Source organism: Bifidobacterium gallicum DSM 20093 = LMG 11596 (genome assembly GCF_000741205.1).
In the GTDB taxonomy this organism is placed as follows: Bacteria; Actinomycetota; Actinomycetes; order Actinomycetales; family Bifidobacteriaceae; genus Bifidobacterium; species Bifidobacterium gallicum.
Genome location: NZ_JGYW01000001.1, coordinates 173,015 through 230,685 on the forward strand (window position 1 = coordinate 173,015; position 57,671 = coordinate 230,685).

The 57,671-nt window shown below is 59.4% G+C and carries 38 protein-coding genes, 1 tRNA gene and 2 pseudogenes (2 of these 41 running past the window's edge); 18 read left to right on the forward strand and 23 right to left on the reverse strand.

What is annotated here, in order from left to right:
- Both dnaN and dnaA read right to left on the reverse strand, forming a co-directional pair.
- Positions 1 to 515, reverse strand: the 5' portion of a protein-coding gene (gene dnaN / locus BGLCM_RS00675; RefSeq protein WP_006295642.1) for a DNA polymerase III subunit beta. Its footprint begins 610 nt before the window's first position; 515 of the gene's 1,125 nt are visible here — the first part of the coding sequence; the start codon lies at positions 513 to 515; its stop codon lies off the left edge, out of view.
- Between the two features lie 789 nt (positions 516 to 1,304).
- Positions 1,305 to 2,948, reverse strand: coding sequence for a chromosomal replication initiator protein DnaA (gene dnaA / locus BGLCM_RS00680; RefSeq protein WP_044084350.1), 1,644 nt, complete (start codon positions 2,946 to 2,948; stop codon positions 1,305 to 1,307).
- 592 nt (positions 2,949 to 3,540) lie between these two features.
- On the opposite strand from dnaA, the gene rpmH reads away from it, so the two are divergent.
- From rpmH to BGLCM_RS00715, 8 genes are all read left to right on the forward strand, one after another.
- Positions 3,541 to 3,675, forward strand: coding sequence for a 50S ribosomal protein L34 (rpmH, locus tag BGLCM_RS08190; protein WP_006295645.1), 135 nt, complete (start codon positions 3,541 to 3,543; stop codon positions 3,673 to 3,675).
- 23 nt (positions 3,676 to 3,698) lie between these two features.
- Entirely contained in the window at positions 3,699 to 4,061 is a 363-nt protein-coding gene (rnpA, locus tag BGLCM_RS00685) for a ribonuclease P protein component (RefSeq protein ID WP_044084351.1), read from the forward strand.
- 20 nt (positions 4,062 to 4,081) lie between these two features.
- Positions 4,082 to 4,387: a membrane protein insertion efficiency factor YidD gene (gene yidD, locus BGLCM_RS00690; RefSeq protein WP_044084353.1), complete on the forward strand. Its 306-nt coding sequence runs from the start codon at positions 4,082 to 4,084 to the stop codon at positions 4,385 to 4,387.
- Between the two features lie 99 nt (positions 4,388 to 4,486).
- Positions 4,487 to 5,500 carry a membrane protein insertase YidC gene (gene yidC, locus BGLCM_RS00695; protein WP_006295648.1) on the forward strand — a complete coding sequence of 338 codons (1,014 nt, stop codon included), beginning with the start codon at positions 4,487 to 4,489 and terminating at the stop codon, positions 5,498 to 5,500.
- A gap of 162 nt (positions 5,501 to 5,662) precedes the next feature.
- Complete coding sequence (locus BGLCM_RS00700) at positions 5,663 to 6,211, forward strand: Jag family protein (RefSeq protein ID WP_006295651.1); 549 nt, start codon at positions 5,663 to 5,665, stop codon at positions 6,209 to 6,211.
- Positions 6,212 to 6,339: 128 nt separating this feature from the next.
- Positions 6,340 to 7,074: a 16S rRNA (guanine(527)-N(7))-methyltransferase RsmG gene (gene rsmG / locus BGLCM_RS00705; protein WP_044084354.1), complete on the forward strand. Its 735-nt coding sequence runs from the start codon at positions 6,340 to 6,342 to the stop codon at positions 7,072 to 7,074.
- Positions 7,075 to 7,373: 299 nt separating this feature from the next.
- The gene (locus BGLCM_RS00710) at positions 7,374 to 8,318 is read left to right on the forward strand and encodes a ParA family protein (protein ID WP_044084419.1); all 945 of its coding nucleotides are present in this window, start codon (positions 7,374 to 7,376) and stop codon (positions 8,316 to 8,318) included.
- Positions 8,319 to 8,322: 4 nt separating this feature from the next.
- Complete coding sequence (locus BGLCM_RS00715) at positions 8,323 to 9,825, forward strand: ParB/RepB/Spo0J family partition protein (RefSeq protein ID WP_006295654.1); 1,503 nt, start codon at positions 8,323 to 8,325, stop codon at positions 9,823 to 9,825.
- A gap of 202 nt (positions 9,826 to 10,027) precedes the next feature.
- On the opposite strand, the gene trxB is transcribed toward BGLCM_RS00715, so the two are convergent.
- The 4 genes from trxB to BGLCM_RS00735 form a co-directional block, all read right to left on the reverse strand.
- Entirely contained in the window at positions 10,028 to 10,978 is a 951-nt protein-coding gene (gene trxB, locus BGLCM_RS00720; protein ID WP_006295655.1) for a thioredoxin-disulfide reductase, read from the reverse strand.
- Between the two features lie 239 nt (positions 10,979 to 11,217).
- Positions 11,218 to 15,441, reverse strand: coding sequence for a murein biosynthesis integral membrane protein MurJ (locus tag BGLCM_RS08595; RefSeq protein ID WP_052295134.1), 4,224 nt, complete (start codon positions 15,439 to 15,441; stop codon positions 11,218 to 11,220).
- Positions 15,438 to 17,969, reverse strand: coding sequence for a DUF6049 family protein (locus tag BGLCM_RS00730; RefSeq protein ID WP_148401420.1), 2,532 nt, complete (start codon positions 17,967 to 17,969; stop codon positions 15,438 to 15,440). Before BGLCM_RS00730 ends, BGLCM_RS08595 begins: the two co-directional genes overlap by 4 nt.
- The gene (locus BGLCM_RS00735) at positions 17,933 to 18,637 is read right to left on the reverse strand and encodes an NUDIX hydrolase (RefSeq protein WP_006295658.1); all 705 of its coding nucleotides are present in this window, start codon (positions 18,635 to 18,637) and stop codon (positions 17,933 to 17,935) included. The genes BGLCM_RS00730 and BGLCM_RS00735 overlap by 37 nt, the downstream gene beginning before the upstream one ends.
- 71 nt (positions 18,638 to 18,708) lie before the next feature.
- Here BGLCM_RS00735 and BGLCM_RS00740 point away from each other — a divergent pair.
- A pseudogene (locus BGLCM_RS00740) lies at positions 18,709 to 20,118 on the forward strand (CCA tRNA nucleotidyltransferase); the annotation flags it as partial.
- 201 nt (positions 20,119 to 20,319) lie between these two features.
- On the opposite strand, the gene BGLCM_RS00745 reads toward BGLCM_RS00740, so the two are convergent.
- The 8 genes and pseudogenes from BGLCM_RS00745 to BGLCM_RS08735 form a co-directional block, all read right to left on the reverse strand.
- Positions 20,320 to 20,943 carry a LytR C-terminal domain-containing protein gene (locus tag BGLCM_RS00745; RefSeq protein WP_006295660.1) on the reverse strand — a complete coding sequence of 208 codons (624 nt, stop codon included), beginning with the start codon at positions 20,941 to 20,943 and terminating at the stop codon, positions 20,320 to 20,322.
- Positions 20,944 to 21,219: 276 nt separating this feature from the next.
- On the reverse strand, positions 21,220 to 22,149 hold the full coding sequence (locus tag BGLCM_RS00750; RefSeq protein ID WP_238548602.1) for a 4-(cytidine 5'-diphospho)-2-C-methyl-D-erythritol kinase: 930 nt from the start codon (positions 22,147 to 22,149) through the stop codon (positions 21,220 to 21,222).
- A 70-nt stretch (positions 22,150 to 22,219) separates the two neighbouring features.
- On the reverse strand, positions 22,220 to 23,107 hold the full coding sequence (gene rsmA / locus BGLCM_RS00755; protein ID WP_044084355.1) for a 16S rRNA (adenine(1518)-N(6)/adenine(1519)-N(6))-dimethyltransferase RsmA: 888 nt from the start codon (positions 23,105 to 23,107) through the stop codon (positions 22,220 to 22,222).
- Positions 23,108 to 23,258: 151 nt separating this feature from the next.
- Positions 23,259 to 24,860: an aggregation-promoting factor C-terminal-like domain-containing protein gene (locus tag BGLCM_RS00760; protein WP_044084356.1), complete on the reverse strand. Its 1,602-nt coding sequence runs from the start codon at positions 24,858 to 24,860 to the stop codon at positions 23,259 to 23,261.
- A 694-nt stretch (positions 24,861 to 25,554) separates the two neighbouring features.
- Positions 25,555 to 25,628: transfer RNA gene (locus BGLCM_RS00765), tRNA-Thr, on the reverse strand.
- Positions 25,629 to 25,855: 227 nt separating this feature from the next.
- Positions 25,856 to 26,863 carry a DsbA family protein gene (locus tag BGLCM_RS00770; RefSeq protein ID WP_044084357.1) on the reverse strand — a complete coding sequence of 336 codons (1,008 nt, stop codon included), beginning with the start codon at positions 26,861 to 26,863 and terminating at the stop codon, positions 25,856 to 25,858.
- Positions 26,864 to 27,044: 181 nt separating this feature from the next.
- Positions 27,045 to 29,309 carry a serine/threonine-protein kinase gene (locus BGLCM_RS00775; RefSeq protein WP_006295673.1) on the reverse strand — a complete coding sequence of 755 codons (2,265 nt, stop codon included), beginning with the start codon at positions 29,307 to 29,309 and terminating at the stop codon, positions 27,045 to 27,047.
- 985 nt (positions 29,310 to 30,294) lie between these two features.
- A pseudogene (locus BGLCM_RS08735) lies at positions 30,295 to 31,035 on the reverse strand (potassium channel family protein); the annotation flags it as partial.
- Between the two features lie 115 nt (positions 31,036 to 31,150).
- On the opposite strand from BGLCM_RS08735, the gene BGLCM_RS00785 reads away from it, so the two are divergent.
- The gene (locus tag BGLCM_RS00785) at positions 31,151 to 33,802 is read left to right on the forward strand and encodes a glycoside hydrolase family 3 C-terminal domain-containing protein (RefSeq protein ID WP_006295676.1); all 2,652 of its coding nucleotides are present in this window, start codon (positions 31,151 to 31,153) and stop codon (positions 33,800 to 33,802) included.
- A gap of 299 nt (positions 33,803 to 34,101) precedes the next feature.
- Positions 34,102 to 35,235, forward strand: a complete 1,134-nt coding sequence (locus BGLCM_RS00790; protein WP_044084361.1) for an ABC transporter ATP-binding protein — start codon at positions 34,102 to 34,104, stop codon at positions 35,233 to 35,235.
- Between the two features lie 254 nt (positions 35,236 to 35,489).
- Here the strand turns inward: BGLCM_RS00790 and BGLCM_RS00795 are convergent, their stop codons facing one another.
- Both BGLCM_RS00795 and rlmB read right to left on the reverse strand, forming a co-directional pair.
- Positions 35,490 to 36,926 (reverse strand): DUF4032 domain-containing protein, encoded by a 1,437-nt coding sequence (locus BGLCM_RS00795; RefSeq protein WP_006295681.1) that lies wholly within the window; start codon positions 36,924 to 36,926, stop codon positions 35,490 to 35,492.
- A gap of 87 nt (positions 36,927 to 37,013) precedes the next feature.
- The gene (rlmB, locus tag BGLCM_RS00800) at positions 37,014 to 38,021 is read right to left on the reverse strand and encodes a 23S rRNA (guanosine(2251)-2'-O)-methyltransferase RlmB (protein ID WP_044084425.1); all 1,008 of its coding nucleotides are present in this window, start codon (positions 38,019 to 38,021) and stop codon (positions 37,014 to 37,016) included.
- Between the two features lie 255 nt (positions 38,022 to 38,276).
- Between rlmB and BGLCM_RS00805 the strand changes: the two genes are divergently transcribed.
- From BGLCM_RS00805 to BGLCM_RS00820, 4 genes are all read left to right on the forward strand, one after another.
- A complete protein-coding gene (locus tag BGLCM_RS00805) occupies positions 38,277 to 41,267 on the forward strand; it encodes a cation-translocating P-type ATPase (RefSeq protein WP_006295683.1) in 2,991 nt (996 codons plus the stop codon).
- Positions 41,268 to 41,856: 589 nt separating this feature from the next.
- Positions 41,857 to 42,021, forward strand: coding sequence for an LPXTG cell wall anchor domain-containing protein (locus BGLCM_RS00810; RefSeq protein ID WP_006295685.1), 165 nt, complete (start codon positions 41,857 to 41,859; stop codon positions 42,019 to 42,021).
- Positions 42,022 to 42,635: 614 nt separating this feature from the next.
- Positions 42,636 to 43,217, forward strand: a complete 582-nt coding sequence (gene dcd, locus BGLCM_RS00815; RefSeq protein ID WP_044084426.1) for a dCTP deaminase — start codon at positions 42,636 to 42,638, stop codon at positions 43,215 to 43,217.
- A gap of 63 nt (positions 43,218 to 43,280) precedes the next feature.
- Positions 43,281 to 44,609 carry a hypothetical protein gene (locus tag BGLCM_RS00820; protein ID WP_044084363.1) on the forward strand — a complete coding sequence of 443 codons (1,329 nt, stop codon included), beginning with the start codon at positions 43,281 to 43,283 and terminating at the stop codon, positions 44,607 to 44,609.
- Positions 44,610 to 45,081: 472 nt separating this feature from the next.
- Here the strand turns inward: BGLCM_RS00820 and BGLCM_RS00825 are convergent, their stop codons facing one another.
- Positions 45,082 to 45,540, reverse strand: a complete 459-nt coding sequence (locus BGLCM_RS00825) for a nucleoside deaminase (RefSeq protein WP_044084364.1) — start codon at positions 45,538 to 45,540, stop codon at positions 45,082 to 45,084.
- A gap of 198 nt (positions 45,541 to 45,738) precedes the next feature.
- Between BGLCM_RS00825 and BGLCM_RS00830 the strand changes: the two genes are divergently transcribed.
- A complete protein-coding gene (locus tag BGLCM_RS00830) occupies positions 45,739 to 47,811 on the forward strand; it encodes a Na+/H+ antiporter (protein WP_044084365.1) in 2,073 nt (690 codons plus the stop codon).
- 29 nt (positions 47,812 to 47,840) lie between these two features.
- Here the strand turns inward: BGLCM_RS00830 and BGLCM_RS00835 are convergent, their stop codons facing one another.
- The 3 genes from BGLCM_RS00835 to BGLCM_RS00845 all read right to left on the reverse strand — a co-directional run bounded on the left by BGLCM_RS00835 (position 47,841) and on the right by BGLCM_RS00845 (position 51,856).
- The gene (locus BGLCM_RS00835) at positions 47,841 to 48,629 is read right to left on the reverse strand and encodes an alpha/beta hydrolase (RefSeq protein WP_006295691.1); all 789 of its coding nucleotides are present in this window, start codon (positions 48,627 to 48,629) and stop codon (positions 47,841 to 47,843) included.
- 150 nt (positions 48,630 to 48,779) lie between these two features.
- Positions 48,780 to 49,775 carry an Mbeg1-like protein gene (locus tag BGLCM_RS07900; RefSeq protein ID WP_006295692.1) on the reverse strand — a complete coding sequence of 332 codons (996 nt, stop codon included), beginning with the start codon at positions 49,773 to 49,775 and terminating at the stop codon, positions 48,780 to 48,782.
- 47 nt (positions 49,776 to 49,822) lie between these two features.
- On the reverse strand, positions 49,823 to 51,856 hold the full coding sequence (locus BGLCM_RS00845; protein WP_044084366.1) for a lipase family protein: 2,034 nt from the start codon (positions 51,854 to 51,856) through the stop codon (positions 49,823 to 49,825).
- A 427-nt stretch (positions 51,857 to 52,283) separates the two neighbouring features.
- Between BGLCM_RS00845 and BGLCM_RS00850 the strand changes: the two genes are divergently transcribed.
- Together BGLCM_RS00850 and ilvA are read left to right on the forward strand one after the other, a co-directional pair.
- On the forward strand, positions 52,284 to 54,104 hold the full coding sequence (locus BGLCM_RS00850; protein WP_044084367.1) for a glycoside hydrolase family 13 protein: 1,821 nt from the start codon (positions 52,284 to 52,286) through the stop codon (positions 54,102 to 54,104).
- A 146-nt stretch (positions 54,105 to 54,250) separates the two neighbouring features.
- Entirely contained in the window at positions 54,251 to 55,516 is a 1,266-nt protein-coding gene (gene ilvA / locus BGLCM_RS00855; protein WP_044084429.1) for a threonine ammonia-lyase, read from the forward strand.
- Positions 55,517 to 55,648: 132 nt separating this feature from the next.
- Here ilvA and BGLCM_RS00860 read toward each other — a convergent pair whose 3' ends face one another.
- From BGLCM_RS00860 to BGLCM_RS08390, 3 genes are all read right to left on the reverse strand, one after another.
- Positions 55,649 to 56,404 (reverse strand): SIR2 family NAD-dependent protein deacylase, encoded by a 756-nt coding sequence (locus tag BGLCM_RS00860; RefSeq protein WP_006295696.1) that lies wholly within the window; start codon positions 56,402 to 56,404, stop codon positions 55,649 to 55,651.
- 380 nt (positions 56,405 to 56,784) lie between these two features.
- A complete protein-coding gene (locus BGLCM_RS00865; RefSeq protein ID WP_148401423.1) occupies positions 56,785 to 57,219 on the reverse strand; it encodes a hypothetical protein in 435 nt (144 codons plus the stop codon).
- Positions 57,212 to 57,671, reverse strand: the 3' portion of a protein-coding gene (locus BGLCM_RS08390) for a hypothetical protein (protein ID WP_148401424.1). The gene runs 131 nt beyond the window's last position; 460 of the gene's 591 nt are visible here — the last part of the coding sequence; the start codon falls outside the window, past its right edge — the gene reads right to left on this strand; the stop codon is at positions 57,212 to 57,214. The genes BGLCM_RS00865 and BGLCM_RS08390 overlap by 8 nt, the downstream gene beginning before the upstream one ends.

The window sequence follows — 57,671 nt, forward strand, 5'->3', positions numbered from 1 at the left end:
TAGCGGTCGGTGGAGCTCAGTGTGACACGTTCGCCGTCGCACTGCATGCGTACTGCGGTGAGCACCTGGCGTGTGCCGTCATGGGAGACGGCGACGACGGCCTGGGCCACGGCCTGGGCGAACGTTTCGGCGTCGACTTGGCCGATTTGTGGCGGCAGCTGTGGCAGGTCGGGGTATTCGCTTTCGGGCATGAGCTGCATCGTGAACGTGGATTTGCCGCTTGTGATGCGCAGCGTGGAACCTTCGGTTGCCAAATAGGTTTTTTCCGAAGGCAGCATTTTGGAAATGTCGGTCAGCAGTTTGCCGAGCACGACCACGGCGCCTGGTTCGTCCACGCCGGCTTCAATGCGGTCACGAGCCGAAATCTCATAGTTGAATGCCGACAGGAACAGTGCTCCGTCTTTGGCTTCGAGCTTGACGCCAGCCAGGATCGGCGAATTGGGGCGCGAATCGATGACGCGCGTGGTCCAGGCTGCGGCGTCGGCAAGCGATGTGGAATTGACTTCGACTTTCATGCATTCCTCGGTTCGTTGATGGCTGTGCTGGGTCAAACGGTGTTCTGGCAATGTGCAGCACTGTGGTGAGGCGGCCAACGCGCCTGTTTGACTGCCATGCTCAATGCTTTGCGGCGCAAGCCGCCCTTCGTTCGTAGCGTTGGATGCGTGGCTGCCAAGCCGGCGTGGTGCAGTTTGGCGCTGACGTTGCTTAGGTCATTCTAGCCGGATTTGGCTCAGTGGTTTTGCGTTCAACGTGACGGTGCGCTGATGGTGATGATGAGCTTTCAGAACAGAACTAATCATCGTAATAATAAGCACGGTGGATAAGTGGATAAACGTTGAAAACCTTTGAAACGAATGAGTTATGCACATCGTGTGGATGTGGATGGCGCTGTGGATGGCATGTGCACAACTAGGGTAGTTATCCACAGGATGAATGAGGGGTTAAAGTTATCCACATTTTTGTGGATTTCATCCACGGGTTGTCCACGGCAAATCGGCGAGTTATCCACCGGGTTTTGGGGCTTATTGTGTGGTTATGTGGATATGTCTGTGGATAACATATCGTCAAAATTGTCCCCAGCTGCGGCGTGTCGGGGGACAATCTGTCTCACATGTTGTACACATCGAGGGGGCGCCGTGCACATGTCGGTGGCGTGCCGGCGGACCGTGATGCGGCGGGGCGCAAGCGCCCGTTGCCCCAAGCAACAAGGCCGTTTTCGGGTGTTGTCCCGAAAACGGCCTTGTTATGGCACTGAGCGCCGGTTACAGGGGTGCGGCGGTGGTCTGCCCGTTACGATGCTGTGGTCATTCCGCCGTGGGCTGCTTGAGGCGCACGGTGAGTTCCATGACGTGGTTGTAGATTTCCTGCTTCGAGCCCATTTCGTTCGTGATGCGGTCGCAATTGTGCATGACGGTCGTATGGTCGCGGCCGCCGAACACCTGGCCGATATCGACGAGTGACATGCTCGTCATTTCACGTGTCAAATACATTGCGATCTGGCGTGCCAATGCCACGTTCTTCGTGCGCGAACGGCCTACGAGGTCGTCAAACGTCAAATAGAAGTACTTGGCCACTTGTCCGATGATGTCGGTGGGCTTGACTTCCACATTCGTGTTGTAATCCTTGAGCACTTGCTCGGCCAGGATGCGCGTGATCGGCTGGTTGTTCAGCGTGGCCTGGGCCGTGACTCGCGTCAACGCCCCTTCCAGCTGGCGAATGTTCTCGGTGCAATGCTCAGCGATCAGGTCCATCACGTCCCGTGGCACGTCGACCTTGTTGGTTTCGGCCATCATGCGCAAAATCGCGATACGCGTTTCCAATTCAGGCGGTTTGACGTCCACCACGAGACCTGATTCAAAGCGCGAAATCAGACGGTCCTCAAAGTCCCTGAGTTTCTTGGGCGCCACATCGGATGCGATCACGATGCGCTTGTTGTTTTGTTGCAACGTGTTGAACGTGTGGAAGAACTGTTCCATTGTCTGCGACTTGCCGCTCAAGAACTGGATGTCGTCAATCAACAGCACGTCCACAGAACGGTAACGATGGTTGAACTCGCTCATCGGCTTGGCATCCGAGCCTTCAGGACGGATCGACTCGATGAACTCGTTCGTGAACTCCTCAGTCGTCACATAGCGCACTTTGAGCGAGGGATCCTTGACGAGCGCATAGTTGCCAATAGCGTTGAGCAAATGCGTTTTGCCAAGTCCTGAACCGCCGTAAATACACAACGGGTTGTAATCACGCCCCGAACCTTCAGCCACGGCCAACGCCACCGTGCGCGCAAACTGGTTCGAGTCTCCAGGCACAAAGTTGTCGAATGTGGCGTTCTTGTTCAAATGCGTGGCCGGATCAAGCTGCGGCCTTGAAGTGCCCTGCTGGATATGCTGTTCGGGAATCGTCGTAGGAATCGGCAACTGGCCTTGCGTCACCGCGGCCTTATGCGCAGCCGGTTGCGTGGCCGGCGCCTGCGGCGTGGGCTTGGCCGCCTGGGCCGGACTGCTGGCCGGAGCGGTTTTGGTCTTTGGCGCAGGGGCTGATGGGGGAGCGGCAGCGGCGGTGGCCGTAGCGCTGATGTCTGGTGCGGGTGCCGATGCCGCTGGTTGCGCACCGGCGCTTGCGTCGTTGGTCTCCGTCCGGACCATTGGCATCATGCCTGTTTCGGCCACTTCGGCTGGCATGAGTTTGAATGCGGGGAACAAGTCCTTGCCGCCATTGGCCATCGTCAAGGCTTCAATCAGTGGAGTCGTGAGTTCGGTTTGCAAGACTTGCAATGTGGAAGGATTATCCACGCACATCACGATCGTCGGGCCATACACGGCTTCAGGAGTGATGCTTTCGAGCCAGCCTTTTTGCCGGGCCGTCAAACCCGAATGCTGGCGCAACAGCAGCAACGCGTTCGCCCAGATTTGCGCCGCCTGCCCATTGGGGGTCTTGGATTGCTCACCCATGGTCGTTCCTTCAGCTTCCTTAATGTCACGTCTCTTCATCAATGACCGTCGTAGCGAATGGCTGATGACGCGTTGCCGGGGCGTATCGGTCCCAATCGACGGGAAAGTATCGGTGGTTGATGCACTGACAGCACATGTCAGCCCATCCGGTTTCATTTCCAGCACGGCACCCACCATGCACATGGTCGCGGTGTCGGAAACTAACAGCCTATATTTACACCTTGGCGCGGAAGTTATCCACATCGATGTGTGTTGAAAACACAGCAATTGTGAATAACATGCATGTAATTTGGAAGTCCGGCCGGTTGGCAACGGCGAGTTTTCAACATTTTTTGTGGATATCTGTGTTTAGCCCGAGTATTGCGCCGATACGCCAATTGGCCCAAGCATGACCAGACTACGGACAGTGTCACCGGCAGGCATCGGCACAGTGGGCTGCCAACGGGGCGGTGATGGGCGGTTGTGATCGCCGGTTTTGGAGGCCTGAATCCGGGCATAAGTTGAAATCGGGTAGAGGTAGGGGTAGGTTAGGAGAGCTTGACTCATGAGGAGCCGTGCGTCAGCATGGCTAAAACTAACCGGGAGCATAACTATGAAGAGGACATTCCAGCCTAACAACCGTCGTCGCCACATGAAGCACGGCTTCCGCGCTCGTATGCGCACTCGTGCAGGCCGCGCTCTGATCAATCGTCGTCGCGCCAAGGGCCGCAAGGCTCTGTCCGCCTGATTTTCCATACAGCGAAGTGTGAGTTGGAACGGCTCAGAAGTCATCAAGAGTTCGTCGCCGTGTTACAACGACGTCGCAACAAGGTGTCGTCGCATGATCTGGTAATGCATTATCGGATGCGCCCGACGCATCCGCAGCTCCAGGCTGATGCACCAGCGAGGCGTTTGGGCCTGGCTGTGTCGAAATCAGTGGGCAATGCAGTGGTGCGCAATGCAGTGAAACGGCGTTTCCGCGTGCTGGCCCGTACGTACGAAGACGTGCTCCCGTTGGGATGCGACGTCGTCATGCGCGCCAAGCCGAGTGCTGCACATGCATCGTTCCAATCATTGGACTTGCAAGTCCACAAGCTGTTCAAGGCCATAGCGCAACAGATGGAGCAACAGTGACCTCCATGGCAGGGCGGGTGATGGTCCGGGGTGTACGTTGGTATCAACGTCGCATCTCCGCGACCACCCCGCCCTGTTGCCGTTATTGGCCGACCTGTTCCAACTATGCGATTGAAGCCATCGAACGCTTCGGCGCAATCCGTGGCGGCATGCTCACGGCTTTGCGATTACTACGATGTCGCCCGTGGAGCGATGGTGGCGTCGATGATGTGCCGCAGCGCTTTTCGCTGTTCTATCGGTTCCGTTGGTCCAAAGCGTATGAAGAACCGCGCTATTGGACCGATTCGACGATACCCCCGGCTTCACACGGGAATGAAGACGATTGACGGCCAACGCCACGCATCGGCGGCATTGGCGACTCACCTGCCCATCGAATAGTGATTGCTCGATGAGGCGCGGCCCATCTCAAGGAGAAGAGACCCCGAATGAATAACCAAGAATTCCTGCTTGATGGCGGATTCTGGGGTTGGCTCTACAAGCTGCTGACCCCAATTGAATGGCTCATGACGTGGATCATGAACCTGTTCCATGAGTTCCTGACGTTTATTGGCATGCCCCAAGTCGGAGCTTCCTGGGTACTGTCGATCATCTTCCTCGTGCTTGTGGTGCAGGCCTGCATCTTCCCGCTGTTCTACAAGCAGATGAAGTCGATGCGCCACATGCAGGCCATCCAGCCCAAGATGATGAAGATCCAGAACAAATACAAGGGCAAGACGGATCAGGCCAGCAAAGACGCGATGCAGCGCGAAATGATGAAGCTGTATCAAGACAACCACGTGAACCCTGCCGGTTCCTGCTTGCCGATGCTGATCCAGGGCCCTGTGTTCATGTGCATGTTCTATGTGCTCTCGGCCATCCCGTACATCGCCATCGGCAAGCGTGACACGCTTGGCGCTTTTGACCAGGCCACGGCCAAGCAGTTCGCGGATACGCATTTCTTCGGCATCAGCCTGCAAACACGCTTCACCGACCCGAGCACCATGGTCGGCGGCAAAGTCGTCATCGGCCTGTTCGTGGCGGCCATGTGCTTCTGCCTGTGGTTCATGCAGCGTTACACGATGAAGCACAACACGGCGGCCGCTTCGATGAACAAGCAGACCGAAACCATGCAGAAGGTCATGCTCTGGGGCTTCCCGATCATGTACATCTTCTCGGGTATCGCCATGCCGTTCGCCGTGCTCGTCTACTGGTTGACGAACAACATCTGCAACTTGCTGCGCTCCGTGTGGCAGGTACATGAGTTCCCGACGCCGGGCTCCCCGGCTGCCGAGGCCAAGAAGCAGCGCGACCACGACCGTGAAAACCGTGTGCGCGCCAAGGAAGGCCGTCTCTCACTCGAGGAAGAAGAACTCGAACGCGCCAAGCAAGCCGAAGCTGAGCGTCTCGAAAAGGGCTTCCAACGTGAGCAGCCCAAGCGCAAGAACCGCAAGAAGAAATAACACGCAACGCGGCACAATACACCGCGCATAAGAGCCGATGGCCATAGCGTCATCGGCTCTTTTCAGTATTGTGGCATGGAATGACGCATGCCCTGATAGAGCCGTTGCTCTACACTGGGGTTGATTGTGTAAGACGTGGGTAAGGAATCAAGGAGTTTTCTCATGGCACAAGATGAGGAACGTACACTCGAGCAACTCAACGAGGAAGCCGACATCGCTGCCGACTACCTTGAGGGATTGCTTGATATCGCTGACTATGAAGGGGATATTGAACTGGGCATCCGCAATGGACGTCCAATGATTCAGATCGTGGCCGATGACGATACCGACATCAAGCATCTGATTGGCCGTAACGGTGAAGTCGTGGACGCGCTGCAACAGTTGACGCGTTTGGCTGTACAGCAGGAGACCGGCGAGCGTTCGCATCTGATCGTGGATGTGGACGGTTACCTCAAGCGTAAGCGTCAGCAGCTGCGCGACATGGCGCTTGACGCTGTGGACGAGGTGCAGGAAACGGGTGAGCCTGTGGACTTGAAGCCGATGAACTCGTTTGAACGCAAGGTCATTCACGATGTGGTGCGCGATGAGGGTCTCAAGTCGCGCTCGCATGGTGAAGAGCCGAACCGTTATGTGACTGTCTATCTCAAGCAGAATCAGAACGCTGAGGATGAGATTGACGAGGACATCGACGAGGAGTTCGTCGAAGAATGATCCGAGGCTTGGCGGTGCCGTGGGCATCACCTCGCGTTGAAGACTGATGAAACTGATGAATGGGGCTTGCGCTTGTGGCGCGGGCCCCATTGTTGCGCGGTTGGTATTACAGCGGAAAGGGGCCGGTTATGGCCGAGGATGATGAACTGCGGGATTCGGCGCTGCTGGCCGATGTGTTTGGTCCGGCGCTGCCCAAATTGCAGGCGTTCTATGCCAAGCTCGAGGCGGAAGGCGAGGAGCGTGGCCTGATTGGTCCGCGCGACCAGAACATTTTGTGGGAGCGCCATCTGCTCAATTCGGCGGCCGTCGTGCCGTTCATGCGTCAAGCGTTTGATCATGCGCAGTTCAAGACTGTGGCCGATGTCGGTTCCGGTGGCGGATTCCCTGGGTTGGTGGCGGCAGCCATGCTGCCTGAGGCGCGGTTCACGCTGATTGAACCCATGGAGCGCCGTTGCGTGTGGCTCAATGAATGCATCGAAACGATGGAGCTCAATAACACGGTGGTCGTGCGTGCGCGCGCTGAAGAAGCGATTGGCGCATTGGAGCTTGCACATGGCCGCAAATCGAAGACTCCCGTGCCCGCTGAAGTGACCGAGTCAATCCGCCATCCGTTTACCGTTGTCACGTGCCGTGCCGTGGCACCGATGACCAAATTGGCTGCTTGGACGATGCCGCTTGTGGCCACTGGCGGTGAGCTTATTGCGCTCAAAGGCCGGTCAGCCCAAACGGAAATCGACAAAGCCTCCAAGCAGATCGCGAAGGTCGATGGTGTGCATCCGTGCGTTGTTGAGGCTCCTGTGGCTGATGGCCTGGAGCCCACCCATGTGGTCATTGTCTCGAAACGGGGTAGTAAACGGCGTTGATGCATGACGTTGCCAACAGGTTATCCACAGCGTGAGGATAACTGGAGTAAGTTATGCACATTGCGGTAAGCAGGCGTGGGGTGATGGCGAAAACCGTTGAAATGACAGCGATTATTAATCATAGAACACCGCATTCGGCAAGCGTTGTGCATAACGGTACCCACCAGTTATCCACAGTTGTCCACAGGCAAATGTGGATAACTGATAAAGTCCATACAAACGATGAAACTTGACACCATCTATCTATGAGGAGGGACGGCTTCGTGACCGAACAAGGGAATGACCCTGAGACCTTGGGCATGGAAAATGCCACCGAAACCATTCGGCGTATTTTTGCCGATGGCGGTTCCTCGGTCGGAGCGGAAATTGCCGATGAATCCACCCGTCTTGAGCAGCTCGGCCATGCCACATACACGCATCCACGCCAAACGCGGCGCATCGCTGTGGCGAACCAGAAGGGCGGCGTCGGCAAGACGACGACCACGGTGAACGTGGCTGCGGCATTGGCGCAGGGCGGTCTCAATGTGCTCGTCATTGACATGGATCCGCAAGGCAACGCTTCCACGGCGTTGGGTGTCAAGCACACGTCGGGTGTGGCGTCTGTTTACGACGTGATTGAAGGCCGTAGCAGCATCGCTGAAGTCATGCAAACCTGCCCGGACTTTGAGAACTTGCAGGTCGTGCCCGCGTCGATTGATCTTTCGGGTGCCGACATTGAGTTGGCCGATATGCCGAACCGCAACAATCTGATGCGCAACAAGCTTGATGAGTTTTTGGCGCAATCCGAAACGCACTACGACTATGTGATGATCGATTGCCCGCCAAGCCTTGGTTTGCTCGTGATCAACGCGATGTGCGCAGCCAATGAGATGCTGATTCCGATTCAAGCCGAATACTATGCGCTTGAGGGTTTGGGACAGCTGATCAACACGATCAGCCTTGTGCAGAAGCATTACAATCCGACGTTGCTTGTGTCCACGATGCTCGTGACGATGTTTGACAAGCGCACGTTGCTGAGCCATGAAGTCTATGAGGAAGTCAAATCGCACTTCCCGATGATTGTGCTCAACACCGTCATTCCACGTACTGTCAAAATCTCGGAAGCGCCAAGCTTCAACCAATCCGTGGTCACTTACGATGCGAAAGGCATGGGCGCCATCGCATATTGTGAGGCCGCGCTGGAAATCAACGAACGGTCGGAAGTGGTACTTAACACATTGCGTGCCAGGAAGAGCGAGGACTGAACAGATGGCAGGAAAATCAAGGCTTGGACGTGGTTTAGGCGCATTGTTCCCGTCATTGCCTGAAGAAAACGAACTTGAGCAGACCGTAGCCGTACCTGCTGAGCCGGCACAACCGGCGACACCTCAAGCGCAATCGAAGCCTGAGCGCACTGGTTCAGCCAAGAAGGCTGCCACGAAGAAGGCCTCGGCGAGCACGGTGGCGACCGGTGAGGATGCGGCGGCCACGTCGCAACCGCGGAAATCAACGGAATCGGACGGAGTTGTCTCGCCGTTGAGCTCGACGATCCCGTCGATGGGTGAGATGACGCGCAATGCGGAAACCGTGTCGCGACTGTCCAAACCGATGACGCTGACGGTCGAAGCGGCCGAACATAAACTCGATGTGAAACCTGTTTCCCATGAAACATCGCGTGAAACAGAACAGGGCACCAAAGTCAAGCCAGCGCGTCGCGGGCGTGCCGTGATGCCTTCCGTCTCGGCGAGCACGCAGCATCCGAGCGACATGTTCTTTGACGGCTCGCCGATTAACCCCAAGCTCACGCAAGCGGCGCGCGAGGCCGCAGCCGACGCGCGGGAACGCAATGCCGACGCAGCCATGCAACTCAAGCCTGTTGAGGGCGGGTACCTGGTGGAACTCAACGTTTCGGACATTGGACCGAACTTGCATCAGCCACGGATCACATTCAACGATGGCGAGCTTGAGGAACTGGCCAAGTCAATCAAGGAAGTCGGCGTGCTGCAGCCGATCGTCGTGCGCAAACGTCCCGCAGAACAGATTGAGCAGGCCCGTGAGCGTCTCGCACAGGCAGAAACGGATCAAAAGGCAGGTGACCGCTTTGCGGACCGTCTGGACAGCGAATATGAGCTCGTCATGGGTGAGCGCCGCTGGCGTGCCACGCAGCTGGCGGGATTGACGACGATTCCGGCCATTGTCAAGACGACGGCCGACGACTACATGCTGCGCGACGCATTGCTCGAAAACCTGCATCGCGTGGCGCTGAACCCGCTCGAAGAGGCCGCCGCATACCAGCAGATGATCGACGAGTTCGGCCTGACCCAGCTTGAACTGTCCAAATCAGTGTCCAAATCGCGACCGCAGATTGCCAATACGCTACGCCTGATGAACTTGCCTGGCGCCGTGCAGAAGCATGTGGTGGCGGGCGAACTGTCGGCCGGCCATGCGCGTGCGCTGCTCGGACTGCCCAACGACGATGAGATGGTCAAACTGGCCGAACGCATCATCAAAGAGGGCCTGTCGGTGCGCAGCGTCGAGGAAATCGTCTCGATGGCTGCGAAAACGGCCGACGGTGAAGGCGTGCGCAAGCACAAGACGAACCGCAACAACCTGTGGGCCGGCACACCAATCCAGCAGAACCTCGAACAGCGTTTCGCCACGAAGGTCTCAATCAAGGGCTCCCAAAAGCATGGACGCATTGAAATCGTGTTCTCAAGCCCCGAAGAAATGGAGCGCATCGTCGACCTGCTGATGACCACGCAGGCCGAGTAGTCGCCCAGCGCCTGGCTTCCAGCTGGGAATCTTTACCAGCTTGATAGAGAAAAGGCCACAAATCTACCTGGATTTGTGGCCTTTTCTTATGTTCGCCGGGCTGGTGCAACCACGTCACGGATGAGGGGAGAAGACGAAGACGCGGGTTGGTGGGGCAGTGGCGCGCTTGTGGACCTGGTTGGGGTCGCAGGCCCAGCTAAGCTCACTGGCCCAACGGTGCATCTTCGAGGTAGGACTGCACGTCGAGGGCGGCGCGGCAACCCATGCCTGCGGCCGAAATGGCCTGCATGTAGACGGGGTCGGCACAGTCGCCGGCGGCGAATACGCCTTGCACACTCGTGCGCGTGGAAGCGCCATCCGTAAGGATATAGCCGCGCTCGTCAACGCGCAGCTGGCCGCCCAGGAATCCCGTCTGCGGAATGTGGCCGACGGCCACAAACACGCCGTTGGCCGGCAGCGTTGTGCATTCGTTGGTCTTCACATTGCGCACCGTAACGGACTCCACACCCGTACCGTTCTCGTTGCCATTGACCGATTCGACCACCGAGTCGAGCACCATGTCGATTTTCGGGTTCTCAATCGCGCGGTCAACCATGATCTTTGACGCGCGGAACTCGCTGCGGCGATGCACGAGCGTGACTGACGAACCAAAGCGAGACAAGAAATGGGCTTCCTCGAACGCGCTATCGCCGCCGCCAACCACCACAATCGGCTTGTTGCGGAAGAAGAAGCCATCGCATGTGGCGCAGTAGGAGACGCCACGTCCGCCGTATTCCTCTTCGCCCGGCACGTCAAGATGGCGATAGCTCGCTCCTGTGGCCACAATCAGCGCCCGCGCGCGGAATTCGTCGCCACCGCTGACACGCACGACTTTCTCGGTGCCGTCGAGCGCCACGTCAATCACGTCATCGAATACGATTTCGGCGCCAAAACGCTCAGCCTGCCGCTGCATGTTTTCCATCAGGTCAGGACCAAGAATGCCGTCGGGGAAGCCAGGGAAGTTTTCGACTTCGCTCGTGTTGATCAGCTGTCCGCCAGGCGTCAACGCACCGGCGATAACGAGCGGTTTGAGTCCTGCACGGCTCAGATAGATGGCCGCCGTGTAGCCTGCGGGGCCTGAGCCCACAATAATCACATGTCGTGTTTCTGCCATGGTCCCACTTTAGGTGGCCCACAGCCCCCCGTGCATGCTGTTCACCGCGCGCTCAGCGAGCCACACAGCGGACCGCAATTGAACCGTACAGACTACAAGCAATCAACAGCGAATCGAGTCAAATCGCCACCAGACGCAGCACGCCATACAACACACAACACAAGCCGGGACGGCCACGTGCCGTCCCGGCTTGTCTCAAAAACTGCGACCTCGCCTTATGCAGCGCAGCATCGCCGCCTTTAGAACACCTGCATCGATTCGATGTACAGCTGCCCACCCGGCAACGAGTCAATCGGCACCCACAGCAGCACGTCTTGCGTGTCTACGGCCTTGTTGAGCTTGACCTCGGTGGTGCCGCCATCGGCGAAGGTGAAGTCCGCCGCTTGCTGGCCTTGTGTGGGGTTGCCCGGCGAGTTCACAATAATCTGGCCATGACCGCCCGACGATTTGATCGTGATGACGACTTTAGAGACCTTGTGCGGTGCATCCAGGCGCAAATAGTAACCAAAGCCCTGCTGGCCGTCGGGACGGTCAAGGAACTGCTGCGAAGCCACTGGATACGCCGTGGTGTTCTCCGGTTCCTGCGTGGTTTGCGATGGTGTGGGCGTCGGTGAACTTGCTCGCTGATCATTGTTTTGCGGCACTTCGGCACCCGAACGGTCACCGAATGGCACATCGTCCGAGTTCCAGGTCGGCCACGGGTTGTTGCCTTCTTCTGTGCGGAACGGCACCCGTCCTGTCGTCAACGCGTGCACGCCGAACCCGATCGCCAGTCCCAGCGCGAGCACGGCCGCCACAATCGCAATGACGCGCCCGCCCACTGGTGACTTGGCTTTCTTCCGTTTGGCAGCATTCTCTTGCGGTTTTTCCTGCTTCTTCGGCGTCATGCGTGACTTCGGCGCAAAACTTGGCGGCAACGCCACCGGCGCAGGCGTCAACTCCGAGGGTGCCGTAGCGTTCGGCGTCCCAGCAGGCGGTTGACCGGATACCTGTGCGCCCGCGCTCGTACGCGCGGCATCGGTACGGATCGGATCCATATGCGTGGTATTGCCGAGGGCCGCATCCGACACTCCAGACGCTGCTCCAGCGCCCGCAATGCCCGCGCCTGCGCCCACAATCCCAGCAGACAAGCGCGTCGCAGTCCCGTTCGTATCAGCCATGTCAGCCATGTCAGCCATGTCAGCCGTATCAGCCGCGCCAACAACTCCAGCTGCGCCCGCAACACCAGCAGCGTCCGCAACACCAACAGCGCCTGTGACTCCAGCATTGCGCATAGCGCTCGCGCTTCCAGCCACGACGGTCTGGTCCACGCTTTCCATCTCGCCCGTGCCGGCCAGCGATTCCAGGCTATGGCGGCCATGGCGCAACGCGCTCACATCCATGGGCGTCGTCATGCGGTTGGGCTGCATCGGCGCATACGTGTCGGTCGCGTCCGTAAACGCGCTGAACATTTCGGTGGCGTCTCGCGGGCTGACTTCATCACCCGATGATTCCTCGCCGTCACCCGTTCCGTTCATCAGCGCCTTGCTCGTGGCCCACAGTGCGCGGAACGAGTTGTCGGCCGCCGCGGCCTGCTCCTGCGCTTTGCGTTGCTCTTCACGGCGCGCTTCAATCTCGGCCGGATCAGGCAGTGGCGTATCACCAAAATCAAGCTGCGGCAACGTCTGTGATGAGGCGATATCGTCGGGCAGCGGCAGGATTTCGGCAGGCATCGCCGGCTTCATCGCCGCCCGCACAATCGAGCACGCGCCATCATGCGATGACACATGCAGATCCTCGCGCGTCAGCGAATGCCACGGCTTGTGCGGTCCCAGCAGCAATTCAAGCTCGGTCAGCGTCAGCAGCGGCACGGTTGGCGTGCCATCTTGCGACAGGTTCAGACCGCGCTTGCAGATCACGGCAAATTCATCCGGGCATCCGGCCGGCAGCTTGCTCAGCGAACGCTGGCCAAGGCTTGCCATGCTCGGCGTGCGCGTCAACATGCCGTAGAGCACATCGGCAAGCTGGTTCACGCTGAGTTGTTCATCAGTGATGCCGGGTTGGGAACCTGAAGTGTCGGCCAACGCCGAGCATACGGGAGCGTCGGCGATCTGCACGCCGTTCCTCGTCACGCGCACGGTGTCGGTAGAAATGGCCGAATGCGTCAGGTGCTGCTTGTGCAGGTATCGCAGCGCGGTGCAAGCTTCGGCAATGACCGTGCGCATGCCTTCATAACTCAGCGGTGTGTCGGGCTTGCTCACGTATTCACTGATGGACAGGCCCGGGTCGAGCTGGGTGACGACGAGCGCGATGCGGCCCACATGCTGCAACTGCAGCACGGGCGTGAACCGCGGGTCACGCGTGCGCGCCAGGAATCCCGCGAGCGCATTCGTGCCCGGCAGCACGGCCGCGTTGTTGACCAGGAACAGCTGGCAATCCTGCGACAGCACGCGATCGCTGGCTTTCCACGCTTGCAGGCCCGGCTCCTCGCGTAACGGCGAGACGAGCGTATAGCGATTCAGAACCGTATCTCCCAGATGGGGTTTCATTGTGTCCTCTGCTTCACCTTGCGGCCGCGTCGGGTGCACGGCCTGGCCCGGGTCAGGTTTTGCGGCTGTTGTTGCGTTGGTGACGTTGAGCCGCCCTTCATTGCCCTCTGCTGAAATCCTACCGGCGAGACTGCCCGTGTCATGCTCTTGGCGAGCGTCGAGTTCATTTTCTGGTGCAGGGTCTTGCGCGGGTTCAATCGGCACGTCACCCACCTGCTGGTCCGCGTCGGGTATTCCATTGATTTCTGTGGCTTGTTCAGTGGCTTTTGCACCTTTGCCAATGCGGCGTAGAAGCATAGCGCGCACGCTCGCGAGTTCGTCGCAGCGTAGCGCCCAGAGCATGACCACATAGATGACGAGCAGCACGATGCCAAACAGGCAGCAGGCGATGATTGCTTGGAACCAGCTCATGGATCCGTTGCCGCCGTCAAGGTGGATGCCGAGCAGATGGTAGATCGGGTTGGTCAGGCTCAATCCCACCACAATGGCCGCGCACATCGCCACGAACGATTTGCCATAGGTCAATGCGATGCGTTTGCCGTCCAGGTTGCCGTTGAAGCGTTTGCGCAGCATGATTACGAGCGGAATGAATGAGAGTATGTATCCGATGCTGCCAGACAAGCCGAGCACGGTGACCCAATGCGTTGGCGGCAGCAGCGCCTGTCCGATGTACATGGCGGTCAGTTGCAACGTGAGCATGAGCGCCATGAACAGGAATGGTGAGCGTCCGTCTTCGAACGCGTAGAACGTGCGCTGGATGATCAGATACGCTGAGGCGAAGGGCAGTGCGAGCGCCAACGCCATGAGCGGTCCCGTGATCAGTATGGCTTGGGGCACGGGCACCGAGGGCAGCAGCGCGCGGATCATGGGCAGTGGCATCACAATGAACGCGGCGGTGAAGAAGAACATGAGCAATCCCACGTTGCGTAGCGAGTTGCTGAGCTCTTCACGCGCGGCTGCGATGTTGTGTTCGGCCACGGCGTTGGAAATCAGTGGGAACACGGCGGTGGCCACTGATACGGCGATCAGCGAGTAGGGCAGCATGTAGATCGTGTAGGCGTTTTGGTAGGTCGCGTTGCCTGCCACGTCGAGCTGGCTCAAATGCATGGTTTCCTGTGCCACGTGTGGCGCCGAGGTTGTCATGCGTGTGCTGAGCACGTTGGCGATCTGGTCGATGACCACAATCAGCAGGCTCCATGCGGCCACGGGGCCCATTGAACGCAATCCGATGCCGTGGATGTCCCAATGCCAGCGGTAGCGGATGCCGATGCGCACGAGCGGTATGAACAGCACGAGGGCCTGGAATGCCACGCCCAATGTCCATGCGCCGGCCGTCAAGGCGACTTTGTCTGGTGTCCAGAAGGCCAGTGATTCCTCGTTCGTATGCCCGAACATCGCGATGAACGCGATGAATCCCAAACAGGAGATGACATTGGCTCCCACGGAACTCCACGCGTAGGTCACGAAATGGTTTTTTGCGGCCAGGATTTGGCCGATCACCGTGTAGAGGCCATAGAAGAAGATTTGCGGCATGCACCAGAGTGTGAACGCGTTCGTCAACGCAATCATGCCTTCGGAACCGTTGACGTAGAGCCGCGACAGCAGTGGTGTGGCCAGCATCATCAGCAGTGTGACGCCGGCAAGCAGCACCACGGCGAAGGTGATTAACGCGTTGAGACGGCGTTCGGCGTCCTTGTGTTTGAGCGTGCGCACAATCTGCGGCACGAGTACGGCGTTGAAAATGCCGCCTGATACGAGCGTGTAAATGACTTGCGGGATCATGGAACCCGCTTGGTAGGCGTTTGCCGCGATGCCTGTGGTGCCCACAGCGGCCGCAAGCAAAATGGTGCGCAGCTGACCCGTGATACGGGAAGCAGCCGTGCCCGAGGCCATGATTAGTGAATTACGACCCAGACTCGATGCTTCTGCGCTCATTGGTCCCCATCTTTCTTCCTGTGAAATTGACGCCAAAGCCCTACGACGCCGAGCAGCACGGCGACCGCTACGAATGCGATGCCGCTTTTGTCGCTCAACCGCAGTGCGCTCGTGATTGTGGTGGTGTGTGCGGCACCGAACGGCAGGCCGTCCATGCCGAGCAACTGCACTTTGGCAATTGCTGTGCCCGTTGTGCTGGCGCGCACGGTGAACGTGACTTGCGCTTCCGATTTGGGCAGCACGTTGACTTCAGCGAACCGTGAGGTGACGAGTTCCATCGAATCCGTGATTGAACTGATGCGCACATGCACGGCATAGGGCAGTGCGTTCGACACAGTCACGGGCAGGCTGGCTGTTTCACTGACCACCATGAGGCTGTCGGAACTTGAAATCGATACGGCTGCATACAACGCGTCGGCGAGTTGCTGGCCGGCTTGCGTAAGCGTGGTGCGCTGCTTGGCCGCAGGTGACATCGCGAGTAGTGCGAGCCCATCATGCGCGTTGAGCAATGAACGGCCCCAGGCTTGCACGCCCGTAGTTTCGTTCGTGGATGATCCGGCGGTGGAATCGGTTGTGGGGCTTGGTGAGGAATCATCATGATCATCGGAGGAAGCACCCGCGGACGGTGACGAACCTGATTGCATGATCGTGTCGAGGAAATGCTGGATGCGTTTGCGGCTGTAGCCGAGCTGGGAGAGCGCTGTCGTGACGGTCGCACAATCCAGCCCCGGATCTTGCGGCGCGAGCGCGGCGGCCTCGTCAGCTGAAGCCGTGGGCTCGACGGCAGCCAGCGAGGTCAAATCGGTCAGATTTAGCCACGACGCGTGGGCCAACGCGGCCATCAGCGCGCCGGCTTCGTCGGCCGTGGTCGACGCGTCCATGGCCGCCAACAAATGACGATGCAAATACGGTTGTTCCATCTGATAGAACGCGCTCTGCGCGGCGAAACGGGCCACGCGACCGGCCGTGGTGCGCTCAGCGGAAGCTTGGGGCGACGTGGCGTGGCCGGATGCCAAACGCGAGAGCACGCTCTGCGCGGCGAGCACCTTGACGGAACCGGCGTCCGTGGGAACGTCATAAATGGACGTGTGCACGGTGGACGAGTCTTCCATATCAAAATCGTGCGTCGCGATGACCATGCCATAGCCTTGCTGGCGCGCCGTGTTGAGCGCCGCCAGCGTCCAATTGGCGTTCCCTTGCCAAGCCACGACAGGGCGTTGGGCCTGCTCATCGCCCATGACCTGGCGATACGCGCGCGTGGCTGTGTCGGCATGCCAAGCCGACATGGCGATGCCGGCCTGCTTGTAGAGCGAGGAGTCATTGACGGCCGCAAAGGCCGTGATATCGAAATTGGCGGGCTGCATGAGCGCCGACGCATGCGGCGTGCGCAATAACGAGAACACTTGCGGGTCACTGACGAGCTGCAGCTGCGGATACTTCGCGGACAACTGGTTTTTGGCGCGGATCTGCTGGGCGGCCTCGTCGGTGAGTGTGGCCAGCGAAGTGGACGGGGCGGAAGCGGACGGCGTGCTGGAGTTTGCCATGCTGCCCGTGCTGTCGATGCCGTTGGGGCCTGAGTTGGTGTTGTTGGCGTTATTGGTGGCGGTGGCGTTGGTGGCACGTGCAGGCGTTGCAATCAACGATTTGAGCGCAGTGGAGTCGAGTGTCCACGCGTTGGTCGTCACGGGCATCGCGACCGTCAAGTCAAGCTTGGGTGTGTTGGCGCTGACCACGCCGTCTTGCGAGCGCGTGAGGAACGTGGTAGCGCGTACGGCACCGTTGTTGGGCACGCCTGCAAGCGCGAGCAGTGCCGCGTTTTGCTCGTCAAGCTCGTCCGCGTTCGGTTCATACTCGACGGCTGCGGGACGTGGTCCCCATGTCGTCATGGCTTGCAGCGCGTCGCTGTCGGACGGCACGGTGATTGATACGGTGCGGCGCTCGTGGGCCGGCACAGTGGCGACGTTGGTGGCGCCGAGTTCGTCGGGAGTCGGGATTGGCGCTGTGCCTTGGGCCCATTCCTGGATGTCGGTGCGTGAGACGAACGCGTGCATGGTGTTCGTCATGAGCCGCAAAGTGCCGGCAGGCAACGTGGCGTCGGTGTCGTTCGTGATTGTGGCTTGCAGATGCACGCCTGATGATGGCGTGATGATGGCGCTCATCGCGTCAATGCTGACCGAAACGGCGGACGTGTTGGCGTTTGCGCCATCCTCGGGTTGTGTGATGCCGTTGGTGTTGCTGTCTGCGTTGGTAGTGTCGCTGTTGGCTGTTTGCGTGCCTTGCGCTGCGGCTGATGAAGGCAGGACCCAAGCGAGCATTGTCGCCACCATCATGGCCAGCACGGCGGCCAAGGCACGCATCAACGGGGCGGCCATGTGGCCAGCATGCGCTTGCGTGCCGCCTGTGCCGCTTGCCTCGGCCAGGCCGGTCGCATGGGCTGTGTTGGCCGGCTTCATTGGCTTGATTGGCTTGGCTGAAGGTCGGTCCACGGTTGTTATGCCTGTCTGTTGAGTTTCCTTGCGTACAGCCACGCTATCTTACGCTCATTGGGGTAACTCAACACATCATCGAGATCCGCGAAGTCCACCCAAATGGCGTCTTCGGCTTCATGGTCGGGATCGCCGTCCACCGTGAGCTCCCCGCCAATCTGCCGCAGTGCAAAATGGTGCACCAATTTGTGCACGCGCTGGCTCGTACCTGTGAACCAATAGTCTATCGTGGCGATCGAATCGACGACTTCGCCAAGGATGCCTGTTTCCTCATGCACTTCACGCACAGCCGTCTGCTGTGGTGTTTCCCCTTTTTCAATATGGCCTTTGGGCAGACACCATTCAAGATGCCCGCTACGCGAATGGCGCGCAATGATCGCGACGCGTCCATGCTCGTCGAACACGAGGCCGCCTGCTGAATATTCACGCACCACCGGCAGATCCTGGGCGTCAAGCGAGGCGAACTTGGCCGGCCGGTCGCCCATGCGTCTGGGCGGCATCATGGCTGGTGTGGGATTATGCTGGGCTTCTTCGGCGCGCAAGCGTGCGGCAAGGTCGGAAGGTAACGGAATTGTGGCCTTCACCTCGGTTTCACCGGCTTGCGAGGTGTAGAGCAGCTTGTCTGGCTCGTCCGGATTTTGGGCATGGCTGGTCGCCGCATGTGCATGCATGCGAGCGACATCAGCCGGCGTTACCATGCTTCCCACCATACTCAAGGTCCTGTGCAGGTGGGGTGACGGTATGCTTGAAGGGCAGAAAGAACGAGCCGGAAAGGGTTGGCGTGGACTTCGAAGTATGGCCTGAAGCCATTGAATTGGGACGACTGTTCGCTCAGGAGGGTTACGAGCTCGCATTGGTCGGGGGGCCTGTGCGTGACCTATTGCTCGGCCGTCCCTCACATGATCTGGATTTTTGCACATCGGCCACACCGGAGCAGTTTGAGCCGATTTTGCGTCGATATGGCAAAGACGGTTTTTGGGATATGGGACGCAAGTTCGGCACACTCGGCGCATTGCGGCGTCGTGACGATGGCACCGAAGTGCAAATGGAAGTGACCACATACCGTTCCGACGTGTATGATCCCGATTCACGCAAGCCCGAAGTCAATTATGGCGATTCGCTTGAAGGGGACCTGTCGCGCCGTGATTTCACAGTCAATGCGATGGCGTTGCGCGTGCCCGACCTGGAATTCGTCGATCCGTTCGGCGGCGCATCTGACTTGCATAAGCAAGTGCTGCGCACGCCTGTCGATCCGCGCCAATCGTTTGACGACGATCCGTTGCGCATGATGCGCGCCGTGCGGTTTGTGGCCCAACTCGGATTCCACATCGCTCCCGAAACGGCCGAAGCGATGACCGACATGGTCGACCGCATTGACATTGTGTCCGCTGAACGCGTGCGCGACGAACTGACGAAGCTGCTGCTGTCGGAGCGTCCACGCCTAGGGCTTGAAGCGTTTGTGGAATCAGGACTCGCGAACATCGTGTTCCCCGAAATCCCGGCATTGCAACTGGAAATTGACGAACACCACCGTCACAAGGACGTGTTCGAACACACGATGATCGTGGTCGACCGTGCCGTGGCGTTGGAAACAGGCCCGGACGGCCCCGTGCCAGGCCCTGACCTGACGTTGCGTTTGGCGGCCCTTGTGCACGACATTGGCAAACCGAAAACACGTCGGTTTGAGCCGGGTGGCAAGGTCAGCTTCCACCACCATGATGCCGTCGGCGCCAAACTCACACGCAAACGCTTGCGCGCATTGCGCTTCGACCATCATCTGGTCGATGACGTCAGCGAACTCGTGGATTTGCATTTGCGCTTCCACGGTTATGTGGACGAACCGTGGACCGACTCGGCTGTGCGCCGCTATGTCAAGGACGCCGGCCACCTCTACCACAGGCTCAACCGGCTGACGCGCGCTGATGCGACCACGCAAAACCGCCGCAAGGCCGCGATGTTCGCGCATGCGATGGATGAGATGGAAGCGCGTGTGACTCGGCTCAAAGAGCAAGAAGACATCGACGCGATCCGCCCGGACCTCAACGGCGACGAAATCATGGCCGAACTGGGATTGCAACCCGGCAAGATGGTGGGCCTGGCGCGCAAGCACATGCTTGAGTACCGGCTTGACAACGGCCCCGTGGACCATGAGACGGCGCTGGCCGAATTGCATCGTTGGTATGACGAGCTCAATGGTGGTGCTAGCGACGGCCAGACTGATGGTGCCAGCGGCGATGGTGGCGATAACGGAAATAGCAATACCAATAATTGACGGCGCAACCCGGTAAGCGGTAACGCGGGAGTCGGTGGCGTAACGCCGGTCTCATAACAGTGCCGCCCACCTCGAAACTTCCGAGGTGGGCGGCACTTGAGTATCCGTTGTCAGCAGCGCTCAGGCCGCGTCATGCTCAGGTGCCTTCGGCACGTTCTTGAGCTGGTCAACGGCCAGACAGCCTTCAATGTTCGGGATCTCCTTGCCGGTCTTGGGCACGTCGGCCTCGTCACGCAAGTCTTTGAACGTGTCGCCGAGCACCACGTCAATGAGCTTGTCTTGACGGTCGTCCATCACGAGCTGCGCGTCAGTGAAATTGCTGGCCAACGTGTAAGCCTCGGGAATCGCGTTACGGCCGAACTTGATTTGCGTGCGTTCCTGGCTGCCGCCCGAGTAATTGCCGATGTTCTTGACAACGAACTCGCGGTTCTCCAACGCCTGGCCCACGGCCTGCGCAAACCCCGTGAACTGCGTGCCGTTGAGCACTTCCACCGACACGGCCTTGTTCTCCATGTATTTGGGTTTGCTGCCATCGGCGGCCGGCGAGACGCAGGGTACCTGCTGGCCGTAATTGGGCAGCGTGGCGCTCGTTTTGGACACGCCCAGACCGCCCACATGGAACACGAACAGGCAAGAGATGAACAGCGCCACGGCCAGCACGGCGCCGATGACCGTGAACACCACGGTCTGGCGGTGGCGCATGTAAGTCTGGCGAGCCATGGGTTCTTCGCTGTTTTGAGCCATTGCCCTTCCTTTGCTCTATTTGCTCTATTTGCTCTAGTGACGTTGCTGCACGTTGCACGTTGCTGATGTGGCGCGTTGCCCTGCGAACGGTAGTGCGCGGGGTGCGGGTTGCATCAGCGCAGTAGCCGGAGGGCACATATGTCATATGCCACTGTAACGGCTATAGCTGACCCACGCCAGAGTTGTTCGGTTTTGCCGGTGCGGTTGCGGTCAGGTCAGTCACCGCCCAGCTCACTTAGTGTCAACTCACTCACCGTCACTTCACTCACCGTCATCTCAATTATCTACCGGCACATCGCGATGAATGATCGGATATGCGGGCGCTGTGGCCATGATGATGCGGTCAGCCAGATTGCCCGTACGCCACGCGTCGCACACAGCTTGGCGCACAGCCGCGTTCGGCACAAACGCGACGACCGACGGCCCCGATCCCGAGACGAACGCTTGCGTGGCTCCAGCCGCCAGCGCGGCCTCAATGGCCTGACCCGAACGCGGATGCAGTGACACAGCCGCGCGCTGCAGATCGTTGAACCCGTCGCCGCCCAGCACATCAAACGACGTGTACACCTCGGGCGTCGGCAATTCCGCGCGGTATGCGGCCACGACCACTTCGCCCGCGAATCCTTGCTCGCGCAGCTCCCGCACAAGGTCGCTATTGGCATCCAGCGGCTCAATATGTTCACCGAACCCTGTACCGCGCGCGTAACCGCCTGCCAGACAGAACGGCATATCCGCGCCAAGTTGCGCGGCCACGGGCTGCAGTTCGTCAATCGACCAGTTGAGCCCCCACAGCTCGTTGAGCGCGAGCAGTGTCGCAGCCGCGTCGACTGAACCGCCGCCCATGCCTGCGCCCACCGGAATGCGCTTGTCAATGCGAATTGACACGTCCGGTTCGCGCCCGGCCGCCTCGGCCAGCGCGAACAACGCGAGCACGGCATGGTTGCGCCGCAAATCCGCCGAAGACGACGCCAAATCGCCCAGATGGCGCCCAGTAATGTCGAGTGAAAACCCGATGCCCGGTTGTTTGGCCGCCACCGTTACCGTGTCATAAATGCCGAGCGCACAGTACACCGTGTCGAGCTCGTGCCGGCCGCCCCACTCCTCACGCCGCGCCCCCACATGCAACGTCAGATTCGTTTTCGCCGGTCCGTCCACGCGTACGGCCAATCCCCGCGTGCGGTCGCGCAGGTTCATGTCAACGTTCATAACATTACTCCCCATCAAAGCGATCTGTCGGTCAGTGGGCCTGCTGCCCGTGGTGCTACTGCCCATGGCTCTACTGCACGTCGCGCACGGCTTGCGCGAGCCGGATAAACTCGCCGATCGTCAATGTTTCGCCGCGCCGCGTCGCATCGATCTGGGCGCGCTCAAACGCCGCTGCAGGCACTTGCTTTTTCAGTGCCGCGTGCAGTGTTTTGCGCCGCTGCCCGAACGCCGCGTCAATCAGTTCAAACACGAATGCGCGGTCCACGTCCGTTCCGTAAGCGCCGTTGGCCGTCACGTCACCACCCTCGGCACGTTCAAACAGCACGAGCGCCGAGTCCACGTTCGGCGCTGGCCAAAACACGTTGCGTCCCACAAGTCCCGCACGTTCGGCTGTGCCGTACCAGGCGAGCTTCACGCTGGGTGTGCCATAGATTTTCGACCCCGGATCCGCGCACAGACGGTCAGCCACTTCTTTTTGCACCATCACGAGGAACTTCGTCAGGTTGGGGAATCGCTCGAGCAGCGTCAACACAATCGGCGTGGCCACGTTGTACGGCAGGTTGGCCACGAGCGTGAACGGCTCTCCGTCAGCAAACTCAGGCAGCTGGGCCGCGCTGACTTTGAGCGCGTCTTCATTGATCACGCGGAATCGGTCGAGCGCGTCGGGCATAAACTCGCCAATCGTGCGCGGCAACCGTTCGGCCACAGGCGGGTCGATTTCGACGGCTGTCACGTGCGCACGCGTCTCGAGCAGCGCGAGCGTCAGCGAACCAAGTCCGGGCCCCACCTCAAGCACGCGGTCGCCGGCCCCCACGCCCGCTTCGCGCACAATCCTGCGCACGGTGCCCGGATCGATCACAAAGTTCTGCCCAAACTTTTTCGTCGGGCTGATGCCCGCGTCCGCTGCGATGGCGCGAATATCCGCCGCTCCAAGCAACCTGCCCGTTTCGTCGTTCATACTCTCCCTTTGGCACTTGTTGAACTGGTTTATTTTTTTGATTTCCGCAGAGGCTGCCCATAGGCCCTGCACCCATCAGCCACCACGATTCAATCTAGTACAGGCCACGCCTGCCGAGAGGCCCTTGGCATGCCTTGCAGCGAACGGACGATCAGTACCAGTGCGGATTGCGGCTTTGCCACAGCTGCCATGCTTTGGATGGCGAACCGTAGTCGGCGCGTCCGGCGATGTATGCCAGACCCCAATCAATCTGGGCGGCCGCGTCGTCACGATAATACTTGCCATACGCCGCCATATTTTCGGGGAAATAGCATTGCGGAATGCCATAGGCCGGGCTTGTGGGGTTTTGCGCGTTCCAACGCCAGCCCGACTCATGGTTCCACAATTGCACGAGGTCGCTCCAGTTTTTACCCGTCCAACCGCGTTGCGCAGCAGCTCCAGCCGCATAGGCTTGGGCGGCACTGACCGAAGGTCGGAACAAGCGGCTGCCAGCACGCGCCTGCGCATCCGGGTCCGATGGCTGCGGTTGCGGCTGCGGCGTGGGCGTGGGTTTCGCGGGTGTTGTCGGTGTCGGCTTTGGCGTGGCCGTCTGCGTAGGTGTGGGCGTCGGTGTCGGCTTGGTCGTTGCACTGGGCGAGGCGCTCGGTTCAGGCGCGGAAGTGGCGGACTGCGACGGTGTGGGCGTTGCCTGCGGTGATGGATTATCCTGGTCGTCACCATCTGGCGTGTTTGACGTTCCGTCGTTGTTGTCGTCAGTGTTGTTCTCGCCAGTGCTGCTTTGGGTGTTGCCTGTATCGGTGCCGTTGCCGTCAGCCTCAGCAGTGTCGTTGCTATTGCTGTTGTCGCCGTTGTCACCGCTGGTATTGTCACTAGCCGACGGCGACGGTTCCGGCTCAGGTTCCGGTTCAGGGCCAATGGCCACAATCGCGTCAATCGGCGTCTTCGTAATCTGTTGCGACAGCACGGTACGGTTTTCCTCATGGCCATCCACGTAGGTCACGCGATAGGTCGTGGTGCGCTCGCCCTCCACGCCAGGCTGTTCCACACGCGTTTGCCCCGGTTGCAATGTGGGATCCACGATTGTGCGCGTCTGGTAGGCGATCGGCTCGTGTTCCTCGATCTGGTCATGGGTCACGCGTTCCACGCGCAAAATGGTCGTCGTACCATCCTTATGCACGCTGACGCGGTCCTCTTTGCCCAACGTGATGCCCTTCGCATCAAGAATCGACGCGGCCGGCAGATTACCGTTCTCCACAATGGAGCTTTTACCGTCGGCAATGACGGTGACGGGTCCGTTGGCGTTGATCACAATGCCGCCCGTGAGTCGGTTGTAGATGTTGTTGATGTCCACGCTGATGCGTGACGCGTCCACGTTGTTGGCTTCAAAGAAGCCAATCAGCTGTTCGGCGCTGTCGGCTACAGTCCAGAACGGCACTTCCTGGCCGTCAATCGAAATCGTCGTTTGGTAAGCGCTATTGACAGTGATGGTGGCATGATCGACCAAACCATCTGGCGAGTCAGACGTGACAATGTCGTGCGTCTTGACTTGGATGCCCTGCTCTTCGAGCAACGCGTAGATGCTCGTCGCATAGGTTGTTACATGCGTGGTTTCACCATTGACGCTCAACGCCACGGCTTTGCGTGTGCTCACGCCAAACGCTATGCATGAGGCCAATGTCACCGCTACCGCCACAGTGGCCACGCGGATGCGCCGCAACACTGTCAAACGGTGTGGTGACCAACTTTTCGCCATGAGATCCTCCTGTGACTGGCGCCACGCCAAGCGGCATCCAAATCCCTCTCCATCCTTGCACATGGCGTATGCATCTGCATAGAGGTAGTTCGCGAAATCATCGCACTATCACGCAACATCATGCATACAAGTCGACTACCACATTTGCAGTAGAAAATGTGGAAATTTACGTAAGCTTCTACCCGGATTCGGGAAGAGTGTCGTACAACGATGCTTGCGGCGTGCTTGTCGACCAAATCTAAGACGGGTTATGGGGATCCTTGGACGCTCGGTAGGGGGGCAGCTTCGGAACGCCATGTATCGCGCACCACATGGCGCATGGGGACCTAAGTCGCGACCAGAAAAATAAAAAAAGGTCCTCGAGGTACGTCTCTGGCGCGTATCCTCGGGACCCGTTAGAAAACAAAAGAAAAAGGGGGCGAGAGAGAAGGGGATATTCCCGCCCCCGTCAGACGAGGCTGGTTGGGGGGATGCCTCGTCTGGATCAGGGTCCCATGGTTTGGGGATGCCCCTGATCTCTTACTCAGTGGTAAGTCGATCGATACGGATGACTCCGTAATGTTTTGGCATAATTATTGTACATTATGGAGCGCCGCTCTTCAACGCGTATACCGGCCTGCGGGGTCGGTTTCCGGCATGCCTAAGGGGGCATGAACCCGTGCGTTTGCAAAGCGCTGCACACATGATGTACAAGAGCCTCCTGTCGGGATCGAACCGACGACCTGCCGCTTACAAGGCGGCCGCTCTGGCCATCTGAGCTAAGGAGGCAATCAGCGGCACATGCCGCGAATCAAATCCGCAGCATGGCTTGCGCCACGTTCCATTGTGCACTGCATGCGCCGTTTCGCAAAATGCAGTTCACTGGCAACGAATCACCAGCATACCAGTATGCGCGACGAGTGCAAACGCGTCAGGCACGTCGCGCCTGTCGTGCGCGCCCGCGCGGGACGTAGGCTCTCGCGCGGACATGCGTCGTGCTGATTGTTAGCAGATTGTTACTTGTCGCCGGACGAGGCAGTGTCGTCCGAACCTGTCAGCGGTGCGCCGTTGGCGCCAATCGACGGCATCACGCCAGCCACACCGACCTTGTCGGCGGGAAGTCCGATGGCTTTCAAGAACGCTTCCGTCATTGATGCTGTGGAAGCAGAGGCTGTATTCATATCCCAGAAATGTCCATTGATCGTCACGGTCGGCGTAGTCATGGACCCCTTGAGGCTGCCTGACACATTCCACAGCTCTTCGCGCATCGGCGTATAGGTGTTGACTGAAGACAGCCATGCGTCATAACCGCGCTGCGCCGCCGCTTCAGCGATTTCATGGTCGATGCCGGCCGATTCCACCTGCTCCACGAGTTGCTTGTTCGACACGGGTTCGTAGCCCGAACCTTCTTCCGGCTGGAAATCGGACTTGTAGAAGTTCGTCATCAAAGCGAGCAAATGTTCGGGATCATCGTCATGGTCGGCCACATACAGCGCCATGTTGGCGGCACGGCTTGAATATTCGTCGGTGCTGAACCGGTCCATGAACGACATGAAATGCAGGTCCAGGTTGACCTGACCGGCCTTCATCATCTTTTCAAGGTCCTGGTCGAGGTTGCGGTTGAGGCTGCCGCAACCCGGGCACATGAAGTCCATGTAGATGCCGATAGTCGGGGCATCCGCCACCTTCTTGCCGTAGCCGTCCTTCGACATGAGGATGCCACCTTGGTCGTCGGCATATTTGGGCTTCGTGCTGACATTCTGCAACGCGTTGTATGCCTCCTCTTTGGTGGAGGCCGTGGAAGTCGAGGATTGCGAATCAGCCGGGTGCAAGTTCCTATACACTGCCACGCCTGCCACAATCAGCAATGCGATCACCACAACAGCGACGACAATCCCCACAATGGTCTGCTGCTTGCGTTCTTTGGCCGCCTGTTCTTCACGGGCCTTGCGTTGCGCCTGTTCGGCGGCGCGCCGCTCGGCGCGCGTTGCACGCCGCTCCGTGTTCTTGCCGTTTTGGGCCATCCCACGTGTCCTTTCCTCATTGGTATTGGCTCCGGTCATGGCCGGGGCAGTCTGCTTCCATGCTATCCATGACCGCAGGCAACCAATATGGCCGTTCGCGAACGCAACAACCCGCGCCAGCGCTCAACCATGGCTGCGCCAGTGTTCACGGGAACAGGAAAGGCATATGGTCGCTTGGTCGCTACCACTGATTCCATTGCAGGGCGGCACCCAGTGGCGCCCAGTCAATCGGATTCGACGTGGCAAGCCATAGCGAAGCCAGCGCCAGCAGCACGATCCATACGCCAAGCAAAATGCGCGTATGCCACGCCATGCCTGCATGCCGTTGCGGCACGTTCCAGACCGTATGCGATGCCATCGTGCCCGCAGCCAGGCGCACGAGCTTGCCGCCGCCCACAGCCGCGCCCACAAACCAGCCAATGCCGCCCGCCGCGCCCAGCACCAATCCCGACAACGAGAGCGGCGCCTCGGCTGGCAACGGCAACGTCACAGCCGGCCAGCCATTGAGCGGTGTCATCGTCAATGGCAGCTGCAGCGCCCAACAGCCCGCGATGCCCACCACAGCGGCCACGGCCACAAACAGCAAACTCGCAGGCACGGCAAACAGCAGCGCATGCACCAGATGCCAAGGGTAGGTCGCCAGCCGCCGCAACACATCGGTACCGCGCCGCAACCCGCCGTGACGCGCCTGACGCTGGATTTGTTTGCGCGTGTTGAGTCCATACGCGGCCAGCAGCCACAGCATCAGACTCCCGGCCGCACCCGCCAGCGCAGGATGCGAAGCCGCCAGCACGCCCGTCACTAGCGCGATCGCCGCCAGCGGCCACCATGCGCCGCGCTGCAACCTCGCGACCTGCTCCGCTTCAAGCTGTTCGGGAGAGCCCAACGGCAGCCCACGCATGATGGCCGCGCCGTCTTCACCGTCTTCACCGTCCGCGCCATCTGCAGTGCTTGCGTTGCCCATACTGCCTGTATTGCCTGCGTTGTTCCCGCCGTACTGCATGCCAGCAAAACCGTTCGCCGCACCGACGTCGCCATCCGTCCGCGCGCTCCGGTCCGCTATCGAGTGCGGCTGCACAGGCTCAAATCCGGGCAGCATCGCGTCCGCCGGCCCGTTGGCCATGACCGTCGTCTCCGCGCCGGCTTGCCGTGCGGCGGGTGGCGTTGCGGTTCCCGGCACTACGGCGGGCATGATTGCTGTGGCGCCATCATGCGTCGGCTCAACGCGCCGTCGCGTGGGCTCACCTGCTGTCTGCTGCCACGGCGCTGTCAACGGCGCGCGCATCACTTGCGTCCACGCTGTTTCGCCCGGCTGTGCAGTAACTCCCGTTGGCGCCATGACTCTCGTCTGGCGATCCGCTTGTCTCGCCGCCGGCATGACCCGTGTGGGCGTCGCCATTCCCGCCACTCGCCTTGGCGCGCTGGCATTGATTGATGATTCCTGTGGTGGCGCTGGAGGCGCTGAAGCCACAGATCGCGCACCGCGCATACCAGGCTTCGTTCCAGCCCAACATGTACGCGGATTGGTGCCATCGGCACCTGCCTCAAAAGGGAGCATCACCCCTTCGCCGTCCCCATCGTCGCTTAACCAGGCGTCGGCCGTAATGGCCGCCAACAGTTCTTCGGGACCAATGCGCCGTGAGCGGTCGGGATGCAATGCGGCCCGGAACGCAGCCACCGTGCGCGGCGGCAAACCCGCCAAATCCGCATTGCCCGCAGCTTCGCGAGCCAACACCACATCCATCGGCGTCACGCCAAACACGGGCCTACCCGTCGCCGCGAACGCCAACACCGAAGCCAACGACCACCAGTCAGTCAATGCATCGGATTCAGCACCCTCCAAAATCTCAGGCGCAATGAATCCCGGCGTACCCATGACCAGACCCGTGCGCGTCACATGGCTTTCACCCTGACCCATGGCAATGCCAAAGTCCACGAGCACAGGACCCGCCATCGACACCATGATGTTCGTGGGTTTGATGTCTCGATGCACAATATCGGCATCATGCACAGCCTGCACCGCAGCGATCAGCCGGCTGGCCAAACGTTCCAGGTCATGGCCCACATAGGGCCCATTGACTTTCACATCATCACGCAAATTGCGGCCATCAATCAGATCCGTCACAATGAACGCGAGTGAATCGTCCAGTTCCATATCGACGATGCTGCATACGCCCGGATCATGGATGCGTCGCAATGCCATGGCTTCGCGACGCAAGCGCTCGCGTGCCGTAATGCGTTCCCTGCCGTCGGGGTCATCAGCCAACGGCTGGTCGTCATTGAGTGAGTCCAACAGGATCTTCATGGCATAAGCGTTGCCACCACCATCCTCGACCTTCCAGACCGAACCCATGGCGCCGGATCCGAGCCGGGAAATCAGCTCGTAGCCGCCCACCTCGTTTCCGGGCTCAAGATTCAATGCATGCCATTCACTCATGCGACCCATCGTAGCGAGGGGCAACAATCGCCGCAGCCCAATTACCAGTAAGGGAATTTTGCAACCAAGGGGATGTGCCTCTCAAAACCCACTCCCATCCCATAAACGCACCTCCCCTGACCAGCCCGGTCAGGAAAACCGCACTTTCGCGCCACAAACTGCATCTCTCCTGACCGGTCTGGTCAGGAAAAACGCAGTTACGCCTCCGGAAGTGCATCTCTCCGTACCGGCCTGGTCAGGAAAACCCCGCCTTCCTCCCAAAAGTGCATCTCTCCCAACCAGGCTGGTCAGGAAAACCGCACTTTCGCGCCGCAAAATGTATCTCTCCTTACCAGCATGGTCAGGAAAATTGCACTTTCCCGCCCCAAACTGCATCTCTCCTGACCGGCCTGGTCAGGAAAACTGCAGTTTCATCTCTGGAAGCGCATCTTTCCTGACCAAGCTGGTCAGGGTAACTACATTTGCGCCTCTAGAAGCGCATCTTTCCGTACCGGGCTGGTCATCTGGGTGACGATTCGGCCGCTGTGTGTGGGCTGGAGCTGTTGGGGCTTGTGTGTTATTTGCGGCGCCGCGGGCTGTGATAGGTGCTTTGGCTGCTGTAACGGCGCTTGCGGCGCGTGGTGCCAGGCGTTGATGCGCTTGGCGACGTGGACTGCTGTGCGGATGGCGCCGATTCTTGCGAAGAGGTCGGGTCTTGCGAGGGGGTTGGGGTTTGCGTGGATGCGGACTGCTCACCTGATGGGTGAGTTGACGCGGTGTGGGCGGACGTGTGGTGGCCCAAAGTGTGGTCGATGTTCCGATTGACGGTTTTGTCGGGCTTGAACGATGGGTTGGATGCGTCGTTGGCAGTACTGGCTGCGTGGGTTTTGTCTACTGCACGGCTGACCAGATCGCTATGCGCTTGGGCGAGCGCAGCCGCCACTTCAACCGGCAAATTGCCGTTTTTGATGGCTTGATGCGTTCTCTTGCGTGCGCGTTTGTTGAATTGGCGCAATTGTTGAATCTCGGCATTGAGGTTCGACACGGTTTCCGTCAGTCGCAGCATCTCGGCCTGCATCAGGCGCGTTTCAGCCGTCGTGGGAGGTCGGGTCGCCGTGTCGTCGGCCACTTGCTGTTCTTCAGTGACGTTCTCACGGTGGATCTGGTCAATGATCCACGATGAAATCATGGCGGTTACAATACCGATCATTGCGATGCCTGTCAGCATCAAGCCCACAGCCACGCAACGGCCCATCACGGTCACGGGATGCACATCGCCGTAGCCGACTGTCGTCACCGTGACGAACGCCCACCATACGGCGTTGCCGAATGACGTGATGCTGGCTCCCGGCGCATTGTGTCCCACTGAGTATTCGGCCAATGCGCCCACATAGATCAACATTGAGAACATGCAAATGGCATACGCTGTGATGCGTCCGCGCACAGCCCCTCCGGCTGTGCGGTTGAAAATCTGCAGCATGGCGAGCAGTCGCAACAGCTGCAACGGTCGGAACACTGGTAGCACCAGTGTGAGCAGTAGCAGCAGGTTTTGTTTGAACCATTGCCATTTGTTCTCGGCCAAACGCCAGCACACAATGTAGTCGAGTACGTAAATGGCCCAGATCACGTCAATCACCACATTGCATGCGAGCGCATAGGAATTGCCCAATACGAGCCACGAATAGGCAAACAGGAATATGACTGATGAGATGAACATCGGTATATCAGTGAACTTGTGCCATTTCGCGAGAGTCATGGTTAGATTGTAGGGGATGGCGCCGTGGCCTTTTTCTCGCTGCGCAAGGCCTGCACAGCATGGTGGCGGCATCGGTACCCGAATATGCGACGCAACGGAAATGGGAAGTGAACATATGAGAACACACACGCAACCCACTGCTGAGTCTACGGATCCCACTCTCGCACGGAAGGCGGCGCTGCTGTCGGGGGCCTCACAATGGCGCACGCGCGGTGACAGCGGGCTTGGCGTGCCCCCGATGCACATGAGTGACGGGCCCAACGGTCTGCGCAAACAAAGCGACACGGGCGACAATCTTGGCATTGGCGAATCGTTACCGGCCACGTGCTTCCCGTCGGCGGTGACGCTCGGTATGGCGTGGGACGTGCAGCTTGCCGAGCGGATGGGGCGCGCGCTCGGGGCGGAAGCTCGCGCGCTCGATGTCAATGTGCTGCTCGGTCCCGGCCTGTGTCTCAAACGCAACCCGTTGTGTGGACGAAACTTTGAATATTTCTCGGAAGATCCGCAGATTGCGGGCCGAATCGCGGCAGGTCTCGTGCGCGGCATCCAGTCGAACGGCATTGCGGCCTGCCCCAAGCATTTCGCGGCCAACAGCCAGGAGTTGCGGCGCATGGCCAGCAATTCGGTTGTGGATGAGCGCACGTTGCGTGAGCTGTATTTGACGGGCTTTGAAATTGTCGTGCGCGAGTCGGCGCCCAAAGCGCTGATGACCTCCTACAACCGCGTGAACGGCACGTATGCCAACGAAAACGAGCATTTGCTGCATATCTTGCGTGACGAATGGGGATTTGACGGCATCGTTGTGTCGGACTGGGGTGGGTCGGACAACGAAGCGGCCGGCGTGCGGGCCGGAGCCAATATTGAAATGCCAGGTGCGGGGCTCGTGCCCGTGCGCGAGCTCGTCGAGGCTGTGGAGCGCGGTGAACTCGACGAAGCGTATCTGGATGCGCGCATCGCGGAACTCAAGAATGTTGCACGTGAAACACAGATTGAGCCCGAAACGCTGCGGCGGGATGAGCGGGACAGGCATGACAATCGGGACGGGCACGGCGAGCGTGACGAGCGTGACGGGCGTGATGAGCAGGGCGCCACTGGGGCTGAATCCGCGTCACCGGACGTACGCTCCCCGCAGCCTGCGCAGCCTGCGCCGTCCTCGCTGCCGTCGCTGCCCGAAGACATGCGCCGCGACCACCAGCAACTTGCCGTGGAGCTGGCAGAACAATGCGTGACGCTGCTGCGCAACGAATCGCACACGCTACCGCTGGGCGCCGACTCGCAGATTGCGGTGGTCGGTGATCTGGCATGCACGCCGCGCTTCCAGGGCGCAGGTTCGGCGCAGGTCAACTCGACCGAGAGCGAGAGTCTGCTGCATGCGTTGACGCGTACCGATGGCGTGCGCGTCATGGGGTATGCCCAAGGCTACGAGCGCGACGGCAAATCGCATGTGCGTCTGATCCGCGAGGCCGCGCGTTTGTGCCGCAACGGTTATGTGAATGCCGTCGTGGCTGTCGTCGGGCTGCCTGAATCCAAGGAATCGGAAGGCATTGACCGGTCCGACATGCGTCTGCCGCGCGTGCAGGACGAGCTTGTCAACGCGCTCGTGCGCACAGGCAAGCCCGTTATTGTTGTCCTCGTCGGCGGTTCGGCCATGGAGCTGCCCTGGGCCAACAATGTGGATGCGATCGTGTACGCGGGTCTGCCGGGTCAGGGAGGTTCGCGCGCGATCGCGAACGTGCTCGCCGGACACGCCGACCCGTGCGGCCATTTGACAGAAACGTGGCCCCTGCACTACGAGGATGTGCCGAGCGCCGGCATCTATCCGGCCGCCGGCCCGAACGCCGTCTACCAGGAGGGCCCGCTCGTGGGCTACCGCTATTACGAAACGGCCCACGTGCCCGTGCGGTTCCCGTTCGGCTTTGGCTTGAGCTACAGCGAGTTCGAATATCAGGATCTGCAAGTCACGCGCGAAGGCGCGTCCTGCACGGTGCGCAACGTATCGAGCCGCGACGGCCTCGCGCTCGTGCAGCTCTACGTCACGCCCGCGCCGTCAGGCGGGGTGCCCGTCGCGCGCGAGCTCAAAGGGTTCGCCAAAGTATTCGTGCCGGCCGGCGCCTCGGCGCGCGTCACAATCGCGTTCGACCGCTACACGTTCCGCCATTTCGACACGGCCTCGGGCCGCTGGCGCGTCACCTCGGGTGAGTACGGCGTCTCAATCGGCACGAACGCCCGTGACCAAATATTGACTTCTTCTATTTTTGTAGATGGCGACATGGCGGCCCAAACCCCCGATTCCGCGCTCGGTGCGTATCTGCAGGCACATCCCAAGCAAGTCACCACTTCGCAATTGGCCGCGTTGTTCGGCGGTGTGGACGTGCTGCGCCGTTGCCTTGTCAAGGAGTCGGCGCATGAAGGCGCTCCCGGCATGGTCATGACGGCCGATGACCCGTTGAGCAGTTGGCGCTGGTCGCGCAGCCTCATCGCGCGCGGCATCGCGCTGCGTTTGCACAGGCGCGCTTATGCGTCACTCAAAGGCGACGGGATTCCTGACCTCAACGCGTTCTTTGTGCTCTATGCCACGCCGAACGCGCTCAAAAAACTTGGCGGCGGCCGCCTTGATCAGCCGATGGTCGATGCAATCGTGTCGATTGCCAACGGCAAAACAGTGCATGGTGGTGCCCGCTTGGTGCGTGCGTGGGTTGCCAATCGTCGCGCCAACCGTGCGATGCGGCGGCGTTTGAAAAATGAAGGAGCAGACGAGACGGACTGAACCGGCCGCTAACTGGACGATTCGGCACTAGAGCGAGGTTTGTGCAGTGTCGTCTGCATACTGAACAGGTTGAACGTCCAGTATTTGGTTGATGAAACGTTTTACTGAGACAAATCAGCTGAACCTGCTTGACGCGAACGCAAGTTTGTGTATAGTGAAGGGAGCTCACTGGGGAGTTCTCCATGGGTCACGTCGAACAGTGGAGCCGCGTCGAAGGAGACGGCTGCATGCGCGACAAATAAACAAAACCCCTTCACTACGGATCGTTCGGCACGTACCTGCCGATGAAAGGAACCATAATGGCAGAAGTCATTTTCGATCATGTGACTCGTATCTACCCGGGCAACGATAAGCCCTCGGTCGATGATCTCAATCTTGATATCAAAGATGGTGAATTCCTCGTTCTCGTTGGTCCTTCTGGCTGCGGTAAGTCGACGACGCTGCGCATGCTTGCAGGCCTCGAAGAAGTGAACAAGGGCCGTATTCTGATCGGTGGCAAGGATGTCACGACGATGCAGCCCAAGGACCGTGATATCGCAATGGTCTTCCAGAACTACGCACTGTATCCGCACATGACGGTGGCCGACAACATGGGCTTCGCCCTGAAGATCGCCGGCACGCCGAAGGACGAGATTCGCAAGCGCGTGGAGAAGGCCGCTGAAATCCTCGACTTGACCGAGTTCCTTGATCGTAAGCCGAAGGCCCTTTCGGGTGGTCAGCGCCAGCGTGTGGCCATGGGCCGCGCCATCGTGCGTGAGCCGAAGGTCTTCCTGATGGATGAGCCGCTTTCGAACCTCGATGCCAAGCTCCGTGTGCAGACGCGTACGCAGATCGCCGCCCTGCAGCGCCAGCTCGGCGTCACCACGCTGTACGTGACGCACGATCAGACCGAGGCTCTGACGATGGGCGACCGCATCGCCGTCATCAAGCTCGGCATCCTGCAGCAGGTCGGCGCTCCGACCGAGCTGTATGATCGCCCGGCCAACGTGTTCGTGGCAGGCTTCATTGGCTCCCCGTCAATGAACATCAACGTGCACCCGGTCATCAACGGCGAAGCCAAGGTGGGCGAGGATACGCTCGCACTGCCGAAGGAGGCCGTCGCCAAGCTCACGCCGGAAGACAACAACCAGATCATCGTCGGCTTCCGTCCGGAAGACGCCTCGCTGGCTGCTCCCGACGACACGAACGCCTTCTCGCTGAAGGTCGTCAACGTTGAGGATCTGGGCTCCGATGGCTACATCTACGGCAACATCATCCAGAGCGATGCTGATAAGACCATGGACACCGGCTCGCTGATGTCCGATCAGAACAAGCTCACGACGATCCGCGTGAACCCGCGCGTGCTGCCGAAGATCGGCGATATCGTCAAGATCAAGATCAACCCGGCCAAGATGCACCTGTTCGCACCGTCGACCGAGCTGCGTCTGAACTAATAGCTGATTTGCGCGTGCGGCGCTGGTACTGATGCCTTTCGGGGCGTCGGGAAGGCGCGGCGATCGCGGAAATTGCGACAAAGCGCAAGCAAGAAGGTCCCCAGCAATTGCTGTGGGACCTTCTTCGTTGTTGTGGAGCTTGTTGTTGCTGCCGGCAGGGGGCGCGGTGCCGGCGTGGTGGGCGTCAACGAACCGGCACCGCGCAAGTTACTGTGCCGGCTCAGCGCACGTCACTGCGCACGTCTCAGCGCATGTCACTGCGCCCAAACGGCCGTGTCGGGATCGTCTTCGGCAAAGTATCCGTCGCCGTCCTCACCGGCCGCCATTCCGGCCATACCGGAGTCGTAATACGTGGCCTGGTCGTCGATCACGCCCGAATCAGCCTCGGCGTTGAGCCGTTCCACGGTCTTCGAATCGAGCGAATACTTCGGCAGCACAGTCTTCACATAGCTTTCCACGGCCGCGGCCATCGGAATATCATGGCCAGCACGTTCAGCCAGATACCAACGATGTTCGAGCACTTCATGGAAGAACTGCGCTGGCTCGATCGACGTGCGGAACTCGCGCGGAATCATGCGCACAGTCGGCTCGAACACCTCACGCATCCAATCCATCGCCACGACTTCCACATCTTCGCCTTCACGCCACGTTGAGGCACGGTAGGCGTCCAGATCGTTGAGCAGGCGTCGCGCCTGGTTTTCCTGCACGTCCAGGCCCGTCAGGCGCAGCAGCTTACGGTTGGCATAGCCCGCGTCCACCACGCGCGGCCGCACGAGCACGGTCTTACCGTCGGGCGTCGTGTTCATCTCGAGTTCGTCCACGTCAAAGCCCAGATTGTTGAGCTTGTTGACGCGACGTTCGACCTTCCACATTTCATCGGGGGAGAAGTTGCTGGTGTCGGTCAACGCGCTCCACAGCGAATGGTAGCGGTCAACAAGACGGTTGCCGACGGCGATTTCGTCGACGTCGGGAGGCAGCAGCTCACCCGAGCTCAAATCCATGAGTTCGCCAATGATATTCGTGCGCGCCAAGTCAATATCGTATTCGCGCTGGCCTTCGGTCAGGTTGACCTGCAGCTCGCCCGTTTCGGCGTCCACGAGGAACGCTGAGAACGCGTCGGCGTCGCGCAGGAACAGCACGTTCGCCAGCGATACGTCGCCCCAGTAGAATCCGGCCAGATGCAAGCGCACAATCAGCACGGCCAGTGCGTCGATCAGCCGTTCGGCCGTGTCGGGACGCAGCGTGCGTGCGAACAGCGCGCGGTAGGGCAGTGAGAATTTCAGATGTTTCGTCACGAGGATCGCTTCAAGCGGTTCCCCGTTGCGATCATGCCGTCCCGTGACGACGGCGATCGGCTGCACGGTGGGCAAGTCCAGTTTTTGCAGTTGGCGCAGCATCTCATACTCGCGTTCGGCAATGTTGCGTGTGATTTCCTTCATCGCATACACTTCGTCGCCCACGTGCACGAAACGCACGACGTGCCTGGAAATACCGCGCGGCAAGTTCACGAGCAGGTCCTTGGGCCATGATGACAACGGCAGTTCCCAAGGCAGCGTGAACATCTTGGGATCCGAACCCGACGCTGTGATCTTCAGTGAAGACGGTTCCGGCGTTTGGGCTGCGGGGTCTTCCGCCTTCACGCTCGTCGCTTTGAGCGCGCGTGGATCAAGCTGCTGTGCTTCATTACTCATAGACCCCCACTTTAGCGCATGGGGTTCGGGTTTTCGCCCAAATGATGGCGGCCTCTCACGTTTGGGTGAGAGGCCGCCAAATAATGGTTATTTCTGTTGTAGCGATCTGCCTTGGGCTGCTTCGCGTCGTGCACGCGCCACGGCGTACAACGTGATGCCTGCAGCCACGGAAGCGTTGAGTGATTCAACCATCGAAGTCATCGGGATGCCCGCGATGCAATCGCACGCTTCACGCGTCAAGCGAGACAGTCCCTTGCCTTCGGATCCGAGCACCACAATCAGCGGGTCGGTCTCAAAACCTGTTTGGCCCACTTCCTTCGAACCGCTACCGTCAAGGCCCACAGCGTAATAGCCGCGTTCCTTCAAGCCTTCAATGGCCTTCGTCAGGTTCACGACGCGTGCGATCGGCATATGCGCGGCAGCTCCCGCCGACACCTTCCATGCGGCTGCCGTCACTGATGCCGAACGGCGCTCCGGCAAAATCACGCCGTTGGCGCCAAACGCTGCGGCTGAACGGATCACGGCGCCGAGGTTCTGCGGATCGGTCACGCCGTCAAGCGCAATGAACAGCGGTCGCGCGTTGATGCGCGCCGATTCGTTTGAGGCTTCTTGCATGGCGCGCGCCTTGCGTTCGGCGCGGTCGGCCAGCTCGTTGAGCGAGCTGTACTGGAAAGGCTGCGCCTTCATGATTACGCCCTGGTGATGGCCGCCTTTGGCGATGCGGTCCATTTCCAGACGGTCGGCTTCAAGGATGTGCAGGCCCTGGATGCCTGCAAGACGCATGATTTCGCGCGTGCGATCGTCATGCTCCAAACGTGCCGCCACATACAGCGTGCTTGCTGGCACGCTGACGCGCAACGCTTCGAGTACGGCGTTGCGGCCGATTACGAGGTCGTCGGAATCGGACGTGAACTTTGCCACGCGGCGGCGGGCAGCCAGACGCGGATCGGCGCGCGTGTGGCGTTCGGCCGCTTTCTTGGCCTTGTATGCCTTGTGATACACGCGGTCTTCGGCTTTGGGCGTGGGACCTTTGCCACGCAATTTGTTACGATGCTTGCCACCCGACCCCTTGGTCGGGCCTTTCTTCTGTGCCATGGTTCCCATCATCCCATCTGGCCAACCCAACGCGCGCATGCGCGCCGGGTAAGTGATGGCGTTGCTTTTCCATTGCTGCTGCCGTTTGCTGACAGGCAAAGGAACGGGGGTTTTATATGGAATAATGGGGGCGAATGCGTTCTGGGTTTGCTGGAACGCCCGTTGAACCGCGCAATCACGCCAGGACTTGGAGCTGCCAGGTCCGCTCAAGGCGTTTGATTGACAACTCCGCGGCGAACCCCAAGGAGAATTCCTATGGAACAAGAAGTGGAAGAAAGGCCCGCGCCCGTTGAACCCCGCGTCGAAGCGCAGAGCCCCCAGGAGCAGCAGGAGGTGCAGGCGCAGCGCAAGCTGTTGGGTGATGTTGATCCGTCCACATCGGACGCCGCTGCGGTGGCCAAACTGCTCAACGTCGATCCCAGTGTGGGCCTGTCGAGTGAGGAAGCCAAGCGCCGTCTGGCCAAGTTCGGCCCCAATGAGCTGGCCAGCGCGCCGCCTGTGCCCAAATGGAAGAAGTTCCTTGCACAGTTCAAAGATTCACTCGTGTACTTGCTGTTGGCCGCCACAGCCATCTCGCTGATTGCGTGGATCATTGAAAAAGCCGGCGGCCATGCTGAGGAAGCGTTGCCGTTCGACGCGATTGTGATTGTGCTGATCCTGATTGTCAACGCGATTCTCGGATACATCCAAGAAGCCAAGGCTGAGCAGGCCGTCAGCGCATTGAGCGAGATGACTGCGCCGACCACGAACGTGTTGCGTGACGGACGCGTGGTGCGCATCGCTACGACCGACGTGGTGCCAGGTGACGTGCTCGTGTTGGCCGAAGGCGACACGGTGTCGGCCGATGGCCGTTTGTTCGCGGCCGCCAGCTTGCGCATCGCTGAAGCGTCGTTGACGGGCGAGTCGGTGCCCGTGGGCAAGAAGCCTGAGACGTTGGAATCGGCCAAAGCATTGGGTGACCGCACGAACATGGTGTTCAACGGCACATCCGTCACGCAGGGCACCGGCCGTGCGATCGTGACCGGCACAGGCATGAACACGCAGGTCGGCAAGATTGCTGATTTGCTTTCTGCCACGGAAGACGATTCGTCGCCGCTGCAAAAGGAGATGGACCACGTCTCGAAGATCCTTGGCATCGCCGTGTGCATCATCGCCGTAGTGGTGTTGATCGCATTGGCGGTGATGGAAGGATTCCATACCACGCAGGATGTCATCGATTCGCTGCTGTTGGCCGTGTCGTTGGCTGTGGCGGCTGTGCCTGAAGGCCTGACAGCCATCCTGACCGTGGTGCTCGCATTGGGCGTGCAGCGCATGGCCATGCATCACGCAATCGTCAAGAAGCTGCATTCGGTGGAAACACTTGGTTCGGCTTCGGTGATCTGCTCCGATAAGACCGGTACGTTGACGAAGAACGAGATGACCGTCGAACGCGTCGTCACACCTTCGGGCGAAGTGCAGCTGACCGGCACAGGCTATGCGCCGGAAGGCAATCTGATCGGTCTGGACGGCACTGCCGTGGTCGATCCGGTCCGTCATGAAGTGCTGGCCACGCTGGCCGCTGGCGCATTGGCCAACGATGGTGAATTGCGTGCTGGCGACAAGCCCGGCACGTGGGATGTCATTGGTGACCCGACGGAAGTGTCGATCATTGTGGCCGCCAAGAAGACGCATGCCGATCGCGCATTCCAACGCTTCCAGCGTGTGGCCGAAATCCCGTTTACATCGGAACGCAAGCGCATGTCGATTATCGCGAAAGACACAACCGACAATGGTGATTTGACTGTATTCGCCAAAGGTGCTCCAGACGTGTTGCTGAGCTTCTGCAACCGCATTCTCGTGGACGGCGCTGTGCGTCCGATCACCGAGGGTGACCGCCAGGACATCCTGCATGCGGTGGACCGCTTGTCGAACGAAGCCTACCGTACGCTTGGTGAAGCGTACCGTCCGCTCGAAACGCCAAAGCTTTCGGCTGTGCCCGGCATGAAGCTCAACGCCGCCGGCCAGGCAGCCGACGTGGCTGAACAGGCTGATGTGATTGAACATGACCTGATCTGGACGGGCATGGTCGGCATCATCGATCCGCCACGCGTTGAAGTGCGTGACGCCGTCGCCGAAGCCCACCGTGCTGGCGTGCGCACCGTCATGATCACGGGCGACCACCCGCTGACGGCTGCCCGCATCGCCTCCGACTTGGGCATCATCGACAAGGGTGGCAAGGCGCTGACTGGCGAACAGCTCGATGCGCTGCCTGATGAAGCCGCATTCGACAAGGCGACATCGCAAGTGTCGGTCTATGCACGTGTGGCGCCTGAACACAAGCTCAAGATTGTGGAATCCCTGCAGCGCCAAGGCAACATCGCAGCCATGACGGGTGATGGCGTCAACGACGCTCCGGCCGTCAAGTCCGCCGACATTGGTGTGGCCATGGGCATCACGGGCACGGAAGTGACGAAGGAATCGGCCAAGATGATCCTGGCCGACGACAACTTCTCCACGATTGTGGCCGCCATTCGTGAAGGCCGTGGCATCTTCGAAAACATCCGCAAGTTCCTGCGCTACCTGCTGAGCTCCAACGTGGGCGAAGTGTTCACCGTGTTCGGTGGCGTGGTGCTCGCCGGATTCCTCGGCATCTCGCAACCGGGCACCCAAGGTGTGACCGTGCCGTTGCTGGCCACGCAGCTGTTGTGGATCAACCTGTTGACCGATGCCGCCCCGGCATTGGCCATGGGCGTGGATCCGATGACTGAAGATGTGATGAACCGTAAGCCGCGTAAGCTCACCGACCGCGTGATCGACGGACCGATGTGGGGCGACGTGATCTACATCGGCATCATCATGGCGATCGTCACGCTGATCGGCATGGACATGCATCTGTCGGGCGGTCTGTTCACGGACCGTTCGGTCGACCTGCAGGGCCACGACGCCCAGATGGTCGAAGCGCGCACGATGGCCTTCACGATTCTCGTGTTCGCCCAGCTGTTCAATGCGTTGGCTTCGCGCTCGCATCTGCAGTCGGCGTTTGTCGGGTTGTTCTCGAACAAGTGGTTGTGGGGCGCCATCGGTTTGTCGGTGGTGTTGCAGCTCGTTGTGATCTATGTGCCTGCGTTGCAGGTTGCATTCGGCACCACATCATTGCCGGCCGGAGCATGGCTTGAATGCATCCTGTTGGCTGCCGTGGTGCTCGTGGCCTCGGAGATCCGCAAGATCTTCCTGCGCATTGGCGACAAGCGCCGCCAGCATGCCTGATGCCTGCTGCATGAGGTGTGATGGTTGATGCCTGACTGGGCGGCGGTACACACCGCTGCCTGATTGGCATTGACCTGATTGGCATTGATGAGCCTGGTCCACAGATGGGCCAGGCTCATTGTGTATATGCAGCTCTATGCAGATTTATGAAACGAACCACTGAAAAAACGTTGATTGCGTTGGCAGATAAGGCGATGGTTTCGCGCGGCCAAAAATCTCATGCGTACCCGAATGGTGTACAAAAAATGTCCAATACATGGTTACAACGGGCGTTTGCGTGAACATTCACGTAGCATGTGTCGAAAGCGATGATGCATCGCTATGGTGACGACGAAGTCATCGGATGTACAGCGCCTACGGAGGGGTGGGTTCACGGGAATACAACATCAGCATAAGTGACGGCCTGTGGCTGCAAAGCTAGCGCGGACGTACGTATGGTGGTGATTGTTTCGCATAAGCCCAGTATCGTAAGCGTCCGTAGGCTTGTGACCAGTCTTACCATGAATCCCCCGCGGGCGGCTGCATTCCACCCCATCTGCAGCCGCCCTTTTTGTGCGTATGCGGTAACACTACGGCGCTGTACATTGCTGTGGAAGGAGCGTTCGAGCTGCCGTCCACGGGTGGCACGCGCAACCTGTGGGCCGGTATGGTTGGCGCGCTCGCGCTGTTGCTGGCCATGGGCTTCCAAGTGGCCGCCACGCGCATGCTGCGTCGCGGATCATCCGCGTCAGCTGACGGATCAGCCGCGCAGTAGCCCTGTCCATGAATCCACCTGGGTTTGGGCCGGCCAAGCGCATGCGCTTGCGACCCGCATCCATGTAAACCCGTCCATCTGTGCGCCCACTCCGTCCCGGTTTGGACTGTGTGGGGATGGGCGGCTCTTGCGTGCAGTTTCCGGTGTCCATCACTGCATTTCAATTTGGACCGCATAGAAACGGCCAGATTGGGCGCTTGCAAGAGTTAGAGGCGCATGCTACAGAAATAACAAAAATCTGTAGCATGCGCCTCTTGCGTTACGTTCGAGCGTTAGGTTGAGAGCCGGCCGGAAGCAATAAAAAACCCGGCAGCCGTGCGGTCGCCGGGAAGGAGAGAAGAAGAAAGAGAGAAGTTCAATTATCGGAAATCATGTGACTCCGTTCAGCCGGTAGGAGCCCTTACCGCCTGACAGTGTTCAGTATGGCGGCCAAAACTGTACGGAACTGTTGATTTTGCTGAATGTTTTCTTGGAAAATGTGGGAGAAACGTCGACGATGACAGGTTTGTGATCAACTTTTGACATCGCTGCGCCGAGGAATTGCCTATTTTTCATGCTCTGCGGTTACACTGAACTGCAGTTACCCATGAAATCGAATGCTTGGAGGAGGCGCCATGCTGCTGTCCGATCGCGATATCAAATCCGCGTATGCGGATGGCCATATCTCTCTTGATCCGTGGACAGAAGAGAGGGTGCAGCCCGCGTCGATTGACGTGCGTCTCGACCGGTTCTTCCGCCTGTTTAAAAACCATACCTATACGTATGTTGATCCGGCGGAAAATCAGGGAGAACTCACCGAAGAATACGAAGTGGCGCCCGACGAACCCTGGATTTTGCACCCGGGCGAGTTCGCGCTGGGCTCCACCTGGGAGTACGTCAAGCTGGACTCGACGATTGCCGCACGTCTCGAGGGCAAGAGCTCGCTCGGACGTCTCGGCATCCTCACGCACTCGACGGCCGGCTTTATTGACCCGGGATTTGAGGGGCACATTACGCTCGAATTGTCAAACGTGTCGACGTTGCCCGTCAAACTTTGGCCCGGCATGAAAATCGGCCAGATGTGCTTCTTCCAACTCAGCTCACCGGCTGAGCATCCGTACGGCTCGCAAGTCACCGGATCGCACTATCAGGGACAGCGCGGGCCAACTCCGTCGCGTTCGTACGTGAATTTCTACAAGGCACAGATTACCGACTGACTTGCGGGACGGCGCGGCCGGTTACCGTGCGTCACGTTGTCGTGTTGCTGAAGGGGCGTAATTATGACGAATTCCGGAACTTCCCGTCCGACTGACGGACAACAACATTTATTGACTCCTCCCGATACTCCATCGCAGAGCCATGCGCATATGTCGGGCGCGTCACGTGAGGATAGGTCAAGCGACATCATCGACCATACGCTGCTGTTCCCGCCCACCGGCAACGGCGACTCGACGATGCCTACGCAAACCGTGCCCTCGCAGGTGGACGCCTCATATCTGGAGTTTCCCGAAACAACGGGACCTGAGCTGCCCGCCATTCAGCAAGCGCGAGTGGCCTCGTCCACGCCAATCACGTCCGATAATGCTGAGCTGAACGATGCCGATGCGGACGATGCTGAAGATTCGGATATTTTTGAAACGGCCAACAAGCCTCGTCAACATCGCCGCCACGGTGACGAACCGGCCAAACGCGGCAACGGCAAGCGTATCGTCGTGGCCGTGGTTGCCGTTGTGGCTGCTGCGGGTCTTGTGGCCGGCGGCCTGTGGTGGTGGAATTCAAGCCGCGACAACGCGGCGAAAACGGCTGTGCTGAACGAATGCCTTGATGCGCAACACAACTACGACAGCGTTGCCGCGAGCCTGAAGAAAGGTGTGGACGGCACTACCACACTGGCCAAGCTCACTGCCAAGGATGTGACCGACGCGGCTACGATCGAGAACTTCACGAAGGCCTTGAACGATGCACAACAAGCGCGCGATGCCAAGACCCCGGCACAATGCACGGCTGCAATGCCGTCGCAGGAGCTCGATGAGACGCGCATTGCCTGGAACACGGCGACGCAGAACATAACGACGGCAAACGAGCAGTTGACCAAGACTTCACAAGCGTTGAGCCAATCCCAGGCCGCCAAAACGCTCGAAAACCTACGCAACGATTTGAACAACGCCGTCACCACGGCCCAAGAAGCCTACGATGCTTCGGCCGGACAGGTAGCCGATGAAGCGACGCGTGAATCCTTGCTCAAGGCGATCGACGATGCCAAGAAGCTTGCCGGTTCTGAGGAACTGACGGCTGATCAGGTCAAACAAGCCAAAGATGCGCTGACCAAGGCCAATGATGCTGTGCAAACCTCAATCACCGACCTCGCCAACGCGAACGCCGCCGCAGCCGCCGCTGCCGCGCAACAGCAGGCATTGGCCCAGCAACAAGCATTGGCCCAACAGCAGGCGTTGCAGAATCAGCAAGCGCTGCAGAACCAGCAAGCGCTGCAGAACCAGCAGGCTCAGCTGCCGCAGCAACCAGTCCAACAGGTCGCTCCCGGTGGTGACGCAGGCAACACGGGCGACGCGGGCACCGTCACCGACCCCAACGCCGGCGTAATCCAATAATTCCGCACTTGTTGGGCTTGCGGCAGCCGCCAGCTTGCCCTATCTGCCAGTTTGCCCCGTGCCGCTCACGCCACGTTTTGGTGAGCTGATAGCAGCCGGCGCCCCGCGCGTTGCCTTGCACTCATAAACGGCTCGAAATCCGTATCGTGTTTGTACCACGGTGGTACGAATGCGGTACGGATGGGTTGGATTTGTATCGTGTTTGTACCACGGTGGTACGTTGGCGCTACGGATTTTGGCTCGTTTGTATCGTGGTTGTACCACGGTGGTACATTGACGCTACTTTTTGCTCGAAATCCGTATCGTGGTTGTACCACCGTGGTACAGAAGCGGTACGTTTTGCCCCTATCTGTGTTGCGTTTGTACCACGGTGGTACAGAAACGATACAGGTGGAGCGCCCAACCGCACGACAAGTCGACAAAACGGCAGATTTTCCGCTTCACCCCACCTCCAATTCGCCCCGCCCCCGCATCACCCGCGCAGGCGGAAGAAGGCGGTGAGCAGTTGGGCGCATTCGGATTCGCGGATGCCGCCGTAGACTTCGGGGTGCGCGCCAATATGGGGGTCACGCGGCAGGTCCCAGACCGACCCGCAGGCACCGAGTTTGGCATCCCACGCACCGAACACGATGCGCCCCACATGCGTTTGCAGGCAAGCGCCCGCGCACATCGGGCACGGTTCGAGCGTGACCACGAGCGTGCAATCTTCGAGGTTCCAGCTTCCGAGCGTCGCCGCGGCCTCACGCATCGCTTCAATCTCGGCGTGCGCCAACGGATCGAGATTGCGTTCGCGCATGTTGTGTCCGCGCCCGATCACACGGCCGCCCGCGTCGAGCACGCACGCCCCAATCGGCACGTCGCCGTGCTGTTTGGCTTGAAGCGCTTGCGCAATCGCCGATTCCATCGCCTGCTCGGCCAGCTGCTTGTTCATGACGTCCAGTCTACGTCTGACCTCGCTCTGCGTTCTGCTGTCCCATCCGCTCATGCACCCCCATCAATCTCCCGATTGCCGCTCACCGCGCGCTGTCCATCACATCGTCCTGTTCCCGTCCCACACCCCCTACGGGCAACACGCGCCCTGTACACTGAACAACAGACAGTATGCACCGACAACGCCGAGGGAGGTTCCGTGGAGGTATTCGAGCTCATCTTATGCATCGTGGCAGCAGTCGTGCTGTCCAGTTTCTTGAGCCGGTTCATTCCCAAAGTTTCCACACCGCTCGTGCAAATCGCGCTCGGTTTGCTGCTGCCCCAACTGCCGTTCATCCCCGACGTCACGCTCGATCCTGAGCTGTTCATGGTGCTGTTCATCGCGCCGCTGCTCTACCTCGAGGCGCATGACATCGACAAAGGCGCGCTACTCAAAACGTTGAGTTTGTCACTTTCGCTGGCTATCGGTCTGGCCGTCGCCACGATGGTCGCCGTAGGCTTCAGTTTGCATCTGATATGGCCCGTCGTACCGCTTGCGGCCGCGCTCGCGTTAGGTGCCGCGCTCGGTCCGACCGACGCTGTGGCCGTGTCGTCACTGAGTCACGAGGCTTCCCTTACGCAGCGCCAGGCCGGTGTGCTCAAGGGCGAAAGCCTGTTCAACGACGCTTCGGGCATCGTCGGTTTCCAGTTCGCGATTGCGGCCGCCGTCACGGGCCGTTTTGAAGTCGGGGAGGCCGTTGGCGAGTTCATCGTCTCGTTCTGCGCGGGTGCACTGTTCGGTCTCGTCATCGGCATGCTGGCCAACTGGATTTTTGAATCCATGCGTTCGCTGGGTTGGGAGACGACTACGACGCGCATTCTGTTGGAGCTGTTCCTCCCGTTCCTGCTTTACATTGGAGCAGAAGTTATTCATGTCTCGGGTATTTTGGCCGTTGTGGCCGCCGGGCTCATCATACGATTCGACCGGACCGGCGTGGGACCGAATGTGGCGCGCACGAACATTGTGGCAACGAGTGTATGGGGTGTATTGAGTTTCTCGCTCAATGGCGCCGTGTTCATCCTGCTCGGCATGCTGCTGCCCGGAGCCATGCACAACAGTTGGAACAACCCGGGCATCCAGAATTGGATGCTGCTCGGATGCATTGGGTTGACGGCGTTAGTGGTCGTTGGCATGCGGTTCCTGTGGGTGGCCGCCATGTTGCGCATCGCGCCGGACGCGACCACGCATCAACGACGTCGCATGACGAAGGAACGTTGGCGTTCTGCCGCTGTCATGACATTTGGCGGTCCCAAAGGCACAATCACGTTGTCGTTGATGTTCACAATTCCTTACACCATCGCAGCTGGGACCAAGTTCCCGATGCGTGATGAACTCATTTTCATTGCCAGCGGTGTGATCATTGTGACGCTGCTGTTGGCCAATTTCATGCTGCCGATACTGGCGCCAAACAGGGGCCATGACGATAGTCGAGAAATAATTCAAAAATCAATCGAACTGCTGCGCAAAACAGTGGAAGAGCTGGCCCAACGCATCACACCCGAAAACAGAAGGGTCGTGATGATCGTGATTGATTCCTATACCAAACGCATCACGCGACTCAAGCACCGCATCGGCACGGTGGACCCGGCGGGGCTCGAGCAGCTGCAGGTCGAGACGCTGGAATGGGAGAAGGAATATATCAAGCAGCAGCTCACGCAGATTCATGCCAAACCCGAGCCACTGACGGCCGAAGATCAGATGGATGAGGAAGCGTGCGAACGCATCCTTGACCAAATCATGACGACGCTGCGCCAGATTCATGACGAACGTGACGCGGGACAGCGCGTGTGGAAGCTGCGCGGACGTATGCGCGCGTTCACCAGGCGCGCCAAGCTGCTGACGAAACGTATCTCCGAGAAAATGCGCCGCACGACGCCGCTCGTGAGCGAAGATGAAATTTATGCGCACACGCGGCGCATGCAGTTGCACGCGATTGAGCATGTAATTGACCGGCTTTATGACGAAATGGCGTCGGACGACCATAAAACCGAGTTTTGTTCGACGCTGCTGCTCGACTACCGTCGCGCGGAAGCGGCGCTCAAGGCGCGGCCGAACGTCACCGATTCCACAGCGTTCATCAACGGACTCGACGAAGCCAAGCGCGAAGGGTTCAGCATTGAGCTGTCGATCATTCAGGACATGGTCGAGTCGGGCGATATTACGCGTGCGCAAGCCAGGCAGCTGCGCAAGAACGTGTATGTGATGAGCGTGGACGCCGACGCGGCGATCTGAGCTGGGCTGGCGGGCTGTAACATCGCCGCTTACAACAAACCTGAAGCAATGTTGCATTCGAGCATCCACTGGCGCAGGTCGGCGAGCTCGTCCATGTTGACGGAATGGTCGAGCCCGCGGTACGTATGCTCGGTCAGGAACGTGTGCTCGGCTAGCCAGGCGCTCGTGGCCGCAACATCGTAACGCGGCACCACAGTGTCGGTGGCGTCGCCATGCCCGTAGAACGTGGGAATGTCAAGCTGCTCGAGTTTCGCGTCGTCGGGGAACGCCTCGCGCAACAATCCGGGCGCCAGGAAGCCAGACAGGCACACGGCCGCGCGGTATCGTTCGGCATGGATGCGCAACAGCTGGATTGCGAGCGCGCCGCCTTGTGAGAACCCGAGTGGCACAATCGGGCGTTCGTCGGGAATGTTGTTGGTGACCCACTCGTCGATGGCGACGGAAGCCGCGTAAATATCGCGGTCGAGGTCCTCGCCTGTGGGGATTGAGTCGTGGAACCAGCTGTACGCGCCGGGCTGCATGCCGAACATCGTGCGCACCGGAGCTTGCAGCTCGAGCGGCGCGCGCAGCGAAACCCAATCATTGTAGGGCGCGACGTGCTGCATGAGACTGCCCAGGTCTTCCTCGTTCGACCCCCACCCGTGCAGCAGCAGCAACAGCGGACGTGACGGCGTGTTCGCGGTGCCCCCGCGCGACATGATGGCGTGCTTGACACGCAGCGGCTCGCCAAAGCGGCCCGGAACGACGTTCGACTCGCGGCCCGTAAGATTCGCAGGCTCGGTGCCGTCAGTGTTTGTTGTCATCGCGTTGTCTGTCATAGCGCTCAATATACGCCGCTCGTGACGGTTCAGCCGCGTTGTTTACGGATTTCGCTGTGTTTTTTATTTCCGCGGCACCTGCCTAGCCGCTGCAGCCGCGCAGCCGAACGCGTTTCTGCTTGAACGCGAACCTTGCAAATCTAGAGCAGTCTAAAGCAAGCGTTGGTTGAACATGCGGTAGGGCGAGAACAGCACGTTGAAAATGTGCCGTTTGGCTGTGTCGTCGGTGACGGCGATCAGCAGGTTCAGCAGTTCGCTGGCGACGCGGCCCGTGAACGTCTGGCGTGAACGGATCAAATGCGTGCCGCGAGTTTTCCAGTTGTAGACGTAATGCTGCATCACGAACGGTTTGTCACTGTCGATGTAGGCCACGCTGCCGCGCGGATGGTCGTGGATGTTGCCCACAATCGACGATTTGGGAATGAACGTGTGGATTAGCGGGGCGATGCGGCGGTAGGCGTCGGTGTCGCGCAGTTCGGGAGCCAGACCGGGGCCGTCGAAACTGCAGATGCACAGGATGCGCTGTTCAATGCCGGGCTGCTGTTCGGCGAGCGCGCGGCACGAGTATTCGGCGAGGTTGCCGCCTTTGGAATGTCCGCACACGATGATCGGACCGTCCCAGTCGGCCACGTTGCGTGCGAGGAATTCAGCCGCGTCAACTTGCGAACCGGTCGGCGTGACGAGCGAGAGTTCGAGTGATTCGTGCCAGCCTGTGACGGTCAGGTCGGTGGCGCGGAACGCGACGCACAACACGTTGTGGTAGGTCACGGCCAAGGCACCGAACTGTTGGGCGCCTTCGATATAAGATGCGCGGAAATCACGGAATTGCACGGGCGCGTAGCGTTGCGCATGTTTGACGAGCTGCGCGAGTTCAATGTCTTCCTTGTTTTCGAGTGAGACGAGTGTGCGCTGGCGTGCATCGGTGATGGTTGGTAGCACGGCGGCGTCGATGGCTTGGGAGAGCGGGAGCGGGGCAGGGGTGGCTGACGTAACTGGCGTGGCGGACGCGGGCTGCGCGGATGGCGTGGGCTGCGCGGGCTGGTACTCAAAGTTTGACATTTCGGCGAGCACGAGCAAGTCGAGCGCGTTCGGCTTGACTTGCTCGAACGAACGCTCGCCGTAATCATGCACATAATCCAGCAACATGGGGTGCCTCTGTTTCTAGCGTTGCTTGCGTTGCTAATGGTTGGTTTCTAGCGCTTCTCAAACCAAGCGGTCAGCGTGGTGCTGTGTGTGAGCGGCAGCACGTAGGACTCTTCAGTGGACAATGGTTCGGCGTGCGTCAGGTCGGTGCCGGGAGCGTGCTTCGGTGCCGTGCCGGGCGCGAACCAGCCGAGGAACTTGGCGTGACGGCCATGATGAGCATGGATTATGCCGTGGTCGCCTGCCGTGGCGTTGAGGAAGCCGAGCGCGTCACAAACGACTTCGGGTTTGGGAATCGGCATCGAATGAGCGCCTGGTTCATAGAACGAGACGAACGCTTCGTCCTCGTTGAGCTGACCGATGCCACGGATTTCAACGCTCACGTCCACGTCGTTGAAGTGGCTGGCCGCTGTGCCTTGGTGCTGTTGGGCGAGCAGCGTCCAGTCCACGGACTCGTTGAGTGCCTGCTTGGGCAACGCGATGTTTGTGTAATAGGTTTGCGTGAGCGTGTTGCCTTCAGGGTCGAGCGTGCTGACGCGCGCGTCAATCGGATGCTTGCTTGGCTCGTTGGTTTCGGCGCGCAGCGTGACATGGTAGTCGCCCGAGTCGGGCACCCAGACGCTTTGCTCGCCTGTGGTGTCGTCGACGTACATCGCAATGAAATTGTTCGTCTCGTAGAGCTTGTCGTCGATGCGGCCTTTGCTGATCGAACCCACCACAGCGCCGCCTCGATCCTTGACGGTGATCGATGCGGGACCATACACGCTCAGGCGTGTGACGTCGGGCGTGGCACCTTGTTCAATATCAATGTTGTATTTGCAGCACAACATGAGCTTGATCAGGTATCCCTCCTCCTGATGGGCTGCTGGAGCGTTGTGGCCATGGATCTCGTTGCGCAGGAAGAAGCCGAGGAAGTCGCGGAACGTGCCGGTGCCGTACTTCGCAAAGTCGGCGGCTTCGAGAGCAAGCGTGCGCCCGCTGACGGCGGCCAGATCGGTGAACAGCGTGAAGTACTGTGCGAACGTCAATGTGCCCGCATGTGAGAAGCGTTTGCGCTGGTACATCGTGGGAATGTCCGGGCAAATGTTATGCAGTTCGCGCTCCAGCGCATTGATTTCGGCATTGCCATGGAATGCGGGGAACTCCATGTGCGTCCATTGTTTGAACATTGTTTGGAAGTCATCCAAGTATGTGCGGTAGTCGGCGTAGCGCGTGGCGATGCTCGGGAGATACAGGTCGCGGCCGAAACGGCGGATACCCCAACCATATGGGGGAAGGCGCGGAATGTAATCTTCAGGGTTGATTACGTTGAAAATGTTGTCGAATGTGGCGCTGTTGTAGTCCTTGCGCATCGTCACACGGCTTGCCGAGAACGTGTAGGCATAGAGGCGGTCATGCGTCACGCCGAGTGACGTGTCTTCGTCAATCATGGCGGCGAGCGCGTTCGCAATGGCAGCTCCACGGCTGTGGCCAATGACCCAGAGTCTCGCGTCGCTCATGTCAATGTCATAGCGCTGAATATAGGTGCGCAAATCGCGGAACGCTTTTTCCGCCGTGTTCCAGAAGCCTTCGTGGTTCACCAAGCGTGAGAAGTCGCCGTCGGCGATTGAATCGGCCACTTCGGAGTTCGACAGCCATTCCGTGGTGTCGGAAGTGCCGCGCAGCATCATGATCACAAGTTCGCGTTCCGTGCCGTCAGTGTTATGCACATGACGATGGCCGAACGCATAACTGGCCTGGTCCACGTTGAGACGGTAGGCCACAGGGTTTTCATCGTTGAGATGGTAATAACTCGAAATGTCAATGTCTTCACAGCCGAGGTTGAAGAACGATTTGCGAATATACCGGTATTCGTTCGAGGGCAGATTCTTGTAGCCCGTCAGGCAAATGCCCATGGCCGACCATGCCATGTACGGGTTGTAGACGTTTGTTGGGGCGAAGAACCAGGAATCGTCGAACGGGATTTCAATGTCGTTCTCGAAGCGCTCTTTCGCTTGGCCGCACATTTGGGCGAAATGCGACAGGAACGTGGTGGGTACCATCACGAGATTAGTGCTGTGCTGCTTGGCTTCTTGAGGTGTCATGATCAGTCCTTCCCCTCTGTGCGGTATGCCTCCGGATTGTAAAGGCGCTGTCTGAAGCATGGCTGTAAACAAGCTAAGCGCGGATTTAGGGGCGGGTAGAGGGAGCGGAATTGCGTGCGGATTGAGAGGAGGATTGAGGTGTGGATTGTGGGCGGAGCTACACGCGGCTTGGTGTGTGGAGCTAGGGGAGGGTTGGTGTGGGGATGTGCGCGGATTTGTGTGGGAATGGTCGTGCTCGCAGTCAAATCTGTGGCGCACCGCGTAGGATGAACACCAACAACTGCAATCAACCAACTGTGATCAGCGGCTAACAGTGACGCAGCGGGGCAGCGGCGCAGCGGTGTGGCAAACCACGGCGCATCGGTGAGCCGCAGGCCGCAAGTAGTGGCCGGTAATCGCAATCATGAACAACCGCAAGGAGTGTGACGTGACTTCGTTCAATCGCAAGGACCTTCCCGATGTCATCCGCACGAACGGCGCGCGCCCGAACCCATGGTGGGCCAACGCTGTCGTATACCAGATTTATCCGCGTTCGTTCCAGGATTCGAACAACGATGGCATTGGCGATATCAAAGGCATCACAAGCCGTCTCGACTATTTGGCCGACCTTGGCGTCGACGTGGTGTGGCTGAGCCCCGTGTATGTGTCGCCGCAAGACGACAACGGCTATGACATTGCCGATTACCAGGCCATTGACCCGATGTTTGGCACGATGGACGATATGGATGAGTTGCTCGCCCAGGCCCATGCGCGCGGCATCAAAGTCATCATGGATCTCGTCGTCAACCACACGTCCGATGAGCATGCGTGGTTCCAAGCGTCGCGCAGCAAAGACGACCCGCATGCCGACTGGTATTGGTGGCGTCCGGCCCGTCCGGGGTTCGAACCTGGCACGCCTGGAGCCGAGCCGAACCAGTGGGGCTCGTATTTTGGCGGTTCGGCCTGGCAGTACGATCCCAAGCGCGGCGAGTACTTCCTGCACCAGTATTCACCGAAACAGCCTGATTTGAACTGGGAGAACCCCGCAGTGCGCCAGGCTGTGTACCGCATGATGAATTGGTGGATGGACCGCGGCATTGACGGTTTCCGTATGGACGTGATTACGCAGATTTCCAAAGTCACTGATGAATCTGGACGCCTGCCTGGCGAGCCCGGTTCCCATGTGGAAGACGGTCCCGTCAATGAGGAGGGCTACACGTCGGCGTTCGAGTTCTGTTCGGACGGTCCGCGTCTTGACGAGTTCCTTGAAGAGATGCGTCGTGAAGTGTTCGAAGGTCGCGAGGGCTATCTCAACGTCGGCGAAGCGCCGGGCGTGCACGCCGAGCGTAACGGCCAGATCACCGATCCGGGCCGCCGTGAGCTTGACATGCTGTTCCAGTTCGACCATCTCGGCATCGACCAGGTGGGGCCGAAATGGGTCACGAAGCCGTTCAGCGTGCGCGCTCTGCGTGAGCAAATGCGCCGCCAGCAGGAGGCTGTCGCCGAACGCGGGTGGACGAGTTGTTTCACGTGCAACCATGATCAGCCGCGCGTCGCCTCACGCTGGGGCGACGAGTCCGCACGTTCGGCCAAAGCGTTCGGTTTGCTGACGCATCTGCATCGTGGCACGCCCTACATTTACGAGGGCGAGGAACTCGGCATGACGAACGCCCATTTCACGTCGCTTGACCAGTACCGCGACCTTGAATCCATCAACGCGTTCCGTCAGCGCGTTGAGGAAGCGCAGGTGCAAAGTGCCGAGTCGATGATGGATGGCATCGCGCTGATGGGCCGTGACAACGCGCGCACGCCGATGCAGTGGGATGACTCGCGCTACGCGGGTTTCATGGACGCCGATTCGTCAGCGCAGCCCTGGCTCGCCGTCAACAGCAACCACGACCGGATCAACGCGGCCGCCCAGGTTCACGACGACGATTCCGTGTTCTCGTTCTACAAGAAGCTCATTGAATTGCGCCACGACAATCCCGTCGTGGCGGCCGGATCGTGGCGTCTCGTTGACGACGACGACGCGAGCGTGTACGCATTCGTGCGTGAGCTCGGCGTCGACCGCTTGCTGACCGTCGTCAACCTGACCGACCAGCCCGCTCGCGTACCGTCGTCCACTCTTCAATTGATTTCCGATCAATTCGAAGACGCCGCCGCGATCAAGCAAGCCGTTGTGCTCTCTACCACGACTCCAGCGGGGTCGGCCTCAGGGCTGGCCGACGGCATGCTCGAACCATGGGAAGGCGTGCTGTTGCACCTGTGATGTGGTGGCGGTGCGGCTGTGGTGCATATTGATTCACGTGCGCAGTCATCCCAAACCACGAAACAACAATGACCGCTCTGTGAGATTCTTCTCACAGGGCGGTCGCTTTGCCTGATGGGCCCCCGTGGCTTCTTAGAATGCTCAGCATGGAACAAAAAGATGTGTTGCAAGCGATGAGGCGTGATCATGTGGCCGAACTCAAGTTGGCCGCTGAACGACTGGACGGAACAGCGAAGCATACGCAGATTATCGAGTCTCCCGTGCTCAGCGAGATGACAGGCCATCGCGTGCTGATGAAGCCTGAAAATCTGCAAGTCACCGGTTCGTTCAAGATCCGTGGCGCTTACAACAAGATCTCCTCATTGACTGATGAGGAGCTTGAACGCGGCATTGTGACGGCGTCCGCAGGCAATCATGCGCAAGGCGTGGCCTACGCGGCACGCGAGCGCGGCGCCAAAGCCACCATCTGCATGGCCGAAAGCACGCCGCCGCTCAAGGTCGACGCCACCAAAGCCTACGGCGCCAACGTGGTACTGCATGGCAGCATGTTTGACGAAGCTGCAGCCTACGCGATTGAATTGAGCCAGCGCGACGGACTAACCTATGTGCCTCCGTTCGACGATTACGAGGTGCTGTGCGGTCAAGGCACTGTCGCCATGGAAATCCTCGAAGACGTGCCCGATGTGACCGACATCATCGTGCCGCTGGGCGGCGGCGGCCTGGGCGCGGGTGTGGCGCTCGCCGTCAAGATGTTCCGCCCGGACGTGCGCGTGATTGGCGCCATTCCCGAAGGCTCCCCGGCGTTCCGCAAGTCGCTCGATGCGGGCCGTGTGATTGCGGCCGACCAGGTCGTGACTTCGGCCGAAGGTGTGGCCGTCAAGCGCCCTGGCGATTTGACATTCGCATTGCTCAACGAGTTCCTTGACGACCTCGTTGAGGTTTCCGAGCGCGACATCAACGAGATGATCCTGCTGATGCTCGAAAAGCACAAGATGGTCGTGGAAGCCGCCGGTGCCGTGTCATTGGCAGCGCTCGAACATCTGAACTTGCGTTCGCGCAAGTTTGCCGCCGCCGAAGGTGAGCATGTGGTCGTGCCGATCCTGTCGGGCGGCAACATCGATACGGTTACGATTGGCGCCGTCATCCAGAAGGGCATGATCGCGCGCGGCCGCATCATGAACTTTGAAGTGGAGCTGCCGGATACTCCTGGCCAGCTGCTCAAGGTCGCTTCATTGCTGGCTCGTGAACGCGCGAACGTGATTGCGCTTGACCATGACCAGTTCAAGGCGTCGGGCCATTACACGAACGCTGTGGCATTGGGTGTGACGGTTGAAACGAACGGTCCCGACCATATCGAAAGCATCCTCAATGCATTGCGCGCCGAAGGGTTCCAGCCGAAGCGCATTTACTGACCGCAAGAAATGGTGGTTTGTTCAACGATTTGTTGCGAATGCGGAAATAACAATAATCTGCTTGATACAGCGTAAAATGAGGGGCGTGGATCTACGAAAATCCACGCCCCTCATGCTGTTGTTGCCCACGGATCAGCTGTTGCTCGCGATAGTCTGACGCACGAGTTCGGGCAGCGCGACGGCGATGTCCTCGCGAATCAGGCGGTCGGCCAAGTAATCAAACTGCGTCTTGCCCATGTTCATGATCGTGATCGGAGTGCCGGCCTGGGCGGCGACGGGTACGACGGAAGCTGCGGGGAATACTTCAAGCGTGGAGCCGATAACCCACAGTTCGTCGGCTTCGGTCGCGGCCTTGAGTGCGCGTTCCATGGCGCCTTCGGGCAGTGCCTCACCGAAATAGACGACGTCGGTCTTGATCAGGCCATTGCACGGCATGTTGCCGCGGTAGGGCAGTGGGCGGCGGCAGTGCGGGTCGGGATGCTCGTCAAGCTCGTCCATGATCGCGGCCGTGTCGTACTTGGCGTGGCATGTCATGCAATGTGACGTGCCAATTGTGCCGTGCAAGTTGACGATTTTGCTGGGACTGTTGCCAGCTTTTTCGTGCAACGCGTCGAAATTTTGTGTGGCCAACAACTTGAGCATGCCAGCTTGCTCAAGATCGACGAGCGCCTTGTGAGCCGCGCCAGGCTGAGCCGTCCACACGGGCGATTCCTTTTGCCAACGCCACGAATACTCGCGGTCCTCCTTGTTGCCGAGGAACCGGTCGATGTCATAGACCGACATCTGGTCGGGATGCTTCGTCCACACGCCATCGGGCCCGCGGAAATCGGGAATGCCGGCCGATGTGGAGATGCCGGCGCCTGTCAATACTGCAATCTGCTTCACCATGTTCCCGTCATACCACGATTTGCTGAGCCGGCGCGTAACTGTCCCCAATTGCGCAAATTTCCCATTCCCAATCCCGCACAGCCGTTGGCTGCCCGTCTTGCTCTATCCGTGCTCTACCCGTGCTGAGAACCGATTGGTTGATGGCTTGTATGGCCTTTGCCTGCCCGTCTCGTTTCCTTCCTGTACCATTCCCTTCCCATTGTTCTTACTCGCTTTACCCTCTCCTTACTCTCTCCCTCTTTTTCTCTCTCATCTTCCTGCGTTCTTCTGTACTGCGGGCTTTTCCCTTCCATCCTTCTTCACCTTTCCGGTCCTTCTTTAGTCTCTTCACGCTCTTCCGTTCTTCAGTCTCTTCACGCCCTTCCGTTCTTCTTCCCGTACTAGCCTCTCCTCTTCTTTTTCTTTCGTCCCTTTTCCTGCTTCCTTCCTCGCGTTCCTACTTTTGCCAGTTGTTTCCTCTCGTCGCTCCCCATTCCTTTGTCTCTTCTTCTTACGCTTCTTCCATCCATCCCTTTTCCTTGCTTGCCCCTTGCTTTTCCGTCCGGCATGGCAGCATGCGTTTTCGCATCCCCAATCTGTTCGTTCCTTTCCCATCCCATCACTTCCTGTCTTTCTGCTTCTTTCCCTTCTTTCGACTTTCCCATCTTTGTCTCGCCTCGTACCTCTCTACTTGCTTTTCCTCTTCTTCTGCCGTCTTTTCCTGCGGTCTTCTCTTCCTCTCTTCCTTCCTTCCTTTTGATTCCTTTCCGCTCTCGGTTCTTTCTTTCTTTCTCCCACTCTGCCTTCTCTTCGCTTTCCTCTGCCTGTTCATTCATCTCCCATCCCATCGCTTCCTGTCTTTCTGCTTCTTTCCCTTCTTTCCCTTCTTTCCTTTTCGTTCCCTTCTTTCCCTTCTCTCCCTTCTCTCCCTTCTCTCCCTTCTCTCCTTCCTCTCCCTTTCGTTCCTCTTCTTGCCTCTTCTCTCTCGACCCTCTCTTGCCCACTGTGTCCTCTCTCCCCCCGCCTGTCTTTCCTTGCCGCTGTTCTTGCGGTCTTCTTTTCCTTTCCTTCCCCTTTTTCCTTTCTCGTCTCTTTCCTTTCTCGTCTCTTTTCTTTCTCGTCTCTTTTCTTTCTCGTTTCCCTCTTTCCTTCCCGTCCTCCCGTCTTTCTGTTCCTCCTTTTCTTGTTCTTCCCTTCTCCTTTATCTTTTTCCCTGGTTCCTTGTTTGTTTCTTGTTTTGCTTGTGTGACACGCCGTTGTGGGGTGGTTTTGGGGTTGGTTGGGGTGG

What these genes read in the sequence shown, in the direction of transcription:
- BGLCM_RS00790 (WP_044084361.1), top strand. Translation starts at nt 34,102, where the DNA reads ATGGCAGAAGTCATTTTCGATCATGTGACTCGTATCTACCCGGGCAAC.
- dnaA (WP_044084350.1), bottom strand. Translation starts at nt 2,948, where the DNA reads ATGGGTGAGCAATCCAAGACCCCCAATGGGCAGGCGGCGCAAATCTGG.
- rsmA (WP_044084355.1), bottom strand. Translation starts at nt 23,107, where the DNA reads ATGAACGACGAAACGGGCAGGTTGCTTGGAGCGGCGGATATTCGCGCC.
- BGLCM_RS00750 (WP_238548602.1), bottom strand. Translation starts at nt 22,149, where the DNA reads ATGAACGTTGACATGAACCTGCGCGACCGCACGCGGGGATTGGCCGTA.
- BGLCM_RS00805 (WP_006295683.1), top strand. Translation starts at nt 38,277, where the DNA reads ATGGAACAAGAAGTGGAAGAAAGGCCCGCGCCCGTTGAACCCCGCGTC.
- ilvA (WP_044084429.1), top strand. Translation starts at nt 54,251, where the DNA reads ATGGAACAAAAAGATGTGTTGCAAGCGATGAGGCGTGATCATGTGGCC.
- BGLCM_RS00845 (WP_044084366.1), bottom strand. Translation starts at nt 51,856, where the DNA reads ATGACACCTCAAGAAGCCAAGCAGCACAGCACTAATCTCGTGATGGTA.
- rlmB (WP_044084425.1), bottom strand. Translation starts at nt 38,021, where the DNA reads ATGGCACAGAAGAAAGGCCCGACCAAGGGGTCGGGTGGCAAGCATCGT.
- BGLCM_RS00760 (WP_044084356.1), bottom strand. Translation starts at nt 24,860, where the DNA reads ATGGCGAAAAGTTGGTCACCACACCGTTTGACAGTGTTGCGGCGCATC.
- BGLCM_RS00770 (WP_044084357.1), bottom strand. Translation starts at nt 26,863, where the DNA reads ATGGCCCAAAACGGCAAGAACACGGAGCGGCGTGCAACGCGCGCCGAG.
- BGLCM_RS00825 (WP_044084364.1), bottom strand. Translation starts at nt 45,540, where the DNA reads ATGAACAAGCAGCTGGCCGAGCAGGCGATGGAATCGGCGATTGCGCAA.
- rpmH (WP_006295645.1), top strand. Translation starts at nt 3,541, where the DNA reads ATGAAGAGGACATTCCAGCCTAACAACCGTCGTCGCCACATGAAGCAC.
- trxB (WP_006295655.1), bottom strand. Translation starts at nt 10,978, where the DNA reads ATGGCAGAAACACGACATGTGATTATTGTGGGCTCAGGCCCCGCAGGC.
- dcd (WP_044084426.1), top strand. Translation starts at nt 42,636, where the DNA reads ATGCTGCTGTCCGATCGCGATATCAAATCCGCGTATGCGGATGGCCAT.
- rsmG (WP_044084354.1), top strand. Translation starts at nt 6,340, where the DNA reads ATGGCCGAGGATGATGAACTGCGGGATTCGGCGCTGCTGGCCGATGTG.
- BGLCM_RS00820 (WP_044084363.1), top strand. Translation starts at nt 43,281, where the DNA reads ATGACGAATTCCGGAACTTCCCGTCCGACTGACGGACAACAACATTTA.
- BGLCM_RS00715 (WP_006295654.1), top strand. Translation starts at nt 8,323, where the DNA reads ATGGCAGGAAAATCAAGGCTTGGACGTGGTTTAGGCGCATTGTTCCCG.
- yidD (WP_044084353.1), top strand. Translation starts at nt 4,082, where the DNA reads ATGGTCCGGGGTGTACGTTGGTATCAACGTCGCATCTCCGCGACCACC.
- yidC (WP_006295648.1), top strand. Translation starts at nt 4,487, where the DNA reads ATGAATAACCAAGAATTCCTGCTTGATGGCGGATTCTGGGGTTGGCTC.
- BGLCM_RS00785 (WP_006295676.1), top strand. Translation starts at nt 31,151, where the DNA reads ATGAGAACACACACGCAACCCACTGCTGAGTCTACGGATCCCACTCTC.
- BGLCM_RS07900 (WP_006295692.1), bottom strand. Translation starts at nt 49,775, where the DNA reads ATGTTGCTGGATTATGTGCATGATTACGGCGAGCGTTCGTTCGAGCAA.
- BGLCM_RS00710 (WP_044084419.1), top strand. Translation starts at nt 7,374, where the DNA reads ATGGAAAATGCCACCGAAACCATTCGGCGTATTTTTGCCGATGGCGGT.
- BGLCM_RS00735 (WP_006295658.1), bottom strand. Translation starts at nt 18,637, where the DNA reads ATGGTGGGAAGCATGGTAACGCCGGCTGATGTCGCTCGCATGCATGCA.
- BGLCM_RS00865 (WP_148401423.1), bottom strand. Translation starts at nt 57,219, where the DNA reads ATGAATGAACAGGCAGAGGAAAGCGAAGAGAAGGCAGAGTGGGAGAAA.
- BGLCM_RS00795 (WP_006295681.1), bottom strand. Translation starts at nt 36,926, where the DNA reads ATGAGTAATGAAGCACAGCAGCTTGATCCACGCGCGCTCAAAGCGACG.
- BGLCM_RS08595 (WP_052295134.1), bottom strand. Translation starts at nt 15,441, where the DNA reads ATGAGCGCAGAAGCATCGAGTCTGGGTCGTAATTCACTAATCATGGCC.
- BGLCM_RS00835 (WP_006295691.1), bottom strand. Translation starts at nt 48,629, where the DNA reads ATGACAGACAACGCGATGACAACAAACACTGACGGCACCGAGCCTGCG.
- BGLCM_RS00860 (WP_006295696.1), bottom strand. Translation starts at nt 56,404, where the DNA reads ATGGTGAAGCAGATTGCAGTATTGACAGGCGCCGGCATCTCCACATCG.
- BGLCM_RS00745 (WP_006295660.1), bottom strand. Translation starts at nt 20,943, where the DNA reads ATGGCTCAAAACAGCGAAGAACCCATGGCTCGCCAGACTTACATGCGC.
- BGLCM_RS00775 (WP_006295673.1), bottom strand. Translation starts at nt 29,309, where the DNA reads ATGGGTCGCATGAGTGAATGGCATGCATTGAATCTTGAGCCCGGAAAC.
- BGLCM_RS00700 (WP_006295651.1), top strand. Translation starts at nt 5,663, where the DNA reads ATGGCACAAGATGAGGAACGTACACTCGAGCAACTCAACGAGGAAGCC.